At 25.5% G+C, this 57,671-nt stretch carries 60 protein-coding genes and 1 other RNA gene (2 of these 61 cut by a window edge); 37 read left to right on the forward strand and 24 right to left on the reverse strand.

Annotated elements, in window-relative coordinates:
• Nucleotides 1-511, reverse strand: the beginning of a protein-coding gene (locus B0174_RS03795; RefSeq protein ID WP_108558328.1) for a PLP-dependent transferase. 986 nt of this gene lie to the left of the window's left edge; only the first 511 of its 1,497 coding nucleotides appear in the window; it begins with the start codon at nt 509-511; its stop codon lies beyond the left edge, outside the window.
• 9 nt (nt 512-520) lie between these two features.
• Nucleotides 521-1,672, reverse strand: coding sequence for a trans-sulfuration enzyme family protein (locus tag B0174_RS03800; RefSeq protein WP_108558329.1), 1,152 nt, complete (start codon nt 1,670-1,672; stop codon nt 521-523).
• A 107-nt stretch (nt 1,673-1,779) separates the two neighbouring features.
• Between B0174_RS03800 and B0174_RS12170 the strand changes: the two genes are divergently transcribed.
• From B0174_RS12170 to B0174_RS03830, 8 genes are read left to right on the forward strand one after another with little or no spacing between them, the layout of a single operon-like run.
• Nucleotides 1,780-1,947, forward strand: coding sequence for a hypothetical protein (locus B0174_RS12170; RefSeq protein WP_165790388.1), 168 nt, complete (start codon nt 1,780-1,782; stop codon nt 1,945-1,947).
• Between the two features lie 26 nt (nt 1,948-1,973).
• Nucleotides 1,974-2,207, forward strand: coding sequence for an acyl carrier protein (locus B0174_RS03805; protein ID WP_108558330.1), 234 nt, complete (start codon nt 1,974-1,976; stop codon nt 2,205-2,207).
• The gene (locus B0174_RS03810; RefSeq protein WP_108558331.1) at nt 2,200-3,336 is read left to right on the forward strand and encodes a D-alanyl-lipoteichoic acid biosynthesis protein DltD; all 1,137 of its coding nucleotides are present in this window, start codon (nt 2,200-2,202) and stop codon (nt 3,334-3,336) included. Before B0174_RS03805 ends, B0174_RS03810 begins: the two co-directional genes overlap by 8 nt.
• Nucleotide 3,337: 1 nt before the next feature.
• The gene (locus B0174_RS12175; protein ID WP_165790389.1) at nt 3,338-3,478 is read left to right on the forward strand and encodes a hypothetical protein; all 141 of its coding nucleotides are present in this window, start codon (nt 3,338-3,340) and stop codon (nt 3,476-3,478) included.
• On the forward strand, nt 3,478-4,614 hold the full coding sequence (locus tag B0174_RS03815) for an MBOAT family O-acyltransferase (protein ID WP_108558332.1): 1,137 nt from the start codon (nt 3,478-3,480) through the stop codon (nt 4,612-4,614). Before B0174_RS12175 ends, B0174_RS03815 begins: the two co-directional genes overlap by 1 nt.
• The gene (locus B0174_RS03820; protein ID WP_108558333.1) at nt 4,611-6,047 is read left to right on the forward strand and encodes an AMP-binding protein; all 1,437 of its coding nucleotides are present in this window, start codon (nt 4,611-4,613) and stop codon (nt 6,045-6,047) included. Before B0174_RS03815 ends, B0174_RS03820 begins: the two co-directional genes overlap by 4 nt.
• Before the next feature lie 12 nt (nt 6,048-6,059).
• Complete coding sequence (locus B0174_RS03825) at nt 6,060-6,428, forward strand: hypothetical protein (RefSeq protein WP_108558334.1); 369 nt, start codon at nt 6,060-6,062, stop codon at nt 6,426-6,428.
• Nucleotides 6,429-6,456: 28 nt separating this feature from the next.
• Nucleotides 6,457-7,593, forward strand: coding sequence for an MFS transporter (locus B0174_RS03830; RefSeq protein ID WP_108558335.1), 1,137 nt, complete (start codon nt 6,457-6,459; stop codon nt 7,591-7,593).
• Here B0174_RS03830 and B0174_RS03835 read toward each other — a convergent pair.
• The 3 genes from B0174_RS03835 to ssrA all read right to left on the reverse strand — a co-directional run bounded on the left by B0174_RS03835 (nt 7,590) and on the right by ssrA (nt 9,375).
• A complete protein-coding gene (locus B0174_RS03835; protein ID WP_108558336.1) occupies nt 7,590-8,120 on the reverse strand; it encodes a YaeQ family protein in 531 nt (176 codons plus the stop codon). The two genes, B0174_RS03830 and B0174_RS03835, sit on opposite strands and share 4 nt — an antisense overlap.
• Nucleotides 8,121-8,128: 8 nt before the next feature.
• Entirely contained in the window at nt 8,129-8,824 is a 696-nt protein-coding gene (locus B0174_RS03840) for a DUF1003 domain-containing protein (RefSeq protein WP_205663489.1), read from the reverse strand.
• Between the two features lie 162 nt (nt 8,825-8,986).
• Nucleotides 8,987-9,375: a transfer-messenger RNA gene (ssrA, locus tag B0174_RS03845) on the reverse strand.
• Between the two features lie 148 nt (nt 9,376-9,523).
• Here ssrA and B0174_RS03850 point away from each other — a divergent pair.
• From B0174_RS03850 to def, 8 genes are all read left to right on the forward strand, one after another.
• The gene (locus B0174_RS03850) at nt 9,524-10,717 is read left to right on the forward strand and encodes a saccharopine dehydrogenase family protein (protein WP_108558337.1); all 1,194 of its coding nucleotides are present in this window, start codon (nt 9,524-9,526) and stop codon (nt 10,715-10,717) included.
• A 140-nt stretch (nt 10,718-10,857) separates the two neighbouring features.
• Complete coding sequence (rd, locus tag B0174_RS03855) at nt 10,858-11,022, forward strand: rubredoxin (RefSeq protein WP_108558338.1); 165 nt, start codon at nt 10,858-10,860, stop codon at nt 11,020-11,022.
• Complete coding sequence (gene nspC, locus B0174_RS03860; RefSeq protein ID WP_108558339.1) at nt 11,012-12,160, forward strand: carboxynorspermidine decarboxylase; 1,149 nt, start codon at nt 11,012-11,014, stop codon at nt 12,158-12,160. The genes rd and nspC overlap by 11 nt, the downstream gene beginning before the upstream one ends.
• A gap of 12 nt (nt 12,161-12,172) precedes the next feature.
• Nucleotides 12,173-13,114, forward strand: coding sequence for a polyphosphate kinase 2 (gene ppk2 / locus B0174_RS03865; protein ID WP_165790393.1), 942 nt, complete (start codon nt 12,173-12,175; stop codon nt 13,112-13,114).
• A 1-nt stretch (nt 13,115) separates the two neighbouring features.
• Nucleotides 13,116-14,246 carry a polyphosphate kinase 2 gene (gene ppk2 / locus B0174_RS03870; protein ID WP_108558341.1) on the forward strand — a complete coding sequence of 377 codons (1,131 nt, stop codon included), beginning with the start codon at nt 13,116-13,118 and terminating at the stop codon, nt 14,244-14,246.
• A gap of 142 nt (nt 14,247-14,388) precedes the next feature.
• Nucleotides 14,389-15,690, forward strand: coding sequence for a trigger factor (gene tig / locus B0174_RS03875; RefSeq protein ID WP_108558342.1), 1,302 nt, complete (start codon nt 14,389-14,391; stop codon nt 15,688-15,690).
• A 16-nt stretch (nt 15,691-15,706) separates the two neighbouring features.
• Nucleotides 15,707-16,291 carry an ATP-dependent Clp endopeptidase proteolytic subunit ClpP gene (gene clpP / locus B0174_RS03880; RefSeq protein WP_108558343.1) on the forward strand — a complete coding sequence of 195 codons (585 nt, stop codon included), beginning with the start codon at nt 15,707-15,709 and terminating at the stop codon, nt 16,289-16,291.
• Between the two features lie 10 nt (nt 16,292-16,301).
• Nucleotides 16,302-16,817, forward strand: coding sequence for a peptide deformylase (gene def / locus B0174_RS03885; protein ID WP_108558344.1), 516 nt, complete (start codon nt 16,302-16,304; stop codon nt 16,815-16,817).
• A gap of 17 nt (nt 16,818-16,834) precedes the next feature.
• On the opposite strand, the gene B0174_RS03890 is transcribed toward def, so the two are convergent.
• Complete coding sequence (locus B0174_RS03890) at nt 16,835-17,215, reverse strand: hypothetical protein (protein WP_108558345.1); 381 nt, start codon at nt 17,213-17,215, stop codon at nt 16,835-16,837.
• Nucleotides 17,216-17,336: 121 nt separating this feature from the next.
• On the opposite strand from B0174_RS03890, the gene B0174_RS03895 reads away from it, so the two are divergent.
• Both B0174_RS03895 and B0174_RS03900 read left to right on the forward strand, forming a co-directional pair.
• Nucleotides 17,337-18,518: a YifB family Mg chelatase-like AAA ATPase gene (locus B0174_RS03895; protein WP_228156408.1), complete on the forward strand. Its 1,182-nt coding sequence runs from the start codon at nt 17,337-17,339 to the stop codon at nt 18,516-18,518.
• A gap of 47 nt (nt 18,519-18,565) precedes the next feature.
• Complete coding sequence (locus tag B0174_RS03900; RefSeq protein WP_108558346.1) at nt 18,566-18,787, forward strand: excalibur calcium-binding domain-containing protein; 222 nt, start codon at nt 18,566-18,568, stop codon at nt 18,785-18,787.
• A 135-nt stretch (nt 18,788-18,922) separates the two neighbouring features.
• Here B0174_RS03900 and B0174_RS03905 read toward each other — a convergent pair whose 3' ends face one another.
• Nucleotides 18,923-19,588, reverse strand: a complete 666-nt coding sequence (locus B0174_RS03905) for an endonuclease (protein WP_108558347.1) — start codon at nt 19,586-19,588, stop codon at nt 18,923-18,925.
• A gap of 285 nt (nt 19,589-19,873) precedes the next feature.
• Between B0174_RS03905 and B0174_RS03910 the strand changes: the two genes are divergently transcribed.
• The 4 genes from B0174_RS03910 to B0174_RS03925 all read left to right on the forward strand — a co-directional run bounded on the left by B0174_RS03910 (nt 19,874) and on the right by B0174_RS03925 (nt 25,882).
• The gene (locus B0174_RS03910; protein WP_108558348.1) at nt 19,874-20,569 is read left to right on the forward strand and encodes a metallophosphoesterase; all 696 of its coding nucleotides are present in this window, start codon (nt 19,874-19,876) and stop codon (nt 20,567-20,569) included.
• A 171-nt stretch (nt 20,570-20,740) separates the two neighbouring features.
• Nucleotides 20,741-21,748 (forward strand): toprim domain-containing protein, encoded by a 1,008-nt coding sequence (locus B0174_RS03915; protein ID WP_108558349.1) that lies wholly within the window; start codon nt 20,741-20,743, stop codon nt 21,746-21,748.
• Nucleotides 21,741-25,016 (forward strand): RNA-directed DNA polymerase, encoded by a 3,276-nt coding sequence (locus B0174_RS03920; RefSeq protein ID WP_108558350.1) that lies wholly within the window; start codon nt 21,741-21,743, stop codon nt 25,014-25,016. Before B0174_RS03915 ends, B0174_RS03920 begins: the two co-directional genes overlap by 8 nt.
• The gene (locus B0174_RS03925) at nt 25,013-25,882 is read left to right on the forward strand and encodes a carbon-nitrogen hydrolase family protein (RefSeq protein WP_108558351.1); all 870 of its coding nucleotides are present in this window, start codon (nt 25,013-25,015) and stop codon (nt 25,880-25,882) included. Before B0174_RS03920 ends, B0174_RS03925 begins: the two co-directional genes overlap by 4 nt.
• A gap of 406 nt (nt 25,883-26,288) precedes the next feature.
• Here B0174_RS03925 and B0174_RS03930 read toward each other — a convergent pair whose 3' ends face one another.
• Entirely contained in the window at nt 26,289-26,918 is a 630-nt protein-coding gene (locus tag B0174_RS03930) for a hypothetical protein (RefSeq protein WP_133174788.1), read from the reverse strand.
• Nucleotides 26,919-27,219: 301 nt separating this feature from the next.
• On the opposite strand from B0174_RS03930, the gene B0174_RS03935 reads away from it, so the two are divergent.
• The 3 genes from B0174_RS03935 to B0174_RS03945 all read left to right on the forward strand — a co-directional run bounded on the left by B0174_RS03935 (nt 27,220) and on the right by B0174_RS03945 (nt 32,321).
• Nucleotides 27,220-29,979, forward strand: coding sequence for a UvrD-helicase domain-containing protein (locus B0174_RS03935; RefSeq protein WP_108558353.1), 2,760 nt, complete (start codon nt 27,220-27,222; stop codon nt 29,977-29,979).
• Between the two features lie 110 nt (nt 29,980-30,089).
• The gene (locus B0174_RS03940; RefSeq protein WP_108558354.1) at nt 30,090-32,021 is read left to right on the forward strand and encodes a hypothetical protein; all 1,932 of its coding nucleotides are present in this window, start codon (nt 30,090-30,092) and stop codon (nt 32,019-32,021) included.
• 9 nt (nt 32,022-32,030) lie between these two features.
• Entirely contained in the window at nt 32,031-32,321 is a 291-nt protein-coding gene (locus B0174_RS03945) for an SEC-C metal-binding domain-containing protein (protein ID WP_108558355.1), read from the forward strand.
• A 62-nt stretch (nt 32,322-32,383) separates the two neighbouring features.
• Here the strand turns inward: B0174_RS03945 and B0174_RS03950 are convergent, their stop codons facing one another.
• The 4 genes from B0174_RS03950 to B0174_RS03965 form a co-directional block, all read right to left on the reverse strand.
• Nucleotides 32,384-32,614 (reverse strand): hypothetical protein, encoded by a 231-nt coding sequence (locus B0174_RS03950; protein ID WP_108558356.1) that lies wholly within the window; start codon nt 32,612-32,614, stop codon nt 32,384-32,386.
• Entirely contained in the window at nt 32,601-33,458 is an 858-nt protein-coding gene (locus tag B0174_RS03955) for a hypothetical protein (RefSeq protein WP_108558357.1), read from the reverse strand. Before B0174_RS03955 ends, B0174_RS03950 begins: the two co-directional genes overlap by 14 nt.
• Nucleotides 33,445-34,365, reverse strand: coding sequence for a DNA-methyltransferase (locus tag B0174_RS03960; RefSeq protein ID WP_108558358.1), 921 nt, complete (start codon nt 34,363-34,365; stop codon nt 33,445-33,447). Before B0174_RS03960 ends, B0174_RS03955 begins: the two co-directional genes overlap by 14 nt.
• 75 nt (nt 34,366-34,440) lie before the next feature.
• A complete protein-coding gene (locus B0174_RS03965) occupies nt 34,441-34,665 on the reverse strand; it encodes a DUF6471 domain-containing protein (protein WP_108558359.1) in 225 nt (74 codons plus the stop codon).
• Nucleotides 34,666-34,831: 166 nt separating this feature from the next.
• Between B0174_RS03965 and B0174_RS03970 the strand changes: the two genes are divergently transcribed.
• Nucleotides 34,832-35,848, forward strand: a complete 1,017-nt coding sequence (locus B0174_RS03970; RefSeq protein ID WP_108558360.1) for an IS1595 family transposase — start codon at nt 34,832-34,834, stop codon at nt 35,846-35,848.
• On the opposite strand, the gene B0174_RS03975 is transcribed toward B0174_RS03970, so the two are convergent.
• Nucleotides 35,845-36,285 (reverse strand): hypothetical protein, encoded by a 441-nt coding sequence (locus B0174_RS03975; RefSeq protein WP_108558361.1) that lies wholly within the window; start codon nt 36,283-36,285, stop codon nt 35,845-35,847. The genes B0174_RS03970 and B0174_RS03975 overlap by 4 nt on opposite strands.
• A 61-nt stretch (nt 36,286-36,346) precedes the next feature.
• Between B0174_RS03975 and B0174_RS03980 the strand changes: the two genes are divergently transcribed.
• Entirely contained in the window at nt 36,347-37,225 is an 879-nt protein-coding gene (locus B0174_RS03980) for a hypothetical protein (RefSeq protein WP_133174790.1), read from the forward strand.
• 3 nt (nt 37,226-37,228) lie between these two features.
• On the opposite strand, the gene B0174_RS03985 is transcribed toward B0174_RS03980, so the two are convergent.
• From B0174_RS03985 to B0174_RS04015, 7 genes are all read right to left on the reverse strand, one after another.
• On the reverse strand, nt 37,229-38,389 hold the full coding sequence (locus B0174_RS03985) for a hypothetical protein (protein ID WP_108558363.1): 1,161 nt from the start codon (nt 38,387-38,389) through the stop codon (nt 37,229-37,231).
• Entirely contained in the window at nt 38,386-39,465 is a 1,080-nt protein-coding gene (locus B0174_RS03990; protein ID WP_108558364.1) for a TniQ family protein, read from the reverse strand. The genes B0174_RS03985 and B0174_RS03990 overlap by 4 nt, the downstream gene beginning before the upstream one ends.
• Nucleotides 39,452-40,357 (reverse strand): TniB family NTP-binding protein, encoded by a 906-nt coding sequence (locus tag B0174_RS03995; protein WP_108558365.1) that lies wholly within the window; start codon nt 40,355-40,357, stop codon nt 39,452-39,454. Before B0174_RS03995 ends, B0174_RS03990 begins: the two co-directional genes overlap by 14 nt.
• Before the next feature lie 10 nt (nt 40,358-40,367).
• Nucleotides 40,368-42,266, reverse strand: coding sequence for a Mu transposase C-terminal domain-containing protein (locus B0174_RS04000; protein WP_108558366.1), 1,899 nt, complete (start codon nt 42,264-42,266; stop codon nt 40,368-40,370).
• The gene (locus B0174_RS04005; protein ID WP_108558367.1) at nt 42,263-42,961 is read right to left on the reverse strand and encodes a TnsA endonuclease N-terminal domain-containing protein; all 699 of its coding nucleotides are present in this window, start codon (nt 42,959-42,961) and stop codon (nt 42,263-42,265) included. The genes B0174_RS04000 and B0174_RS04005 overlap by 4 nt, the downstream gene beginning before the upstream one ends.
• Before the next feature lie 106 nt (nt 42,962-43,067).
• Nucleotides 43,068-43,523 (reverse strand): helix-turn-helix domain-containing protein, encoded by a 456-nt coding sequence (locus B0174_RS04010; protein WP_108558368.1) that lies wholly within the window; start codon nt 43,521-43,523, stop codon nt 43,068-43,070.
• The gene (locus B0174_RS04015) at nt 43,523-44,218 is read right to left on the reverse strand and encodes a TnsA endonuclease N-terminal domain-containing protein (RefSeq protein ID WP_108558369.1); all 696 of its coding nucleotides are present in this window, start codon (nt 44,216-44,218) and stop codon (nt 43,523-43,525) included. Before B0174_RS04015 ends, B0174_RS04010 begins: the two co-directional genes overlap by 1 nt.
• A gap of 126 nt (nt 44,219-44,344) precedes the next feature.
• On the opposite strand from B0174_RS04015, the gene B0174_RS04020 reads away from it, so the two are divergent.
• The 8 genes from B0174_RS04020 to folE all read left to right on the forward strand — a co-directional run bounded on the left by B0174_RS04020 (nt 44,345) and on the right by folE (nt 51,557).
• Nucleotides 44,345-44,776: a magnesium chelatase subunit ChlI family protein gene (locus B0174_RS04020; protein WP_228156411.1), complete on the forward strand. Its 432-nt coding sequence runs from the start codon at nt 44,345-44,347 to the stop codon at nt 44,774-44,776.
• A gap of 79 nt (nt 44,777-44,855) precedes the next feature.
• Nucleotides 44,856-45,740 carry a GTPase Era gene (gene era, locus B0174_RS04025; protein WP_108558370.1) on the forward strand — a complete coding sequence of 295 codons (885 nt, stop codon included), beginning with the start codon at nt 44,856-44,858 and terminating at the stop codon, nt 45,738-45,740.
• Nucleotides 45,741-45,876: 136 nt separating this feature from the next.
• Nucleotides 45,877-46,764: a hypothetical protein gene (locus B0174_RS04030; RefSeq protein WP_108558371.1), complete on the forward strand. Its 888-nt coding sequence runs from the start codon at nt 45,877-45,879 to the stop codon at nt 46,762-46,764.
• Nucleotides 46,745-47,443 (forward strand): hypothetical protein, encoded by a 699-nt coding sequence (locus B0174_RS04035; protein ID WP_108558372.1) that lies wholly within the window; start codon nt 46,745-46,747, stop codon nt 47,441-47,443. The genes B0174_RS04030 and B0174_RS04035 overlap by 20 nt, the downstream gene beginning before the upstream one ends.
• Nucleotides 47,415-48,776, forward strand: a complete 1,362-nt coding sequence (locus B0174_RS04040) for a GspE/PulE family protein (RefSeq protein ID WP_108558373.1) — start codon at nt 47,415-47,417, stop codon at nt 48,774-48,776. The genes B0174_RS04035 and B0174_RS04040 overlap by 29 nt, the downstream gene beginning before the upstream one ends.
• Nucleotides 48,776-49,966: a type II secretion system F family protein gene (locus B0174_RS04045; RefSeq protein ID WP_108558374.1), complete on the forward strand. Its 1,191-nt coding sequence runs from the start codon at nt 48,776-48,778 to the stop codon at nt 49,964-49,966. Before B0174_RS04040 ends, B0174_RS04045 begins: the two co-directional genes overlap by 1 nt.
• Before the next feature lie 13 nt (nt 49,967-49,979).
• Nucleotides 49,980-50,942 carry a magnesium/cobalt transporter CorA gene (corA, locus tag B0174_RS04050; protein ID WP_108558375.1) on the forward strand — a complete coding sequence of 321 codons (963 nt, stop codon included), beginning with the start codon at nt 49,980-49,982 and terminating at the stop codon, nt 50,940-50,942.
• Between the two features lie 42 nt (nt 50,943-50,984).
• A complete protein-coding gene (folE, locus tag B0174_RS04055; RefSeq protein ID WP_108558376.1) occupies nt 50,985-51,557 on the forward strand; it encodes a GTP cyclohydrolase I FolE in 573 nt (190 codons plus the stop codon).
• 30 nt (nt 51,558-51,587) lie between these two features.
• Here folE and B0174_RS04060 read toward each other — a convergent pair whose 3' ends face one another.
• Entirely contained in the window at nt 51,588-52,775 is a 1,188-nt protein-coding gene (locus B0174_RS04060) for a peptidoglycan DD-metalloendopeptidase family protein (protein ID WP_108558377.1), read from the reverse strand.
• 79 nt (nt 52,776-52,854) lie between these two features.
• Between B0174_RS04060 and B0174_RS04065 the strand changes: the two genes are divergently transcribed.
• Both B0174_RS04065 and purL read left to right on the forward strand, forming a co-directional pair.
• Nucleotides 52,855-53,814 (forward strand): L,D-transpeptidase family protein, encoded by a 960-nt coding sequence (locus tag B0174_RS04065; protein ID WP_108558475.1) that lies wholly within the window; start codon nt 52,855-52,857, stop codon nt 53,812-53,814.
• Between the two features lie 64 nt (nt 53,815-53,878).
• A complete protein-coding gene (gene purL, locus B0174_RS04070; RefSeq protein ID WP_108558378.1) occupies nt 53,879-56,092 on the forward strand; it encodes a phosphoribosylformylglycinamidine synthase subunit PurL in 2,214 nt (737 codons plus the stop codon).
• A gap of 23 nt (nt 56,093-56,115) precedes the next feature.
• On the opposite strand, the gene B0174_RS04075 is transcribed toward purL, so the two are convergent.
• The 3 genes in view from B0174_RS04075 to B0174_RS04085 are tightly spaced (at most 1 nt apart) and all read right to left on the reverse strand, a layout consistent with a single transcriptional unit that may run on beyond the window.
• Nucleotides 56,116-56,565, reverse strand: coding sequence for a hypothetical protein (locus tag B0174_RS04075; RefSeq protein WP_108558379.1), 450 nt, complete (start codon nt 56,563-56,565; stop codon nt 56,116-56,118).
• A gap of 1 nt (nt 56,566) precedes the next feature.
• Nucleotides 56,567-57,214 (reverse strand): ABC transporter ATP-binding protein, encoded by a 648-nt coding sequence (locus tag B0174_RS04080; protein WP_108558380.1) that lies wholly within the window; start codon nt 57,212-57,214, stop codon nt 56,567-56,569.
• Nucleotides 57,214-57,671 carry the 3' portion of a NapH/MauN family ferredoxin-type protein gene (locus B0174_RS04085; RefSeq protein WP_108558381.1) on the reverse strand. Its footprint extends 448 nt past the window's final position, so 458 of the gene's 906 nt are visible here — the last part of the coding sequence; its start codon lies beyond the right edge, outside the window; it ends in the stop codon at nt 57,214-57,216. The genes B0174_RS04080 and B0174_RS04085 overlap by 1 nt, the downstream gene beginning before the upstream one ends.

Here is a 57,671-nt window from a genome sequence, read left to right on the forward strand (position 1 = left end):
CTAAATTTGAAATCAAAATTTCTTTTGCAATAGTTTTATTTTCAAGTTCTTCTTGATGTTTAATATTTAATAATCCAACATCAAATAGATAATCTTGCGCTAATCTTGAAGATAAGTTATATCCCACATGTTGAATAAATTTTAAAACTTTGTTTAGTTGAGTTGTTCCATTTTGAACTAAAATAACGCCAAAAGGTTCATTTATTTCTATTTTATTGTGTATAAAATATTTACAACTTACAACTTCAACTGCTTTTTGAGAACTTAAAAGTACAACTTCGTAAGCATTTGAAATTTTATATTTCTCTTTTATATGACTTGCTAAAAGTTTTAAATAAGGGTGCATAACAAATCGTGGATATGCACTTTTTATTTTTTCTAAAATTTTAGGGGTTTGTTCCTCGTAATCAATAACATCTTGAAGTTCTGGCATCGAAACAGAAACCGCATGAATGTTATTTATAGGTAGTGTTTGTCCACAAGGAATAGGAGTAAAAATTGTTTTATACATTTTATTTTTCTATTTTACAGCTTGTTCTATATCTGCTATTAAATCTTCGATATTCTCAAGACCAATAGAAAATCTAACAGTAGAATCACTTATTCCAATGGCTGCTAATTCTTCTTTAGAAAAAGATGCATGAGAAATTTTTGCAGGAATTTCAACTCTACTATCTGGACTTCCAAAAGAGCATTTTTCACCAAATAATTTTGTATTTTCAATGAATTTTTCAGCTAATTCAACACTTGTAAAATCTACACAAAAAAGACCTGGAATATATTTCATTTGTTTTTTTGCTAACTCATATTGAGGATGAGATTCAAGAGAAGGATGAGTTACGCTTTTTATATATGATTGTTTTTCTAAATATTTTGCTATAAAAATAGAGTTTTTTTCATGTTCAATCATTCTGATTTTTAAAGTTGGAATTCCTAAACTAATTAGGTAAACATCCATGGGATTTTGGCTTCTTCCATGAGCATTTGCGTAATAATGAATTTGTTGTGATAACTCTTTTGTTTTAGCAACAATCGCACCAGCAACCACAGCTCCATGACCTGAGATATATTTTGTAGTAGAAAATAAAGAGAAATCAGCTCCTAAATCTAAAGGTCTTTGAGAAATAAAAGTTGCAAGTGAATTATCAACAGCAAATAAAGCATTATATTTATGTGAAAGACTTGCTACTTTTTCTAAATCAATGATTTTAAGACCTGGATTTGTAGGGCTTTCACATAAAACTAATTCAATATTGTTTATTGTTAAAATATGTTCTAACATTTCAAAGTCTAAAAAATCTGCAAAATGTACTGTAATATTATATTTTTCTTTAAAGATTTTTAAAAGTCTAAAAGTCCCACCATAACAATCAGCTTCCACTAAAATATGAGAATTTGCTTTTAAAACAGTTTCGAATAATAAAGATACACAAGCAATTCCTGTATGAGTACAAACGCAGCCAGCTCCATTTTCAACATGAGTGAAAAGATTTTCTAAAACTTCTCTAGTTGGATTGTCACTTCTTGTATAATCATAAATCTTATCGCCAGTTTGTTTTTTTAAATCAAATGTTCCAGTGTTATAAATTGGAAAATGTGAAGCCCCTGTAATGTCATTAAAGGGTGCAAATTTTGAAATATGGCATAAAGATGTTTCTATTTGTTCACTCATAATTGTCCTAAACTTTTTTTGTGATTGTATCTAAACTCTTATTAATAAAATCTCCAAAATTATGATATAACTTCATATGAAATTTATTTTTTTAGGAGGATTAAGTAATGGTTAAATTTGCTTTATTAATTATTCTTATAATTTCATTTCAAGGATGTGCAACTTGGATGGGAATTAAAAAAGATAGCAACGATGCATGGAAAGTTACTAAAGACAGTTCTGAAAAGGCTTATGATTCAACCAAAAAAGTCATTCATGAAGCAACAGAAGAATAAAATTTAGAAAATAATAAGGGGAAACAATGGAAATAACAAAAAGAATAAAACCGCTAGTAGAAGAAATTATATTTAAAGAAGTTGGAAATGATGACCCTTTATACACTTCAAATTTAATTGATAGTATGGGAACAGTTGATTTAGCAATGATGTTAGAAGAAGAATTTAGTATAAAAATTGATGTTAGAGATATTATTGAAAGTAATTTTGATAGTATAAACAAGTTAACTACTTACATTAAAAGTAGGATAAGTGAATAAATTTTTTGTAAATATTTATGCTTTTTTGATTGCATTAGTAGTGGTTATATCACTACTTTATATTAGTAAAAATCAAATTTTAAATTATTATGCAATTCCTTTACAAGATTCACTGCAAAGAACTACTAGTTTACAAGATGATTTATCAAGCGGTAAAATTGTAGTTTTTGGATCTTCTGAATTAGTAATGTATCCAGATTTAAAATTTTTACCTCAAAATTATTTTAATAATGAATTAAAATTACCAATAAGAGTTCAAGGAAATGAAGGACAACAAGATTTTGTAATAATGTCTCAATTAGCAGCCTGTGATAATGAAAAAGTAAGGGAAAATGCAAGAGTTGTAGTTCTTTTATCTCCTAGTTGGTTTAGTGGTTCAAGTGATAATGGTTTAACTATGCCAAAATTTTTGGAATATATGTATCCTGGAATGATGAATAAACTTTATTTCCAAAGTGAAGCAGATGATAAATATAAAATCTCTGTTAGTGACTATATTAAAAATAATATCACTTATATAAAAAATCCAAATTTTCTATACGAATATTCTTATGCTGTAGTAAAAAAGAATTATTTTAATGATGCAATTAGAAAAATAATAATCCAAAGTTTTGACAATAAAGATCCCGATCCAGAACTTATTAACTATAAAAAACCAATACTTAATTATGATAATTTAAAAGTAGAAGCAGTTAATAATACAGCCCCTGTTACGAATAACAGTTATGGAATTAATGATGAATATTTCACAAAATATATTCAACCAGAAATTGATAAAAATAATTTTCCTTTTGGTATTTCTATCCCTGAATTAAGTGAAAATGAAGAGTATCATGATTTATTAGTTTTACTTGATTTTTTGAAAGATTATAAAATTCAACCTTTATTTGTAATGCAAGATTTACACCCTTATGCTTTTGCAAATAATAGAGAAGAAATGAATAAACTTATGTTATTAATAAAATCAAAAGTTGAAGAACATGGCTATAAATATTTTGATAAATGGACATATAAAAAAGAAGATTATAAAATAGGAACTTTAACTGATATTGTACATCCAGGTGAGTTAGGTTGGGTTGATATTAATCAAAAAATTATTGAGCAATTTATGACAAAAGAGGAAAAATAAAATGAACTATTTTTTCAGAACTTTTGTAATATATTTATTGTTGATTGTAGGCTTTTCATTTATTGTTTTAGATCAAAATATCGATGATTTAAGTGGACAAGATGTTGAATCAACTGTAGAATTTGTGTACGAGGCTTTTTGATGTATCATATATTACCATTTTCAGGACTTAACTTTTTTATTATAATTTTTGGTTTTATTATATTTTTGCATTTATTTAAAAATATTTTAAATAAAATTATTTCTTTTAAAATGTTATTATTTATAGCAATTATAATATATATTTATTTCTGTATTCCACATTCAGAAAAAGTTTTATTTTTTCTGATTTATGTTTATGGTGTATATTGGATATATGTAAAAAACAAATATCAAAGTACGCTACTTCCCATGCTAATTATTGCTTTACCTATGATACTTCATAAAATTGATGTAAGCCCTATATTTAAGGTTATTGGTATTTCATATATTACATTTAGAACTATTCAAGCAATGGTAGATAGCCATAATTATGGGAAATTATCTTTTATTGAATTTACTTCATTTTTATTATTTCCAACAACACTTTTGGCAGGTCCAATTGATAGATCTTATAGATTTCAAGAAGATTTACAAAAAGGTTATGAAAATTTAACTTTAAATAATATCGGAAAAGGTTGGGATATTTTAATAGTTGGAGTTTTGTTTAAATTTATTTTTGCAGAATGTGTAAATAAATTTTGGCTTATACCTATTGATGAAAATAGTGTTCATCTTTTGGATATGATGAATAGTGCATATTCTTATACAACTTATCTTTTCTTTGATTTTGCAGGATACAGTGCTATGGCTGTTGGTTTGAGTATGATGATGGGAATAAAAGTTCCTATGAATTTCAATCATCCATATTTAGCCCCAAATCCACAAGATTTTTGGAGAAGATTTCATATTACTTTAGGTTCTTGGTTAACAGATTATTTCTTTAAACCTTTGTATAAATATTTACATAGTTTTAATATTTTAAAAGGCAAAAGATTGTTAATTCAAAACTTAGCAATCATAGCTACATTTTTACTTATGGGAATGTGGAATGGTTTTACCTGGTATTTTATATTTAGTGGATTTTTATTTGGTATTTATTCAGCAATTCATAACATTTATGTGGTTTATGTAAAAAAAGGTGGATATGATTATTTTACGATTTTTCCAGATATTATATCTTTAAATTTAAAACGATTTTTGATGATAAACGGTGCTGTTTTAGCACTATACTTTTTTAGTGGGAGAGTTCCTATATGAGATTTGATTTAGAATTATTAGAGTTTGTTGAGTGCAACAAAGATTCGCAAAAAGTGGCTATTAGTGCTAGTGACAAAGATTTAACATGGAATGAATTTAAAGATGAAGTTGAGAAACTTAAACTTGAAATTTCAAAATATAATCTTCCAAAAGGTCATCCAGTAGTTATTTATGGGCATAAAGAAGCCAGTTTTATTGTAAGTATGACAGCTTGTATGAGTTTGGGATTACCATATATTCCCGTTGATACTATTTATCCAAAAGAAAGACTTAATAAAATAGTAAATATATTGAACTCTGCTCTTATAATTTATACTATTGAAAATAAGATGGAAGTTAATACAAATAATATAAATACAAGTTATCATTTAGATGATTCAATAATTTATATTATATTTACTTCAGGAAGTACAGGTGAACCAAAAGGTGTTCAAATTACTAAAAATTCAATATTAGATTTTAAAGAGTGGTTAGAAACAGATTTTAAATTTAATAATAATTCAATTTTTATGAATCAAGCGCCTTTTAGTTTTGATTTATCAGTATATGAAGTAGTTGGATTTTTATTATTTGGTGGAACAATTATTTTAAATAGTAGAGAATTATTAGAAAATCACCTTGAATATTTCGAGCGATTAAAAAAATATAATTGTAATACTTGGGTTTCAACGCCTTCGTTTATTAGTAAATATTTACTTTCTGCTGAATTTGTTAGCAGTAATATAAAAACATTAAATAGCTTTTTATTTTGTGGAGAAGTCTTACCATCAGCTACGGTAAAAAGAATAAAAAATAATTTTCCTGATTCTAAAGTTCTTAATACTTATGGTCCAACAGAAGCTACTGTTGCAACAACTTTGATAGAAATTACTTCTGAAATAATCGATAAATATTCAAAAAGTTTACCAGTTGGTTATGTAAAGAAAAATACAATAATAAATTTATTAGATAAAGATAGTGAAAATGTTGGAGAAATAGAAATAGTTGGTGATAATGTTTCTATTGGATATTTTAAAAATGAAGAGTTAAATGCTCAAAAATTTGAACCAAAATACGAAAAAAGAAGCTTTAGAACAGGTGATTTTGGATATTTTGAAGATAATATGTTGTTTTTTGCAAATAGAAAAGATGAGCTTATAAAACTTCATGGATTTAGAATTGAACTTGGAGAAATAGATAAAGAGTTTACTAATAATAAAGAAGTAAATGATGCTATTACAATTCCTTTAAAAAGAGGAACAGAAGTTGTAAAATTAATTACTTTTATTATTTCAAATAAAGATATTAATATTAATACTTTAAAAGATGAAATATCAACGGTACTTCCATATTATATGGTGCCTTCTGATATAGTAAAATTAGAAAAATTTCCATATAATTCAAATCATAAAATTGATAAAAATGAATTAATTAATATATATAAAAGTTTATAAAAAGGATTGATAGTGAGAAAAGTTGTATTAAAACCTAAAGAGATAAGAAAATTTAGTTTATATTGTCCTTTTACAAATGAAAAATTAGATAATGAAGATAACTCTTTTGAAATATATGAAGGTGCTGGAAAGTATTTATTTTCATTATGCGAAGATTGTTTATTTTATGATGTTGGAAATAATGATGAACTTGAAAAAAACTGGGAAAATTCTGCTTATGAAACAGTTGAAAAGTTTGTTGAAAGTTATCCAGATAAAAATATTTTAATAATTGAAGTATTAATTGCTAATGAAAGTTATTTTTATGGTTTTTTAAATGAAGATAATATTGAATTAAGTGATGAAGAAATTGAAAAAAGATTTATTAGAGAAAATAAATAATTTTTTGATTATTTGAATAAGTGATTTTATGAAAAAAAGAGATTTATTTATAGTTATTTATTGCATTATAATTATTTTATCAGTTATGTATGCAACGCAACCAATACAACCATTATTAGCAAAACAATTTAATATATCAATCATAAAAGCTTCTCAATTTACAGCAGTAATTATGCTTTTTTTAGCAATTTCTCCAATAATATATGGATATATTTTAGAAAAAGTAAATGTAAAAAAAATGCTTATAAATTCTTCTATTATTTTATTTATTACAAATATATTTTTAGGCTTATCTACAAGTTATGAGTTATTTTTATTTTTTAGAACTATTGAAGCTTTAGTAGTTCCAGCCATTCTTACTTCTTTGATGAGTATTTTGGCAAATATAGATAAAGAAAATATAAAATTTAATATGTCTATTTATGTGGCATCTACTGTTTTTGGTGGTTTAGTTGGAAGAGTTTTTTCAGGATTTATAGCTACAAATTTATCTTACGAATTTGTATTTTATTCTTTATCTTTAGCTATTTTAGTTTCAATATATTTTATCTCGAAATTATCTTATGAAGGTGAAGCAACTATTGCAAAACCTAAAATTGCTGATGTAATAGAAATATTAAAAGATAAAAGATTTTTGGTAATATATTTTTTAATGTTTTGTGTATTTTTTGTATTTAGTGGTGTTCTAAATATTTTACCTTTTAGAGTAAAAGAGATTTCATCAAATGCCTCAGAATTTCAAATTTCATTGCTTTATTTAGGTTATGGAATGGGAATTTTAATCTCTTTAAATTCAAGTAAAATTATTAAATATTTTAAAAATGAACTAAATACAATTTTATTTGGTTTAATATTTTTTCTCTTTATAACAATATTTCTAGTTCAAGAAAATATAATCTTTATATTTTTACTAATTTTTTTATTTTGTGTAGGAATGTTTACTGTTCACACTGTTAGTACCGGACTTGCAAATTCTATGAAAGAGTCTCAGAAATCTTTAACTTCTGGAATGTATCTTAGTTTTTATTATTTAGGTGGAGCATTAGGTTCTTTTTTACCATCTATTATATATGAAAAGTTTGGTTGGAATGTAGTGATTTATATGTTTTGTATGATTTTACTTATAACTTTTATTTTAGTTATAAGTAAAAGAAAGTTATTTTAAAATAGGATATTTTGAGTAATAATCATATCTTTATCAGAGCTAATTAAAGATAATTCACTATCACTAATATTACATTGTAAGTTCATACTTCTTTGCATTAACTCTTCAATATCTTCATCCATATTTAAATTAATAATAGATAAATTTTTAAATCTACTAAGATTATTCTCAATTTTTTTAAACCAAGGTAATGCCATATTTTCTTGATATGTATAAATTATAACTTTTTCAGATCTACCACAAGCTTTTTTGATTCGTTTTTCGTCTGGTTGACCTAACTCTATCCATAATTTTATATCACCACCAAAATCTTTTTCCCATAAATCAGGTTCATCATCTTCTGCAATACCCTTGCAAAATGTTAATTCTTCATTTGCATTTAAAATAAATGCAACAATTCGCGCCATTAATCTCAATTCAGTTTCGCTTGGATGTAAAGCAAGAGTGAGATTGTGTTCGTTGTAGTAGTTTGTATCCATATTTGCAATATTTAAAAATGCTTTGTGGATTGTGGATTTAGTTGCCATTTGATTCCTTATTTTGCTTTTCGTCGTAATTCTTCTAAAAGATCAATTTGAATTTCTTGGATTTGAGCCAATCTTTCCCATTGATGTGAAAGAAGATGATCCATTTTTTCATGAAGTTGTCTTATTTCTAGTTCTGCTTTTAAATTAACTTGATAATCATATTGAGATCTTAATCTATCTTTTGCTTCTTGTCTATTTTGACTCATCATAATTATTGGTGCTTGAATAGCAGCAAGGCAAGAAAGTAATAAATTTAATAAAATAAAAGGATATGGATCTACTGGTTTCCAAAATATAACAGTGGCATTTACGCCTATCCAAATAATTAAAAATAATGCAAAAAATCCCATAAACATCCAACTTCCGCCAAAAGTTGCAATTTTATCAGCAATTCGTTCACCTGTTGACCATTCGTGATCTAATGTTGTATCTGATGTTATTGAGATAAGTTCATGTTCTTTCATAGTTTCTAATACTTGTTGTTCAAGTGTAGTTAATTCACCCTTTTCTGATTCAAGGATGGAATGAATATATTTATTTTGATAAAGATGTAAATCATTTCTACAGATTTCTGATGATTCATCCCAAGTTAAAATGTCTTTTTGTATAAGTTTATAAATTCCCTCGCGAATAATTCCAGCATTTATCATCTCAGTACTTTTAAAATTTTTTTGACAAACAGAACATTTATGTAATTTTTCCAAAGTTACCCTTTTCTCGCATTCGTTTTAGAATTCGTATAGTAACTAAGATTTATAAAAAAAATAGATTGATTTAAAAATAAATTGTTTTATTGATTTTTTTGTAGTTACAAAGCTGTTGTAATGGTATTATTACCTCCCAATTTATGGGGATTGTGGGTGTATTGGTGGAGAAGACGGGAGTCGAACCCGTGTCTTAAAATGCTTGACCTTAGTATCTATACATGCTTTTTTAATTGTTCGATTTAATTTTAGAAAAGTACAATTAAACTTTAATAAAACTGTCTTTTATGCGTTAGTCTTAACTTAAAAGATAATGATTAAGATATATCTGTTTGTTTGTTATACTTCGAATCCTACTCTAACAGAATAATCTGTAGGTGAAGCAACACCCGCCTCTATTCAGAGAGCTGGGGTAGAGCAATTAAGCTGCTACCCTTTGAGGTGCGTAATTTGTATTGTTTGCATTTAAACATTTTTGAGCCTTTTAACGATATGCTCATACCGACATGCAACTAAAACCGAAACACTCCAATCGAAGCCAGGACTTCCCCATAACTCGAAAAGGAAGTTTACATAAGCAATTATTAAAACTATGTTAATTGTAATCAAATTGTTACTAAATGGTAATTTATAGTTATTTTATCCGTTCTTATATTTAAAAATAGTACAATAATATATAAAAATATATCGGAGTGAATAATGAGCAAAAAAGGTATTTTAATTATCGGAGCAGGTGGAGTTAGTCGAGTTGCAACTGTTAAAAGTGCAATGAATATGGACACTTTTGAAAAGATTACATTGGCATCAAGAACAGTTTCAAAATGTGAATCTATCGCTGCTGATATTTTAAAAAATCAAGGTGTAAAAATAGATGTAGCATCTGTTGATGCTGATAATGTTGATGAATTAGTAAAATTAATTCAAAAAGTAAATCCAAAAATGGTTTTAAATGTAGCGTTACCTTATCAAGATTTAACAATTATGGACGCTTGTACTAAATGTGGAGTTGATTATGTAGATACTGCAAACTACGAACATCCAGATGAAGCGAAATTTGAATACAAAGAACAATGGGCTAGAGATAATAAGTTCAAAGAAGCTGGAATCATGGGACTTTTAGGTTCAGGTTTTGATCCAGGTGTTACGGGAGTATTTTGTGCTTATGCTCAACAAAACTTATTTGATGAAATTCACACTATAGATATTATGGATTGTAATGCAGGTGATCATGGTTACAAATTTGCAACTAACTTTAATCCAGAAATTAACTTAAGAGAAGTATCTGCAAATGGTAGATATTGGGAAAATGGTGCTTGGATTGAAACTACACCACTCGAAATCAGAGTTGATCATGATTATCCAGAAATTGGTGTAAAAGCTTCGTATCTTTTATATCATGAAGAGTTAGAATCACTTGTTAAAAATATCAAAGGTTTAAAAAGAATTAGATTTTTTATGACATTTGGAGATTCTTATATTCAACATATGAATTGTTTACAAAATGTTGGAATGTTAGGAATAGAGCCAGTTATGCATAAAGGTGTGATGATTACACCAATTGAATTTTTAACTACACTTTTACCAGATCCAGGAAGTTTAGGACCAAGAACTGTTGGACAAACAAATATTGGATGTATTATTGAAGGTATCAAAGATGGAAAACCAAGAAAAGTTTACATCTACAATGTTTGTGATCATCAAGAGTGTTATAAAGAAACAGGAGCACAAGCTGTAAGTTACACAACAGGAGTTCCTGCGATGATTGGTTCTAAATTACTTTATAAAGGTATTTGGAAAAATAAAGGTGTGTTTAATATAGAAGAGTTTGATGCAAAACCATTTATGGATGAGTTAATGACTCAAGGTTTACCTTGGAAAATTCTAGAATTATAAATTAATTCTTTTTTCCATACTCAGCGTTGGAATAGAAGATTTTACAAACTCATTTACCAATGTAAACTCCTTTGTAAAATTTCTCTTTCGCTTTGATTATGAAAAAATCTCTTAATTTAAACAGTAATAAGGAGTTTATTATGAAAAAATATATTTGTACAATATGTGACTATATTTATGACCCAGAAATAGGTGATCCTGATTCTGGAATTGTTGCAGGAACTGCTTTTGAAGATTTACCGCAAGATTGGGAATGCCCTGATTGTGGTGTAAGCAAAGAGGATTTTGTAGCACTTGAAGACTAATAATTTAACAGTAGATAGTTTTGAAAAACTACCAAGTCCAAGTTATGTTTGTGAAGAAAAACTTTTAGAAAAGAATTTAATTCTTTTAAAAAGAATTCAAGATGAAGCTGATGTGAGTATTCTTTTAGCACTAAAAGGTTTTGCTCTTTGGTCAACTTTTGATTTATGCAAAAAATACTTAAAAGGTTGTTGTGCATCAGGACTTCATGAAGCAATTTTGGCAAAAGAGGAGTTTGGTGGAGAAGTTCACACATATTCTGCTGCTTTTAAAGATGATGAAATTGATGAGATTATTTCTTTATCAAATCATTTAGTTTTTAATTCTTTTAATCAAGTAAAAAGATTTAAAGATAAAGCTTATGGAAAAGTTTCTTTAGGAATTAGATTAAATCCTGAATACTCAAGTGTTGAAGTTGATTTATATAATCCTTGCGCACCATTTTCAAGAATGGGAACAACAAAAGCAAATTTTGATGAATCTCAGCTTGAATTTTTAGATGGTTTTCACTTCCATGCTTTATGTGAACAAAATGTTGATGCACTTGAGGGTGCGTTAGCAGCTTTTGAAAAGAATTTTTCACAATATTTTGACAAACTAAAATGGGTAAATTTTGGTGGTGGACATCATATTACTAGAGCTGATTATGATGTTGAGGGATTAATCAAACTTTTAAAAGATTTTAAAGCAAGATACCCACACCTAAAAGTTTATTTAGAACCTGGTGAAGCGATTGGTTGGCAAACTGGTTACTTAGTGGGAACTGTGCTTGATGTAATTAATAATGGTATGGATTTAGTTATTTTAGATACATCAGCAGAAGCTCATATGCCAGATACTTTAGCGATGCCATATCGAGCGATGATTAGAAATTCTGGAGTTGCAGGAGAAAAAAAACATACATATAGACTTGGTGGAAATACTTGTTTAGCTGGAGATATTATTGGTGATTACTCTTTTGATAAGCCTTTAGAAGTTGGAGATAAAGTTATTTTTGAAGATATGATTCATTATACGATGGTTAAAACAACTACTTTTAATGGAATAAAATTACCATCAATTGTTATTAAACATAATGAAGAGTATTATGAAATTGTAAAAAACTTTGGTTATAATGATTATAAAATGAGACTTTCATAGGAGATTTGAATGATGGGGCAAGAAAGAAATATTATAGATAATGAATTTTCAGATATGGAAGTTATTGATACAAAAGAGTCTGTAAAACATGATTATAAAGATAAAAGTAGAGAAAAAGAAGATCTAGAAAAAAAAGTAGAAAATGGGATTAAAAAAGTTCAGATTTGGGTTAGAGAAGAAACTTTAGAATATGAAAAAGAGTTAACTAAACTTCAAATTGAACTTTTAAAACTTCAAAATCATGTAAAAGAAAAAGGACTTAAAGTTTTAATGATTTTTGAAGGTCGTGATGCTGCTGGAAAAGGTGGAACTATTAAAAGAATTACAGAACACCTAAATCCAAGGGGTGCAAGAGTTGTAGCTTTGGAAAAACCAAGTGATATTGAAAAAACACAGTGGTATTTTCAAAGATATACTCAATATCTTCCAAGTGCTGGAGAAATAGTTTTATTTGATAGATCTTGGTATAACAGAGCAGGAGTTGAGCCTGTTATGGGATTTTGTTCAACGGAAGATCATCATGAATTTTTAAGAGAAGTTCCTGAATTTGAAAAAATGTTGGCAAAATCGAATATTGTTTTATTAAAATATTATTTCTCAGTTTCAAAAAAAGAACAAGCAAGACGATTTAAAAAAAGAGAAATAGACCCTTTAAAACAATATAAACTTTCACCTGTTGATAAAGAATCTCAGAATTTATGGGATAAATACACAATAGCTAAATTTTCTATGTTAATGGCTTCAAATACAGATCTTGCCCCATGGACTGTTATTAAAAGTGATAATAAGAAAAAAGCTAGATTAAATTGTATTAGACATATATTGTCTAATATTGAATATAAAAATAAAAATAAAGAAAAAGACTTTTTTAAAATAGATAAAAAGATATTAATAAGTGGTACAACAGAGATTGAGAATATGGAACAGGATATTAAATTAGCGAGGTTATCTTAAAATGAATTTAGGTGATTTTGAAAGAACAAATTATAGTGGATTATATATTTCAAAAGAGGCTCATCCTGAGTTTGGAAATAAATATATAGCAAGATTTCAGCATGATAGAAAAAGATATGTAAAAGTTTTAGGATTTACTAAAAAAGATAATTTAACAAAAAAAGATGCTTTTGAGTTATTAAAAACTTTTAAAGATTCTGTTTTATCTAAACCAGAAATAAAAGTTGATAAAAAAATAAAATTACAGGAAAATAAATTGATAGTTAAAGATAATGAAATTTTAAAACCATTAAAAGAAGAAAATGACTTTTTAAAATCAATTTTAGGCAATTATGAGAAATTAAATTCTCATGTTCTATCAGAAGGAATTCAAAAAATTTACGATTTAGAAGCCTTAAAAAAATATCAAATAGAGTTAATAAAACTTCAAAACTGGCTCGAAAAAGAGAATAAAAGAATGATTATTATCTTTGAAGGAAGAGATGCTTCTGGAAAAGGTGGAGCTATTAGAAGAATTACTAGATATATGAATAATAAACACTACAGAGTTGTAGCTTTAGGAAAACCAACAGAAACTCAAAAAAATCAATGGTTTTTACAAAGATATATAGAACATTTTCCAACAGGTGGAGAAATAGTATTATTTGATAGAAGCTGGTATAACAGAGCTATGGTTGAACCAATCTTTGGATTTTGTACACCTGAAGAACATGAAATTTTTATGGAAGATGTTGTTAATTTTGAGCAAGATTTAGTAAGACAAGGAATGATTTTAATAAAACTTTATTTTTCTGTTTCTAAAGAAGAACAAAAAAGAAGATTTGATAGAAGAATTGAAGATCCATTAAGACAATGGAAATTTTCAGAAGTTGATATGCAAGCTCAAGATTTATGGGATGAATTCTCAGAAAAAAAATATGAGATGTTAAGACGAACTACTTCAAGATCAGCTCCTTGGCATATTGTAAGAAGTGATGATAAACATAAAGCAAGACTTGAAGCTATGAAAATTATTTTAAATTCTGTTGATTATGATGGAAGAAATTATTCATTGGATTTTGATGCAAATGAAGAGATAAATATTTCAGTTCAAAAAGAACTTCTACAAATGAGAAAATCAAAAGATTATTAAATCTTTTGATTTTTGTACTAAAAAACCTACTTTTAAACATACAAATTTTCCTACAACTTTTTTTCAAATCAGCGTTTTATAAAAACCTTAGTAATTTTTAGATAAAATCAGCGTTAAAATTATAACAATCGGAGTGAATTTAATGGAATTTAGCGCAAATAAAGTTGATGGTGCAAATGCTGTAATAACTGCAACTATCGCAAAAGAAGTAGTAGAATCAAATTTAGATAAAGTAGCTAAACAAGCTGCTAAAACTATGAATGTTCAAGGTTTTAGAAAAGGGAAAGTTCCTGTAGCTGTAATAAAACAAAGATTTGCTGATAAATTAAGAGAAGATGCAGAATCAGAAGCTTTAAGAAAAGTTTTAGGTGAAGCTTTAAAAGAGTTAAATATTTCAAATGCAGAGTTAATTGGTGAACCAATAATTTCAAAATTTGATAAAAAAGAAGATGGTTCTATTGATTTAGAAATTTTAGTTGCTTGTAAACCAACTATTGATTTAGGTGATTATAAATCATTACTTCCATCAGTTGTTGAAAAAGAAGTAGATGCAAAAGAAATTGATGCAAGATTAGAAGAGATTGCTAAATCATCTGCTCCATTAGAAAAACTTGCTAAAAAAAGAGCTGTAAAAGATGGAGATCATGCTGTTATTGATTTTGAAGGTTTTGTTGCAGGTATTGCATTTGAAGGTGGAAAAGCTGAAAAATATCCATTACATGTAGGTTCAGGTTCATTTATTCCAGGATTTGAAGAACAAGTTATTGGTATGAAATATGAAGAGCAAAAAGATATTCTTGTAACTTTCCCAGAATCTTACCAAGCAAAAGATTTAGCTGGAAAAGAAGCTACATTTAAAGTAACTTTACATGAAATTCAAGAAAAAGTAGTATCTGAATTAAATGATGAATTTGCACAAAGAATGTTACCTGGTGAAGAAAATGTAACAATTGATACTTTAAGAGAAAAAATTAAAGAGCAATTCAAAGCAGAAGCGATGAATAAATACTATAGAGAAGAATTAAAACCTGCATATTTAGAAACATTAGTTGAAAAATTACAATTTGCTTTACCAAATTCTGTAGTTGATCAAGAAATTAACTATGCTTTAAATAATAAAGTAAGAACAATGAGCGAAGATGAAATTGCAACTTTAAAAGAAAATGAATCAAAAGTTGAAGAAATAAGAAATGAATTAAAAGAAGATGCAGTTAATTCTGTAAAAGCTACATTTATTATTGATGCACTTGCTAAAGCTGAAAATGTTCAAGTTTCAGATCAAGAAGTAATGCAAGTTTTATATTATGAAGCAATGCAAATGGGACAAAATCCACAAGAACTTGTGAAACAATATCAAGAAGCTGGATACCTACCTGCAATTAAAATGTCTATGATTGAAGAGAAAGTTATCTCTAAATTATTAGATGAGAAATTAGGAAAATAATAAGATAGGATTGATTATGAGTTATATACCATATGTAGTTGAGAAAAGTGGAAGAGGGGAAAGAAGTTACGATATTTATTCAAGACTTCTTAAAGATAGAATTATTATGTTAAGTGGAGAGGTAAATGATGCTGTAGCTTCAACTATTGTTGCTCAGTTACTTTTTCTTGAAGCTGAAGATCCAGATAAAGATATCTATTTATATATCAACTCTCCAGGTGGAGTAATTACAAGTGGTATGTCTATTTATGATACTATGAATTATATCAAGCCTGATATTTGTACTATTTGTATAGGTCAAGCTGCATCTATGGGAGCATTTTTATTATCAGCTGGAACAAAAGGTAAAAGATATTCTTTACCAAATTCTAGGATTATGATTCACCAACCATCAGGTGGAGCACAAGGGCAATCAACTGATATTCAGATTCAAGCTAAAGAAATTCAAAGAATGAAAGATAGTTTAAATGCACTTATTGCAGAACAAACAGGTCATGATGTTTCAAAAATTGAACAAGATACAGAAAGAGATAATTTCATGAGTGCTGATGAAGCTTGTACTTATGGATTAATTGATGAAGTTATAGCAAAGCATAAATAAGAAATTTTTTATGATTAGAGAAGTTATAACTTATCCAAATAAACTACTTCGAGTAAAATCAAAAGATGTGGAGCAATTCGATTCTGAATTGCACACTCTTTTAGAAGATATGTATGATACAATGATAGCTGAAGGTGGTGTTGGATTGGCTGCAATTCAAATAGCAATACCTTTAAATGTTTTGATTATAAATATTCCAAATGAAGAAGATATTCAAGAAAAAGATGAATTAATAGAAGCTATAAATCCCATAGTTACTCACAAAGATGGAACTCAAGTATTCACTGAGGGTTGTTTAAGTGTTCCTGGTTTTAATGAAGATATAACAAGAGCACAACATATTATCGTTGAATATTTTGATAGAAATGGAAATAAACAAACTATGGAATGTGAAGATTTTTTAGCTGTTGCATGGCAACATGAAATGGAACATCTTGCTGGTCATTTATTTATTGAAAACTTATCAATAATAAAAAGAAAAAAATTCGAAAAAGAGTGGAAAAAAAAGATAAAAGATAAGAATTAATCTTTATCTTTTTTATTTTATGCTTCAAAACCCTTTCTTAAAACACTAATAATCATTGAAAACAATAAACTGTTTGATAAAATCCAAATAAACCAAAAGAATATTTTCTCAAATTTACTAAAAAGAATATTTTTAAACAATAATGGGCAAGATTTGATTGCTAAATAGAAAAATATTGCTATTCCTATATACATTGTATATTTATTTTGAGAAGCAAATAGTATTGTAATAAAAGAGATAAATGGTACAAAAATAGTTAAAGCAAAAAATTTACCATAAATTTTTCTTTTTTTATCTCCATCAAAATATCCAACGGTATGCCCGCATTCGGGGCAAACAGTTCCTAATCTTGATAATATTTCATGGTTACAGTCGGGGCAATTTATAAGTGATGACATTGTTAAAATTCCTAGATTTTTTCGCTTATTATAGCGAGTGTTGTTAAAAGTAGAGTCTATTTAGTTTTTAATATAAATAAAGATAATATATTAATTTATTACATTATTAAATGGTGAATTTATGAAAATTATAAAATCAGCTTCTCTTGATACTTTAGATGCAATTAGTATAGATGTTGAATCAACTTTTACACGAGGCTTACCTACTTTTACAATTGTGGGGATGATTAGTACAAGTATTAGTGAATCAAAGGATAGGGTAAAATCAGCACTACTCACAAATGGATTTAAATTTCCTCCTTTAAAAATTACAGTGAATCTTTCACCTTCTGAAATTAATAAAAAAGGAACACATTTTGATTTAGCAATTGCCTTACAAATTGCACTTTTTGAAGAAAAAAATATTGATTTTGAAGATACTTATTTCTTTGGGGAGCTAGCCCTTGATGGAAATATAAAAGATACAAGTTCTATTTTTCCAATTGTTTTATCTTTGGTAAAACAAGGATTACTTAAAAAAGTTTTAGTTTGCAATGAAAGTGCAGAAAAACTATCAAATATTCATAATTTAGAAATTTATAGAGTAAAAAATTTAGAAGAGGCAATATTATTTGCAAAATCTAAAAATAAAGATAACTTTTTATATGAAAAAAAGATTTTTGACTATAAAACATTAGTTATAAATGATGAAACTTTTTATTATGAAACAAAGTATAAAAGTGATTTTATTGATGTAATTGGACAAGATATGGCTAAATACGCTGCGATGATTAGTGCTGCTGGAAATCATAATATTATTTTTGAGGGAAGCCCTGGTTGTGGAAAATCTATGATTTCAAAAAGATTGCAATATATAATGCCTCCTATGAGTTTGGAAGAGATTTTAGAAAAAGCAAAACTTCAAGCCTTGGATTACAAAGAAATAGATTTTTCTCCAATTAGAGCCTTTAGATCACCACATCACTCAAGTACAAAATCCTCAATATTTGGAGGAGGAAGTTCAAATGCAAAGATGGGTGAGATTGCTTTAAGTAATAATGGAATTTTATTTTTTGATGAATTGCCACATTTTTCAAAATCAATTTTAGAAGCATTACGAGAGCCACTTGAAGATAATAAAATATTAATATCAAGGGTAAATAGCAAAATTATGTATGAAACAAAATTTATTTTTATTGCTGCCATGAATCCTTGTCCTTGTGTCATTTCTAATAATAAATGCTACTTTCTAATTAATTATGCTACAAATGTTTACTTTGTTTTTTCAAAAATTAAAGAAAAGTCATTTTATAAATATAATTAGAAATAAACAATTCAAAATGCTATAATCAAATAAAAAAGGATTATTCTATGCATAAAATTCTAATAGTTATTGCACTTACGTTATCTCTTTTCTCAGCAGAAACAAAAAAGCCAAAAACTGAAGTAAAACCAGAATTTAAATGTGAAGGTAAAAAATATTGTAAAGAGATGAGTAGTTGCAAAGAAGCAATGTTTTATTTAAAACAATGTGGAGTATCTAGACTTGATAGAGATAAAGATGGTATTCCATGTGAGACTATTTGTAGATAAGAACTATCTCTTATCTACTAAATTTAGGAATTATTTACTTATTTCTTTCTTTTATTTTTGATTCATAAAAACCAAGCATTATTACAACAGCTACAACAATAGTAAAACCAATTATTTCACCTTGAAAATCTTGCATTAAAGTCCTTTAATTTTATTAATTCTTTTATTTTTCTCAATTTCCCATTCATCTATTGGGTCTTGTTTATCCCATACTTCCATTAGTTTTCTTTCTTGGTCTGAAAGGTTAATATTATATGTATTACTCATATAAAAATATGCTCTTGCAATATCACCTTTTATTTCATCTCTTACATAAGTTCTATTAGTATCAAAATCTACTTCAAATTTACATTCACCATACATTCCAACTTTTGGTTTATCTGCTCCATATCTAAGATTACTTCTATCAGCATTTAATTCACCAATAGCAGGAACAAGGTTATGCATATCAGCTTCCATTTTATTAAACACAGGGTCTTTACTACAAGCTTTTCTTCCACCATCTTTCCAACAAGGTAAATGTTTACCAAAGTTTTCAGCAGGCATTATATGTTCCCATTCAATCCTATTAGCTCTTTCATTCTCTTTACCTTTTTTTGTTAGTTCATTTCTTGGAACATAACCACAGCTATTTCTATCTATCATATTATCTTTATCTAAAGGATTATATTTACATCCACAGTAGAAAGTTGTTTGATGGTCTTTATATATTTCTTTTAATATTTTTTTTGATTGGTTGAATGATTCTGCTAATATTGTGGTTGTGAATAAAAATGCTGTTAGTAATATTATTCTTTTCATATGTTTCCTTGATTGTTAAAAGTTTTGAATTATAGTTGATTTTTATTTCAAATTGTTATATTTTTTAATTCTTTTTTAAAACTAATATATAATTGTAAAATTAGATATTTTAGAATAACTTTTAATATTCAGAAATATAAAATCTTTTTAGAAAAGGATGTTCTCTTGGATTTACTAAATCATCATCTCTAAACACACAATCCAAAGAATAGAATAATAAAAAAGATTTAAAAGTGTTTATATCAATGAAATCATTTTTGATAAAAATAAAGAAGGGAATTTATAATGGAACAAATGTATATAATAAGTGATGTTCATGGTTGTTATAAAACACTACTTGCATTAATAGACCAATTTCCAAATAAACAAAACTCTAAAATAGTTTTTGTTGGTGATTTAATAGATAAAGGTAAACACACTCATGATGTTATTGAATTTGTAAAGAACAATAACTATGATTGTGTATTAGGTAATCATGATGAAATGATGATACTTTATCATTCTCACCTTGAAAATGATAGACACCATGAAGATTTAAAATATTGGCTCTTTAAATGTGGTGGAGAATTTACTTTAAATTCATATTCTTCAAAAGAAAAGTTTTATGAACATATTGAATATTTAAAAAGTTTACCTCATTATATAGAATATGAAGATTATAAAACAGAAGATAATAGATACCTAGTTGTTTCCCATTCAACTGTTGGAAAAGTATGGAATTTAAGAAATAGTACAAATGAAGATGATGTTGAAGAGTTTAATCATTTTGTTAAATGGAGTAGATGGAAAAATCATGATAATGAAGAAATATTTAATGTCTATGGTCATACAATTTTTCAAGAAGCACTATTAAATCAGTATAGTTGTGGTATTGATTTAGGATGTTTTTATAAAAATAAAGAGAAATTACCAAATCCTAGACTTTGTGCTTTAGAATTTCCATCTATGAAGATTTATACTCAAGAAAGTTTGGAAGATTAAGAAAATAAAAATAAGTATATTAAGTGATATTTTTGATAATTACTTTACGACAAATACACAAATGATGTAATTAAATTATAATAAAGTTAATGTATTAAAATATTATTTATTGTTTTAATTAACTAAGATAATGATAATATATTAAATTACATAATGAAGAATATAAAATAAATGAAAAAAGATACTGAAAAATTAAACAATATTCCTATTGCTAAAGTTGCAAATTTATTAGATATTGATATTTCTAGTAAAAAAGTGGTTAAGTGCTTTAAAGGACATGGTGAAAAAACTCCAAGTTTATCTTTCCAACTAAATAAAAATTTTTTCAATTGCTTTAGTTGTCAAATTTCAGGTGGTCCAATTAATCTAGTAAAGGAATTTTATAATTGTAGTTTTATAGAAGCTTGTTCTTGGCTTGAAAATAGGTTTTTTAATTCAACAAATACAATAAGTAATAATTTTGAGTCACCTAAATATCAATCTAAAATACTAGAAGAAGATTTTTTTGAAGCAGATTCAGAAGTATATGAATGGTTAATACAAAATACAACATTAAGTCAAGAGACAATTGCATATTTTAAATCACGAGGTATTACTGAAAAAACTTTAAATGATTTTAAAATTAAAGATATTCAAAATCCATATTTTATTTTAAATGAGGCTAAAAATAGATGGGGATTAGATCGAGTTATCAAATGTGGACTATGGAAATATAAAAATTATAAATATATGCCTGTTTGGTGGCACCATGTTATTTTGTTTCCTTTTTTTGATATACAAGACCGTATTACATATATACAAGGAAGATTTTTAAATCATGAATATAGATGGATGAACCTTTCTGGCGTTAAATCTACAATATTTAATGCAAGAATTTTTAATAATTTAAAATTCTCTGACAATGTTGTTATTACTGAAGGACTCACAGATACTTTGAGCCTCTATCAAAGAGGTATCAATGCTATAGGCATAATGGGTGCATCAAACTTTAAAATTGAATATGTTGATATATTAAAAAATTATGAAATATTAGTCGCACCAGATAATGACCCTGCAGGAGAGATGTTTTATAAAAAAATAGAAAAATTATTTGAAGTTCACAAATCAATACGTAAAGTTGTCATACCAAGTCAATTTAATGATGTAAATGATGCACTAAAAGGAAAATCAAGTGAATAAGAAATCAATTATAAGTGAAATAGTGGAAGTAGAAAATTTACATTGGGCATGGACAAAAGCAAAAGCATTTTTTGCAAAAAATGAATATTGGTATGACCAGATAGCAATTTCAAATTTTAGTGCAAATTATGAAAATGAATTAAAACAAATTCAAACTGACATTATGCGTAATAAATATAAATTAGAACCAATTAGACCAATATTTTTTCCAAAAGGTTTAGATGAACAAGGAAAACCTCGTAATAGACAAATGTTTTTGATAAATGTACGAGACCAAGTGGTTTGGTTAGCTGTAATGAATATTATAGGAAAGTACTATGATAAACTAATGCCATTTTGGAGTTATGGAAATAGACTATATATTAGTATGTTCCCTGATGGTCGAACACAAACAGGAAAAATTAAATGGGGATATGGGAATTATCGAAATACAACTACAAATACATATCGAAACTTTCAGCAAAGCTGGCCAAGATTTAGAAAAGATATCCATCTCATTTCTAAATTAATGCCAAAGAAGAAGATTACGTTAGATTTAGTTGAAAGTGAAGATGTTGAAAATAACAGTAATTTAAAAGAACTGCATAAAATAAAATATAAAGAAAAATCGTACTGGAGTAAAAATGAGAGTGACAGTTTATATTGGGCAAGTATAGATTTAACAAAATTTTTTCCAAAATCTAACACAGATGCAATCAAAAAAAACTTTACTGACTTTGCTGATGAAATAAAAGAAAAATATACAGACTTTTCTCGTTTGCAAGAACTTATAGACAATCTACTGGCATTTGAAGTTGATTATGATGGGCTTACAGCTACAGATGATGACTACAAAGCAATAGGACTTAATACTAAATCTAAATTTACAGGTATACCAACAGCTCTATTTTCTGCTGGCTTTTTATCTAATATTGCTATGTTAAAGGTAGATAAAATTAGTCAAGAAATTCTTGAAAAAAGAAAAGAAATTGCACACTTTAGATTTGTAGATGATCATACTTTTTTATCTACGAATGCAGATGCATTACTAGGTTGGATTGAAGAGTATGAAAAAATACTTCAAGAGCATTTTACAGATGCTAGTGGTTCTTCATGTATGGAAATTAATCATAGTAAAACACTACCAAAAGAGTGTGCAATTTATATTGCAAAAAAGAATGGTAACTTAAAAAAACTAGCAAAAGACCTAGCCCTAGACTGTCAAAAGTATGAACTAAAAAGTCTTAAAGAGATAAAAGAAAATACACTATCAGAGATGTTTATAGACCCACTTTATCCATCTACACTAATGAATCATACATTAGAAAAAATGTCTATGATTAATAATACTCCATTTGATTTACTTGATTCAGATGAAGGTTCACGAGTTATACATGATCTTGAACACTTATTGGTTTCTGAATTTTCAGATGAAGAAATAAGGGGAGATACACGTATGGCATACGCTTCTTCTCGATTAGCACAATATACAGCACGAAAAGACCATGACTTTACAAGTATATATTTAGCCAAATCTAAACTACTAAAACATTCGCAAAAAAGAACATGTGAAGAGAAATGTGAAGAAGAAAAAGAAATTAAAGATCTTTCAGAAGATAAAAAAAACAGTAGGATTACAAATTATAAAAAAGAAAAAGAAAAACTTGAAGATAGTTTAATAAAAGCGAAAGAAAAGCTTGAAACTATGATACAACAAGAAAGAAGAAGAATTTTTAATCTTTTGATATACACAATTCGTTCACATCCAGACAAACTTTCATTATGGAAAAATACTATTTTATTTTGCGAGAAAAATGGTTTTTCAGAGATGACAAGCAATGAAATATATTATAAAAATGAACTACATGAATTATGGGATTTAATACAAGAACTAAAGAACAAAAATCATTTTAATCAATTTTCTTATATATATATTATGACTTTTTTTTATGATCAGCTTGCAAATTCTATAAATCGTTCATTTGTTATGTTATCTTCTAATCCATCTTACAGAGAAATGTATAGAAAATGTACTTATTTAAATGCTATTTTTAAATATGATTTTTTTGAAAGACTACTAAGTATAAAAGATGAAACTTATTACTTTAAACAATCACAAAATCTATTAAAAACAACAATTTCATCAATTATTCATTTAACTAGTGATTTAAAAACAGAAATAAAAGAAAAAATAAAAATTAACACTACGTTATTTGAAAATTTGAACATCTTTGATTGGAATAAAAATACAATTGAAAATGTACAATTTCAAGAATTAGATTATGATATGGTTATATGGAATATAAGTGAAAAGTTTATGAAAACATCTGTTGATATTTCAGCAATTATTAAAACATACTATAAATCATCTACTTTTAACAACTATCTCTCGTATAGTATTATGTCACTATTTCCTAAACTTCTTAATAAAGAAACTGTAATAAAATTATTAACAAAAGAAGAAATAATTTACTTTCCTTTTTCTTGGTGGTATGAAGTATTGAAAGAAAATTTTATAACTTATGAAAAATTAAAGAATATTACTAATAAAAGTGCACTAGAATGTTTTGAATATATTAGTATAACAAAAGACAAAGATTTACTATTAAATTTACTAAGTTTTAGTCATAATAAAAATAATAGAGAACTCTTTGGATTAAAAATTATTTTACTTTTAATTAACAACTGGTCTAAAGAAGTAGACCTATTTACTTTTGATCAAATTAATAAAAGAGGAGATTCATTTCCATATAATTTTATTTTTACTGTAGATAAAGATAAAAAATATAAAATAGATGAAATAAACTTACCAAACAGGATTATTGATGAAAGGTATTTTCCAAATTTTATTAACTTTGATGGTCGAGACAACCCTGAAAAAATGTTTATTTTTGGTTTAGGTATTTTGTTATATCAACTAATTACACAGACAAAAGAATTACCTAATTATATGTATTTACCTAGTCAGCAATTGTTGAATATAAGCAAGTTTTTATCAGATATTGAAAAGCATCCAATATCTTCTCTAACTACTGAGATAATCAATAGTTGTCTTTCTAAAAGAAATAGAGAAAATCAAAAATTTATTGAGAGAGGAGAGGATAAACCTGAAGATACTAAATATGAGTTTGAAGTTAAAAATATTAGTCAATTAAAACTAATTGTCATACAAGCAATTAAAAGTATAGAGTCAGGAAAATATCAATTTGATGATAATATTCGTTATCTTATTCCATTTAGTCTTCAAAAACTTAAAGCTGATATTTTGATAAATAAGGAGGATAGATGAGTACATATAAAGAGTACTTAAAAATTGGATTTATTCAAACAAATCTTGATAGCGATTTAGCTTGGGGTCCTGATTATGATATAAGTTTACAGATGAAAGAAGAATCTGAAAATCATGTTTGGCAAGAGATAAAAAAAGGTTTTCATAAACTATTTAACCATCATTCTAAACCAGATATTATCGTAATGCCTGAGTTAACTATTCCTAATGTTTATCAAAAAGAATTAAGACGGCTTGCACAAGAAATGAATGCTGTTGTTTTTGCTGGTTTAGACTGGCAAGTTATCGATACTGTAGTAATGAATTATTCACTTTTAGTAGTTCCAAATAAATGGAACGAAGAAGGACTAAAGTCTTCACTTACAACAGTAAGATACTTAGGTAAAAAATTTCCTGCAAATGCAGAGTCACTAACTATAAAAAAATGTGCTGAAAATCATAAAAAAGATTATAAGTTTATTTCTGATGAAAATATCTACTTAATAGATGCAAATCCATTTGGAAAAATAGGATTTGCAATTTGTGCAGATTTTTATGATTTAGAACGATATGTTGCATATAAGGGTAAAGTCCAACACATGATTATACTGGCTTATAATACAGATACTAATTCATTTTATGCACTAGCTGAAGCTATTTCAAGAATAGTCATGTGCAGTGTTATAATATGTAATACAGGAAAATATGGTGATTCATTAGTTTTCTCACCATATAAACTGCCTCATAAGCGTATGATATTTAGAAATCAGGGTGCTGATTTATTTGCAACACAGGTAGTCAACCTTCCAGTTAAATCTTTATGTGATGATCAAAATGCAGGACAAAATGCAAAAATGTTTAAAGTACCACCAACACCATTTGAATAAAAAATGTAAATTTAATTATTGAATAGAAATGTATTTTTTAATAGAACAATAAGGCATTAGATTTCTAATCCAGTCAAATTCCTTATCGGCGAGGTAGAGTCAAGGGATTTGATAAATAGAACATAGTACTGATTCTGATTTCTTTGCTTACCTAAAAAATGTCTTTATTTATGATTTTGATAAGTTTTTTGGCTAAAGAAAAGAGTAAATGAAATTAATCATCTACTCTCAAAATCTATGCTGTTAAACTTTCAAGTGCTTGGTGTACAAAAACTTGTTACAAAGATGAGTTATAAAATAAGTTCAACTTTAGCTTTTTGAACTTTCTCTAAGTTCCAAACTAAATGGTTTAATTATGATATAACTTTAATGACTATCCGTTACTGACATAAAACTCTGAATGGTCTTATAATAAATGAGCATAAGGCACTAAGAGATAAGAATAATCAAATATTTTTTCTTTTAAATGTTTTCTTTCTTTCTCTTTTATAGTTTTTTTAGCACCATTATATGTGTCAGGCATTACGGTTTTAATAGTAAAACCAAATGCAATTTTACCACTCGGGTTTTTTCCTATTTCCATAACAATAGGCATAAAAAGATTATTAGTGATAATATAAGACTCTCTTTTTTCAAATATCTTATTTTTTTCAATAGTGTCATCACTTTTATAGATACTAAGTTCTTCATACATATCTTCATACATTGATAAGCATCTTAAAAGTATTGGCTTTATCATTGAAGATAAAAATTTTTTCACTTTATCAGGTGTAGATAACTCTTGAATATTACATCTTTCAATAACTCTTATTAAAGCATGGAAAGAAAAATTAATAAAAATTCTTTTATATATTATTCCCTCAATTAAATTAAAATGAATATCAAAGCCAATATATTTATAATCTTCTTCATCATTTTTTTTTATTAAGGTAACATCTGCATAGGCTATTTGCCATTCTTGAGTTTCTATTTTACTCTGCTCTAATAAAAGTAGATGAGGAGTTTTTTTAACATGCTCAGCATATCTTCTAATCATTATTTTTCTTTTATTATTTTTTATGGAAATAATATTAGCTTTACTGCCTTCTTTGAAACAATTGATTATGTCTTGTGCAATCTTATTTGTTGATTTGTTTTTAAATGAATCCATGTATATTCCAATATATAATATTTTTGCAGTTTATAGAATTATATATAAAATAATTATAATCTTAGTATAATGATTTAGATGTAAGAAATGATTATTTTCTTAAATTAATTTCATAGGTACAGTTTAAAAAGTAAATTTAAATAAATAGAATAAGAATTTGATACTTTAAGGATAAGTAAGATTTTAAATGATTTCTTGTAACACACAATTAAATAAAAATATTGAACAAAAATTAAATGACGAACTTAATAGTATTAAAAATAAGCTTCCAAATTGGATTGTGAATAAAATAGTAAAAGTTTGTTCATTTGGAAAAATTGATTTATATAAAATTAAACAAGAACAAATAAATAAATTAATTAATGAAATTGAAAAACTTAAAGAAGTTTATGAAAAAATTGACAAAGTAGAATTGAAATTAACTGATTTAGAAAATACAACCAAAGATATTTATATTAATGATTATAAAAGAAGACAATATAAAGCTAAATTAGAATTAATATTAAGAGAATTTTCTTTTTATGATTTATCCATAGAAAATGAAAAATATAAATTTCTGTCAAATTTTTTTATTGATTCAATAAATGCAGTAAATGAAAAGAATAATTTATTTGTTAAAGATGAAAAAATAAAAGAAGCAGATTTTTTCAAATCAGTTGAAGAAAATCCGTTAACAGAATCTCAACAAAATGCAGTAGTGATTAATGAAGACAACAATCTTGTAATTGCAGGAGCAGGTTCTGGTAAAACAAGTGTTCTTGTAGCTAAAATTGGTTATTTAATAAAAAGAGGATTTACTAAGCCAGAAGATATTCTTGTTTTAGCTTTTAATAAAAAAGCTGTTGAAGAAATAGAAGAAAGAATTACAAAAAAATTAAATATAACGACTAATGTAAGCACTTTTCATGCTTTTGGTTTAAATATTATTGGAAAAGCTAATAAAAAACCATTAATATGTAATTGGGCAACAGATGATAAAATATTAACCAATATGATTAGAAATATAGTAAAAGATAAATTAAATGATGTAAATTTTTATGAATTATTTAAACAATATTTTCTTGAACATTTTGTTCCTTATAAAAACCAATTTGATTTCAAAAATAAGGGAGAATATTACGATTATATTAAAAATTATGATTTAAGAACTCTTAATGGAGACCTTGTAAAAAGTTATGAAGAGCTTGAAATCTCTAATTTTTTACGATTAAAAAATATTAATTATATATATGAATCTCCTTACGAACATGAAACTTCAACATCACGATATAGACAATATCAACCAGACTTTTATCTTCCTGATTATAGAATTTATATTGAACATTATGGAATTTCAAAAGATGGAAAAACAGCAGACTACATTAATAATGAAGATTATTTAAATGGTATTGTATGGAAAAGAAGTGTTCATCGGCATTTTAATACTCAATGTATTGAAACATATAGTTATGAGAAGTCTGAAGGTCATTTATTATCTTCCTTAGAATCTAAATTAAAAGCTCATAGCGTGATTATGAAAGATATTCCTTTTGAAGAAGTATTAAAAATATTCAATGAAAAGAATGGAACAGTAGATAGATTTACTAAACTTACAATTCAATTTTTAAATCATTTTAAAAGTAATCAATTTACCTATGAAGATGTAAGAGAAAGAATAGGTATTTTAGATTTTAGAGAAAAAGCTTTTTTAAATATATTTGAAATTATTTATTTTGAATATGAAAAGAAAAAGAATGAATTTAAATGCATAGACTTTTATGACATGATAAATGATGCAATTAAAATTGTAAAAAGTGGTAAATATATACCACCATATAAATATATTCTAATTGATGAGTTTCAAGATATATCATCGAGTAGAAGCAATTTAATTAAATCACTTTGTGAAAAGATAGATGATTCAATTTTGACGGTTGTTGGAGATGATTGGCAATCTATTAATAGATTTGCAGGAAGTGATGTTTCTATTATTAAGAATTTTAAAAATCATTTTGGTGTTAGTGAAACAATCTTTTTAGACAATACATTTAGATTTGATAATAATATTTCAAATGTTGCATCAAAATTCATTACAAAAAATCCTACACAAATCAATAAATCAATAAAAACATTTAAGTTTTCTGAAAATCCAAGTATTTATATCTATCGGAATGTAAAAAATGAAGAAGCTTATATTGAAAGAATTCTAAATTTCTTAAATAAAAAAACAGAGAATAATAAAAAGAAAGATGTAATTATTTTGGGAAGATTTAATCATTTAAAGCCAGATAATTTTAAAGAAATTCAAAATTACTATACTAATTTTAATATTCAATTCTTATCCGTACATGGCTCAAAAGGATTAGGTGCAGACTATGTAATTTTATTAGGATTAGATAAAGGTAAATTTGGTTTCCCTTGTGAAATAGAAGATGACCCTATTTTAGATATTGTAATGTCACAACAAGAAAATTATGAATTTGCAGAAGAAAGACGATTATTTTATGTGGCATTAACAAGAACTAAAGAAAAGCTTTTTATTGTAAGTGACATTCATAATAGTTCAACTTTTATAAATGAAATTGTTGATGATAATACTGAAAAAGAAATTCAGTATTTAAATAATAGAGATTATGTTGCTAAATATTGCCCAGAATGTCAATTAGGTAGTTTAGTAGAAAAAAATGTTGAAGATAGATATTTTTATGGTTGCAGTAATTACCCCTTATGTGATTATACGGATGAAATTAGGAAATGTTCAGAATGTGGTAGTAATATAGTAAAACTTGTAGATAAAAATATTGCAAAATGTGAAAATATCAAATGTGATAAAATAGAAATCTTATGCAAATTGTGTAATTCATTTATGGTAGTTAGAAAAAAAGATGATAGGGAATTTTTAGCTTGTTCAAGTTATTCTAAAACGGGTTGTAGATATACTCAGAATTTCGCTGATAGGGAATCTTAGAATTTAAAATATTGACTTTTTGTATGTAGATAAAAAGAAATTTCAGATTTGCATTCTTTAAAATCAATATGATTACAATATTATTTTAATTAAAAATGCTACAATTCATTATGCAAGAAAAAAATAAAATACCATATCAAAAAATGCCGGGAAATGATTGTAATTATTTAGTTTTAAACTATGGAGCGGCAGTAAAGATTATAAATGAATCTTCAATCCCAAATATCCAAGTAATCCTAAGAAGAATAGATATTAATAATCAATATTTTATAAAAAATTATCGTGATATAATTGTGTACATCCCTATACCTGAACTTGATGAAGTAAGAATCGGTTCTGTTTGGAGAAAGCGCGAAAAAGTATTAGAAAAATGGAAATTTTTTGATGATTCTGAATATATGGAAGATGTAGATTTTAATTTTGATTTCAATATTAATCCTCCTCAGATAGTAAAGTTTAATGAAAAAATAGATTCATTAAATGATTCACTTTCTAATATTTATAAAATAAATTTTCAAAATACAGATCAATATAAAATACCTTATTTCAATAAAACGAATTACACAAAATTAATTAGTGATGACAATATAACTGTTTTAATACCTTGTATTGAGTTATTTGTTTCAGCATATACACCAGAACAAAAACAAATAAAGCAAAGATTATTACAATTTAATATAGATGATGCAATCAATGAATTTATAAATTTAGAGAATTCAAAAATTGAAAACCAAGAATATTATATAGGTCTAAATAAAAAAATGGAAGATTCTAATATAAAATTTTTAGCTTATGCAAAATTTAATAAGACATCGAGAAATAGAATAAGTAAACTATCTTCAAGTTTAGAATTAGATGAAGGATATTTTATTGATAAATGTCAGGCAAGATATCCAATGGTTTTACCATATCATCCAACACATTTATTTATAACAAGTGATGGTTTATGGTTTAATGAAAAGACGTTTCTAGTTCAAAGGATTTATATAATTAGTATACCTAGTGACATTACTGTTAGTGGTGTTATTGAAAAGGAAATTTTTAAGGTAGAAAAGAAAATTTATAAACCAAAAGAAAAAGAACCTAAGCCTAAAATTGTAGAAAATGAAGAAGAAAATCAGAATAATGAGAATGGTCAGAATAGTTCAGATGAAATTAATATAATAGGAATTAATAGTAATAAACAACCAAAAAAAAGAATTTCTCTTTTTAGAATAAAAACGCAAGTTAATATTATTGATGAGAATAAACCAAAAATAGAGATTTTAGAAAAAGAAGAAGAAAAAATAGAATTTATTGAAGATGAGAAAACAGAAAATAATAAACAAATAGATATTCAAAATGATGAAGAAATTTCAAAAAAAAATATAGAAAATATTGAAAATGTTGATGGTTCAGATGCAAAAAAGCTTACATCTGGAGATGATTCAAGACAAATAAAATATTTATTATCTCATTGTGATGTAGAAACAAATGCTTTATTTAATCAAATAACAGAAATTCTGAATACTTTTAAAATAGAAAAATTTATAGTCGATTATAAATTTTTAGATAAGAATTTTGCAGAAGTAACTGAATTAAAAGAAACTACATTTTATGAAACACTGTTTATTAATAAATTTGAAAAAAAAGAATTAAAAGATAATTGGTATTTATTAAGACAGAGAGAAAATGGAGAGCTAAAAGAGTTAGGTTATAGAGGATATCTCTTAATAGAAATAAAATTAGCTGATGATAAATATTGTTATTTATTAGAAATAGGTAAAAAAGAATCAGAAAGTATTTATTTAGGTGTAATTTTTAAGAATATAAATTTTAATAAATTAGCAAATAAAAATTTAGCTCAAATTTTAAGAAAGATTGTTATTAATCATGGAAATTATAGTAAAAAAGATAAAAAAGAAAAAAAATTTAATGCAGTAGATTTAGGAGTTAGATATAAAACATATTCTCATAAATTTGATGAAAAATTAAATAAATTTATAAATCTGGATAATACAATAAAGAAAAAAATGAAGTTATTAAATATTTTGAAAATATAAGGGGAAAATGTGGGGAAAGGAAATAAACGTAATGAGATTTGTTTTTGTGGGAGTGGGAAAAAGTATAAAAATTGTCATGCTATAAAAGAATTTGAGAAAAAAGTTGAATTACATGAAATGAATAAAGATTTTATGAATAGTCAAGCAAAAAAGAAATGTATGGCACCACAAATTTTAAAAGATGAATGTACTAAAAAGATAATAAAAGCACATACTATTTCTAAAAGTTGTAATCTAAAACAAATATCTAAAGATGGTCATGTTATGCATTTTAAAACAAATATTATCGATATTATGTAGCACTTGCACAAAAATAAATTTTAATCAAAATTTATAATTTTTTTAAATTCTTAAACTAAATTTTAAAGAGTAATTTTCGATTTTTTCTTTTTGTTAGAAGCTTTTGTAATAAGTAACTCATCCCCATCATCTAAATTATAATCATCATACAATTTATCTAATACAAGCGTAGTTACTTTATCTGTAATATCTAATTCACTTTCTAAAAAGCCATCATCAGAGTAAGTACAAAGGTTTATAGTACCTTTGTCTTTGTTATATTCTAGGGTTTGTGTTTTATTATGAATAACCATGTTGTTTTTTCCAACAATCAATACATAATACAGCATTTTGGGTTCTAGGTGTAAATGACTTATTACATGATTGGCAAATTGGTAAGAGGTTACTTATTGATTCACATTTATAATCATCATTTCCACCTATTGATTTTTTGATTAATGATTCAAATGTCAATAAATTTTCTCCCTCATAAGCTTTTATGTCAACTTTTTGTAATTTACTTAATTCTTTCAATAAATCAATAGAATTTAACTTACTAAATACTGATATATCGAAATAAAATATATACATATCCAATTCTCTACTTTTTTCTCTAGCAATCATAGGGTATTTTGTTGTTGTATCTAAAATTAAAGAATTTCTAAGCCAATTCCCATATGGTTCTCCCTCAAATTTTTGCCATCTTTTCTTAAATTCTTCTTTCAAATCTTCATTAGCATTTTTTACTGTACATCTTTCTAATGTAGAATCTTGAAATACCATTAAAACGGGTTGATTACAATAATAATCTATTTGATAAAAACCAAGAATTTGATGAATATCAGCTCCTGTATCATGTTTATAAAATCTTTGACATTTGTCTTTTACTTCAATCCAAAAGAAATTCCCATCATGAAGTTCACATAATAAATCTGGTGCAATTACTAGCTTTCCATTAGGCAATTTTACAGCTGGTGCACCATTTATTCTTAAAGTATTATCTGGTTCATATAGAGTGATTCTTTTTATATCTGGATGAGCTTTAAATAATTGTTCTACTTTAGTAACTAAACTTTTTGAATTAGTAATTGAATTTTCTTTTTTTTCTTGTAATCCATTTTCATGTTTATATGTATCGTTTCTCTCATTGATTGGCATTTAAATTTATCCTTTCTTCAATTCTTGTATTTATAATTTCAATATATCTTTTATTAGTTTCAAAACCTATAAATTTCCGATTTAAATTCAAACTTGCAATAGCTGTTGTACCACTTCCCATACAATTATCTAAAATCATATCATTTTCATTAGTATATGTTTTTATTAAATACTCAAATAATTCTATAGGTTTTTGTGTTGGATGAAGAGAATTGGAATTTGGATTAGAAAATTCTAAAATTGTATTAGGGTTTTTTAATCCATTATTATCAAATTCATATCCATGCTTTTCACCAGTAGAACCAAATACACTTTCACTTCTATCAACTTTATTTATTTTGTCAGTTCTTTTTTTTCCATTAACCATTTGTCTGTTAAATGTTGGTAACTTTTTATAAAAAATTAGCACATTCTCATGCCAACTCATAAACATTTTTTTTGCATTCATAAAATTTGATGGTCTAGTTTTAAGCCATATTAATTCTTGTTTGAAATCTTTTATATTACTATCAATAAGTTCACTTGTGAATGGTTGCTTTGCAGTTAATACTATTGCCCCATCATCCTTAATAATTCTTTTATAATGAGTCCATAAACCTTTCTTTGATTGTTCTTTCCATTTAATTTTAAATATTTCAATAGGTATGTTATTCTCAAAACAATATAATTTATACTCATTTTCATTCATAGAAACAATTTTATTTTTGATTTCAATTTCAATATAATCATTTAATGGAATAATAATATCCCATTTACAAGCTGTAGTACCATAGGGTAAATCACAAAGTATCATATCAATTGATTTATCTTTGATTTTTTCCATTCCTATCATACAATCTTCATTATAAACTTTATTGATTTCCAAACCATATTTTAGTTCATTTTGAACATGAAGTGGTGCTACCATAATATCTCCTTTAAAAACATTTGAATAGTATCAAGTTTTTTATAATCATTTTTTTAAATATTGCATTTTGCAATATTAAATTTCCAAATTTAGATTTTTTACCCCAAGTGCCATCATACATTTACAGAAAAATACAGCACTAAAACCTTTTCTTGTCATTTTATTGTTATAAGATTTATCAGTTAAATTTTCCCCATAAGGTTTTAATAATTCAACTAAATCTTTAACTTTTAATCCTCTTCTATCTAATTCAGCTTTAATTAGATTTTTAGGCATATTTTCATCAAAACTTTTTTCCATAAATAACCCTAAAATATTTTATATTTCATATTTTATCATATTTCTAAAATATAGTCAATATTAATTATATATATAATCATTAATAAATATAAAAATAATCTTAATGTATTGACAAATATAATCATATTCGATATAATTTTAAATAAATTAAATCAAGGACTAAAAAATGTCACAACATTTCCTATTATCTTCAAAAGCAAGAAGTTTAAGTATTATGAACATAGTAAAAATGTCAGATATAGAAGCCTTTGAAATGTTTAAAGCTATTAGATGGAATGAAACAAATGGAGATGTTGTTTGTCCTTGTTGTGGTAGTTTAGAGAAACCATACTTTTTAAAAACTAGAATGCAATTTAGATGTAAAGAGTGTTTTTATACTTTTTCTGTAACAAGTGGAACTATTTTTGCTAATCATAAATTACCATTACAAACTTATCTTTTAGCAATAGCACTTTTTACAAATTCTGTAAAATCTATTTCAGCTTTACAATTAAGTCGTGACTTAAATGTTCAATATAAAACAGCTTGGGTTTTGTCTCATAAAATCAGAGAATCTCTAATGGATTATAATAGTGATGAAAAATTTGAGGGAACTTGTGAAATGGATGGTGTTTATGTAAATCATTATGTAAGACCAAAAAACAATATTGATGATAGAGTTGATAGAAGAAAAGTACACAAACCAAATAAAAGAGTTATTATTAGTCTAAGACAAAGAGCCGATGAAGCAGATGAAGTTGTAGGAGCTGTAAAAACTAAAACTTTTGTACTAAAAAGTGAAAACTCAATTGATATTAAAACTATTGCTCATAAATATATTAAAGTTGGAACTTCAATCCATACAGATGAATCAAATGCTTATGATGATTTAACAGCTCATTATGATATGAATAGAGTAAACCATCAAATTGAATACTCAGGGATTTATGGAGAAAACAATAATCAAAGCGAATCTTATAATGCAAGATTTAGAAGAATGCAATATGGTAACTTACATAAAATCGGAAATTTATATCTTTCAAATTATGCAAATGAGATAGCATATAGAGAAGATACAAGAAGATGGAATAATGGAAAAATCTTTAGTGATATTTTTTCTAAATGTTTACATACTCCAACAAGTAATGAGTTTTGTGGATATTGGCAAGGTAACAAAAGATTATCTGAAAGATTAGGTGCTTAATTTAGCTCTTTTATCTTCCAAACAATAGACAAACCATCTTTTGATACTTTTTCAACTAAATTATTTGATAAACAAGTATTTAAGGCTAATAAAATTGATTTTTGGAAGTTTGATTTATCTGTTTTATTTTCAAAAGCTAGATTTCTATTTACAGCAATAATATCAGATATTTTATCAGTAGATATTGGCAAACTGCTATTTTTTAAAACCTCTAAAACTAAAACTTTTGCTTCTCCATTATTAAAAAATCTGTTTCTACTTTTTATAACTGGTTTAATACTAGAAATATCATAATCAACATCAAAAATTTTAATAGTTGCATCAATAGTTTGTAAATCTTTATCAAGAGTTGCAATTAGTTGTTTGTAATGGATTATATCTCCACGAAGTTCAGCTCTTTTTTTAACCAATGCAGAAATAACATGAGTATCAGCCATAATAAGTGTCCTTTAAACGAAAAATGTTAAAGGAATTTTAGTAAATTTTAGGGATTTTTTCTTGTGCAAGTGCTACATAATATCGAATATTATGGCTTTAGATAGAAATAATGGTAAATTTCCTATAGAAAAAATAGGGATTAATAATGCATCAGTAATAAATGCGTTTTGTAGTAAGCATGATAAAGAATTATTTAGTGTAATAGAGGATAAAGAGTTTATTTTTACTGATGAACAAATTTTTATGTTAGCATATAGAGCAATATCTAGAGAATTATATTTAAAATATTGTTCAACAGAATCTAATAAAAATATGAAAGAATATGACAAAGGTCAATCTAAAGAGATTCAGTTATTAATTCACATGATTAGTAATCATATGACAAAAGGCACAGATTTAGCAATTAGAGACTTAGAAAAATTAAAATCTTTATATGATGAAAAATTACTAGAAAATAGTTTCAATTCAATCAAATATTATTGTATTTTAATTGATAATGTACCAGAAATAATGAGTAGTGCAGGATGGTTACCAGAATTAGATTTTAATAATAAAATATTACTTGATTTAAATGATAAAAATATAATGTTTAATTCATTAACTGTATCAACAATTGGATTAAAAGATCGAAAAGGAGCTATTGTTTTTGCTTGGTTAGATGTAATAGATTCTAAAGCTTGTATAGAGTTTATAAAAAGTCTCAACGAAATACCAGATGATTATAAAGGTAGTGCAATATTAAAATGGTTATTTGAATGCAATGAAAATATTTACTGGTCAGAAGATTGGTGGAATACAATTGAAGTAGATAAACAGAAGGAATTAATAGATTCAATGATGAATATTATGAGTAGAGGACCATCTCTTAAAGATTATAAAAGTTTTTCTAGTTGTTTGTCTTGGAAAATAAATGAAATAAAAACAAATATTAATTTATGAAGTCTATTTTAATTTTAAATAAACTTTTTTTGGTAAATAAAATTTATTTTTACAACAACAAATGTAATAACTATTATTTATTCTAAAAATATTTTTAATACATAAATATACATTTGTTGGGATTTTAATCCTATGGAAATATTCTAAAGAAATATTGATTAATCCTTTTTGTTGAGGAATGGTTAGTCTTTCTTTTTTTAATAAATAAATTAATCGTAATTGTAATTGTTTTTTTCTTGAAGTACTAGATTTTAATGTATAAGTTAAATTTCTCATAGAAGATAAGTTATAGTTAAATTTTTTATTTAAGTAATTAATAAAGCCTGTTAAAGAACTTTTTTGACCAGGATAAACCCATAGATAACCATCAATTACATTATCATTTAATCTTGAGATATTAAAGTATTTTTTGTATTCAAGTAGTTTTATTGCTGGGGTTAAGGCTAATCTTATTGATCGTTGAGTTGTTTTATTTGATAAATATTTCTTTTCTAAATATGTATAGTAACTATTTATAATTAGATAATCAGAAGAATTTTTATTGAAATGATTTAGATATGAATCTATTATATTTAAATTAGAATGTAGTTCTTTTATTTTTTCATTAATTTCTATTATTCTATATTCATTAAAAAAAATCATAACTAAAAGGTATTTTCTTGTGAATGAAACTTTAAAATGTTTTAACAAATCAAGATATGTAGGAAATTTATCTAATGTATTTGCTAGTAAATCAATTTTATAAAAAAAGATAAAATATTTTTGAATAAAATTAGAACTATATTCTATACCTTTTCTTTTTGTTAACCACCAAGTGAATTGTTCAAAAAAGAGATTTGTAAATTTAGATAAAAATAAATTTAGCATAGAAATTTTTTTGGATAAAGTATTAAAACAAGAACATTTATAACAAATTTTTCCTCTCCCCGCAGGAAATTTATTTTTACAAATTCTACAAATTCTAAATGGTTCTATGAAACATTTTTTGCAAATAGGTTTATTCTCTTTTGAATATGTAAAAGTTATTGTATGTCTTCTACATAAACTACATATATCTAAACATTTTCTATAACATTTGTCACAAAGCAATAAAATTTCATTATTTAGAGTTCTATTAAAAACATTGTTTTTAGAGCAATTACATTGTGGACAAATTTTTTTCATTCTAAAAATTCTTCAAGTTCATACATTAATATGTCAACTTCTTCTTCAGATTTGGGTTGAATTTTTTTATGATGAGTTCTTTTATTTTGAGAAGTTTCTCTTATTTTTAAGTTTTTTGATAAATATTTTATAGTAGAAGATTCAGGTATAGCTGTATTTGAAGCTAAAAATTGCCTATATGTAATTTTTGATATTCGTAAAAAATTCTCAAATAATTTTATATCCATTTTTAAAAATCTAGAAATAATATGCATTAGTTTCATTCTTTCTTCAGACCTTAAAATATCAAAATATAATGTTGCTTTATTCTTGAAAAACAGTTTATTATTTAATTGAAATTCTTCTTTTAATAAATTAATGATCCTTTTATTCTTTTGAATAGCAAGTGTAAAATTTAAAAGAGTTCTAGTAGTATAAAATAATTCAAATAAAGTTTTATCTAACAGATTATAATTGGATTTTATTATTTGTTTTTCTTTAATACAATTATTTAAATAGATTTGCAATTCTAGAGATTCACAAGAAATATTTTCATCTGAAATGTCTAAGCTTAAGTCATAATTACAATAACTACAGATATGAAAAGTATCATTAAAGTTTTTTAGATTTGGTGAAAATTGATGATTACATCTTGAACATTTGTTCTGTAAAAGTTGCTTATGAATAGGGCAGATTATATTCCAAGATAATCGATTAAAGATATAAAAAATTGTATTTTTTTCTTCAAGGCACTTTGAACAAAACAGTAAACCATTTGTTTTAATCGTATATTTTGTTCCACTTGGAATTATCCATTTCCATTTTTTTAAAGAATCAAGTGGCTCTTTTGAAAAGCTTGATAAGAAGTTTTTTAGTGTTAATCTTTCTATAATTTTTGAATCAATATCTGTATATTCTGCTAATTGATGAATATCTTTACTTTCTAATGATTTATCTATATCATTGAGTGTTAATTTAGAGTTATTAAATAGAAAATCTGATAATACATTTATATTTGTACCATTGTTATTTGTTAATCTTAACAGCCATGAACTTATTAATTCATATTCTTTAGGAAGAACTTTAACGGCTAGCATAGCTTTTAGGATTACTTACTTTTGCTTCTTTAAGATAAATAAATTTTTCTATAATATCTAATGTAATCTCTTCAATATCATTAAGAATTGCATATTCCGCACACGCAATTAATATTTTGTGTAAATGCCCTAAATTACCTTTACACATGTCATATAATAATGTTGCTTTTTCTTTTGAAGCTAAATTTGAAGGTTTTTTTAATGGAATTCTTTTTTCAAAACTTTTTAATAAACCTCTAAAATCATTATCTAATTCCCATCTATCTATTTTTATAATATCAAATCTACTTACATGTTGGGGATCACTGTATAAAATGGTTGCCGCTGCTTTTGTGCCAACACCAATTATTGGTATACTAAGTTCATTACTTAAATTTTTAATCGCATCCATTATAATTTTTTGTTTCAAAGGACTACCTGTTAAGATATTATGTATTTCATCAAATATAATAGTTTTTACTTGAGAAACTTTTAATAAATGAATAGCTTGTTGTTTTAGCTTCAACTTAGAATGTGTAATTTTATAAGGTGCCCAAAATTGATCTAAAATTTTTACATAGAATTCTTTTTCATCTGAACTTTGGATATCTGCATAAATTATTGGTTTTATAGTTTTTATTTCATCATTTAATTCAATTTGAATATCTGGATTCATTTCATGAAATTTTTTTGCTATGGTTGTTTTGCCCATGTTTGGTTCAGCAATAACAAGTAAATTTTGCATTCGATGTTTTTTAGGTTTGTTCATATAATTTGACATAATTTGTAATAGTTCTTTTGCTTTTGGGTAACTAATAACAAAAGCTTCATTTGTAGCATAGCATCTATCTTTTTTATTTAATTTAATTAGATGTAAAAAGTCTGGATGAATATGTTCATATGTATTGTTCATTTGTTACCTTTTAATCAAAATCAGGGATATCATTATCCCAAATATCAGATTCATTATTTTTATAGATACTATTATCAGTATTTTTAATTAGTATACTTGTAATTGAACTTTTCTTATTGTTTTTTGCTTTCTGAATCATCTTTTTTTGTTGTTTAGTTTTTTTAATTGATTCATCTACATGGCTATAAAGTTCTTTATAACCTTCTAAAATATTATATTCATTAAGAACTTTACTATTAGTTTTCTCAATATTATTTTTTATAATATTAAGTTCTTGTATGCTCATAGGTGGAAATTCCATATTTGCTAATCCGATTTTGTAGTATTCTTGTTGAATGTCATCATAAAACCAGATAAACGATATATCTCTAGGATCTCTTTTAAAAATATATTTTGGATTGGAGTTACTACTATCATAGCCAATATCATAACCTCTAATTTTAGTTCTTAATATTTGATCAAAATAAGTTAATCCATCTATCGTAACACCATTTTTTTGAACAGTTCTTTCAATTGATGGTAGAAAATCAATAGTTAAACTTTCAATATCTCCAGGTATTTGAGGATATCCAATTCCTAGTGTGTTTTTTGTTCCAAATATGCCTTCTTTCCATTTGATGTAGGGGCTAGTTTTTATACCTGAATGAATATTATGTTGATATATTTTAGTAATATAAATTAATAACCATTTTTCAAATTCATCAAATGTCATACATGCATTACCCTCAGAATCATAATCCATTTTTTCTCTTATATTAGAATAAGTTGTTCCAGGAACATCATGAACTTCTGTCATTGTTGTTCCTATAAGTCTTTCAATATGACCACCATACTCTTTTTTACCTATTGGTCTAAAATTGATATGAATACCATTAGCAAGACAAGCCTGTTCAACAGAGAATGACCTAAAATCGGCACCATTGTCAGTAAATATATTGTCAAATTTTCCCCAGACATTCCATTCCGTATCAAGTTCAAACTGATTTAACAATTTGTTTTTTTGCATTATCGCATTTACAATACACATTCCTACAGAGACACCACTAGGAGCATCTAATGATAAGTAATAACCAACAATCATTCTAGAGTAAATATCAATAGCTAAAGTAAGCCAAGGTCTACCAATAGAAGTACGATGCTCGTCATCAACTATATGTAAATCAACTCTAGTGTGGTCAATTTGAACTTTTTGTAAAGGATAATCTGCAGAGTATTTTTTAGTTGCAGGTGCAAATTTATCTTTCACTAAATTTTTACTATTTCTTTTTTCAAAGAATTCATATTGCGTTATTTTATTTATTCTATTTCTGATTGTATTATTACTTGGTAAAGCTAGATTTTTTTCTAAACATTTAATTTTAATTTTATTAATAACAGATTTAATACTAGGTCTTTCTTTTATTAAATAATCATTTTTTATTGTATCTTGTATGATTTTTTCAATATCTTCAGCAATAAAAAGTGTACCATTTTTTCTTCCTCTTTTTTGCGAAAGTAGACCTGTAACAGTCCCTGTTGATTTATATCCACTAAGCCATCTATATAGTGTGGTAAAATGAATACCAATATCTTTAGCATGCTCTTCAATTTCTTTTCTCGTTGCACTATTTAATAATGGTCTTATAGCATTTAATCTTATTTCGATTGTTTTCCATCCATCATCAGCGATATCGTCAATATCTTTGGATATATATCCATTATCTTTTATAGAATTATTTGGAGTAGGTTTTATATATTCAATCAATAATCTTTTTGCTTCATTATTTTTAATATTCACGCCAATAACTTCATTAAAATCAATAAGTTGTGTAATCTTATATATCTGATTTTCATATTTAACAAAATTTCCTATGATTAATTGAATCTTTTGTCTATCTAATTTTAATTTTTCATTTTTTATTGATCTCATATTTCTACTCCCAAATTATCTTCTTCAATATTTAGCCAGATAACAGTTTTATTATTTAATGGAATTTTTAAATCTGTAGTTAGAATTTTTGAATACATTAAATACCATATGTGAGAAAGAGCATTGCCTCTTTGATAATCTGTAACATATAAATGAGTTAATAAATATTCAATAGTAGTATGCCCAATTGACAATAAATGATTTTTAATTATTTCAACTTCATTTTCATTTGGAATGTAGTCTTTGTATCTATTTAAAAAAATTATGTTGTCAACTTCAGTACTTTTTATTCTATTTTCGTTAAAGATTTTAAATCTAAATTCTTGTTCATTACAAAATTTTATTGCTGATTTAAATTTTATTTTAAGTTCAATTCTATTCTCAATTAATTTTCTAGAAGGTTTAACTTCAACTACCATTGGTTTTATTGGATTAATTGTTTTAAATTCTGGTTCTTTAAAATAAATTAAAAAATCTGGAGTATATGAACCTTTATTACCTTTTATTGTTATAGTATCAATAGTAAAAGGCTGTTCTATAACATCTAATACCATATCATTAAATTCTAAAACTTGTAAAAAACTTTTTTCTAATAATGATTCAAAAAGTATAATTTTCTTATTTCTAAACATAAATTTTCCAGATGTACTTCCATAGGTATATCCAATTTTACGATTTTTATGACTTATCTTCATCTCTTACCTTAAATCTTGTATCATTTTTAGTTAAATATTGTTTGTATTGTAGATCTTTTCTCTCAATTTTGTAGTATTTTTAATTGAACTACTTTTCTTTAATAATCTATTTATAGTATCTGATTGTAGCACTTTTAAATGAAACTGTCAGTAAACCTGCTAATGTACCAGTTGTTCTATATTGTTTTAACCATCTATAGATTGTAGTAAAATGCACTCCTATTTTTTTTGAATATTCTTCTATTTCTACACGGGTTATAGAATTAGTTAGTAATGGTTGTATTGACAAATATTTCTTTTGTAAATCCATAAATTCTTCATCTGTAATTTCATCAATATCTTTGAAAATTGAATCATTATTAAATTCATTTTCAACTGGAGTTAAATCTTTTATAAAAAGTCTTTTAGGTCTTTTTGTTTTTATATCAATTCCAATAACTTCTGTAAAATTTATAATGCTAGATATTTTGTATATATCTTTCATATATTTTACATAAGAATTTTCTTTTAGTGTAAAAATGCTTCTATCTAATTTTATTGATGGTATATCTTTATTAGTCATTACAAGTTTTCCTCTTCATCTATCTCGTTTAGCCAAATTTGTGTTTTCATATTAATAGGTTTGTTAAAATTGCACAGAACTTTTTTATGATATAAGAGATGATAAATTTGACTTAGCATTAATCCTTTTTGTTCTCTAGTTACACAAAAATATTCTAATATATATTCAATTGAATTATTACCTGCGGTATATAAATAAGATAATATTTGACTAGTTTCTTCATTATCGAAATTTAATTTTTGATATCTTTTTAAAAACATAATATTTTTAAAATATCGTGTTCTGATTTTTCTTTCATCATATATTTTAAAAATTAAATCATTTTCTTGAGCATATTTAATAGCTAGTTTAAATCGAAATTTGTATTCAGAAAATTTATTATCAAGGTCTTCTTTTGTTTTAACTTCGATTAATAGTGGTTTTCTTTTTAATCTCATTAGTGCAGTATCTGGTTCATTAAAATAAACCAAAAAATCTGGTGTGTAAGGAACTGTCCTTCCATTTTCATTTTTATACTGAAATGTAAGAGGTTGACCAATAACTTCACTAACTGAATCATTAAATTCTAACATAATTAAAAAGTCTCTTTCTAAAGGTGATTCATATGCGACACTTGCATCTTTTCTAAAAGGATAATGTCCCGATATAGTTCCATATGTATATCCAATTTTTCTATTATTCATTAGTATTTTCATATATTAAATCCTTGGAAAGGTTGTATCATAGTTAATTGAAATAATGTAAAACTATTAAAATCTTCAAGAATAGTTTTATCATTAATTATTATAAAAATCATTCATATACTCCATAATTATTTATAAATTGTAGCAAAGTTCAATGGAAATGTCAGCAGATGTAATGAACTTGAAATTCAAAGATATAAAAACCGTTTAAGTGAGCCATTTTTAGATAGGATTGATTTATATGTGGTTATGAATGATAGTTTTAGTGATAATAAAAATATTGTAAGTTCAAAAGAACTTCATGAAAATATATTAAAAGCATTTGTTAAACAAAAAACTAGAGGACAAAAAGAATTAAATGGAAAATTATCTGAAGAAGATATAAAGAAGTACTGTATTTTAGATAATGAAGCAAAGGAGATATTAGAAAAAGCTAGATTAAATTATCAGTTAACATTTAGAAGTATAAATAAAGTGTTAAAGGTTGCCCGAACTATTGCTGATTTAAATGATAATGAAATTATTTCAAAAAATGACTTATTAAAAAGCTTGAATTTTAGAAGAAGATAAAATCATCTCAATTTATTGTATAATGCAAAAAAACTAGATTTTACGAAGAAATTTTCGTATTGATTACAAAGGAATTAAAATGACAAAATGCGGATATGTTTCTGTTGTTGGGCGACCAAATGCAGGGAAAAGTTCACTTTTAAATTGGCTTGTTGGTGAAAAAATCGCTATGGTTTCTCACAAAGCTAATGCTACAAGAAAAAGATCAAATATAATTGTAATGCACAATGATGATCAAATTGTATTTATTGATACTCCAGGTATCCATGAAACGGAAAAATTATTAAATCAATTTATGTTAGATGAAGCATTAAAAGCGATGGGTGATTGTGATTTAATTTTATTTTTAGCACCAATTACTGATAAAGTTTCACACTATGAAGACTTTTTAGTAAAAAATAAAAAAGGTGTAAAACATATTTTATTACTTACAAAAATAGATTTTGTATCAAATGCAGAAGTTTTAGAAAAAATAAAAGAGTATGAAAAATATAATGATAAATATGAAGCTATTATTCCTATTTCTATTAAAAAACAAACTACACAAGCTGATATTTTAAATGATGTAGTAAAACATTTACCAGTTCATCCATATTTATTTGACCCTGAAATTATGACAACTGAACATTTAAGAGATCTTTTTAAAGAGTTTATACGAGAGTCAATTTTTGATAATATTAGTGATGAAATACCTTATGAAACTGATGTTATGATAAATAAAGTTGATGAAAAACCAGGTGTTGATGTTATTAAAGCTACAATAATTGTACAAAAAGGTACGCAAAAAGGTATGATTATTGGTAAAGACGCAACTGCAATTAAAAGAATTGGAAAAGATGCAAGACTTAAAATAGAAAAACTAACTGGCAAAAAATGCTATCTTGAACTTTTTGTTTCAATCAAAAAAGGTTGGACAAAAAATAGACAAGGCCTAAAAGAACTAGGTTACGATGTAACTTTCTAAAAGAGGATTTTCCCTCTTTTAATACTCTTATTAAAATTTTCATAAAATATATAATTTAAAATTTTATTAATTAAATTAAGCAATAATTTATTATACTTGTTCAAATAATAAAATAAATTATAATATGGACTATTTTATGTCAATTTATGCTTCGAATAATGAAATAAAATCACTACTAATTGATGTTTCTGAAGAAATAGAAAATAAGAATTTAAAGAAATTTATTTTTACTTCTTTAAAACTCAATAATTTTGAAATTAGTAAAAATGATTTTGTTCATATAAATTTCATTTCTGAATTAAAACAATATCAAGTTCTAATTTTCCCAAATCACTATAAAAACACTATTTTTCAAATATTTGAGTTATATTATTTGGATGAAAAAGATTTTAATAAATTTGATTTATATTTTAATGATGATTTTTTTTGTTTGTATAAAAATGGAAAATTCTATTATTTTCAGAATCTTCAATCTGAAATTTTTATTGAAGAATTAATCGAATTTATAAATAAAAAATTTTCTATTACTCTTGATAGTTTTAAAGTTATTCAAAAAAAATCTTGTGAAGATTTAAAAAATGAATATTCAAAAAAGGCTCTTAAAAATAAACTTGAAAATTTTAATATAAAAAATGATTATAGTTTTAAAATCTATGTATTTTATATATTAATTATTATCTCTTGTTTTACTTTTTATTTATATGAGAATCAAATAAAAAATGAAGAAAATGAGACTAAAATTGTAGAAGAAAATCAATTTGATAAATTAAAAAAAGAGCATTTTTTTACTTCTATTTCTTTAGATTTTAATAACATAGTTGAATTATTGAAAAAATATGATTTAAATTTAAAATTATTTGAATATAAAGATAATAAACAAAAGATTGTATTTTCATCTTTTATAAAATCTGATATTTACTCTTTTTTTGGTGAACTAAAAGATAATCTAATTACACAAGAGGTTAATTATTTTGAGAATGAGAAAAATTATGAAGCGGTAATTTATGTTAAATTATCTAAATAATAAATTTATAAATAGTGCATTTAAAACTAAAATTGAATTATATTTACTTCCTTTATTGCTTTTATATCTTTGTTATTTTCTTTTAGACTTTAATTTAAATCAAAATTTAGAAATAAAAGAAATAAAAGCAAAAGTTGATTTAAACTATTCGAATAAAGAATTTAAGGATTCTTTTTTAGACTTATTTTCAAATCTTGAAGATTATGCTTTACAAAATCAAATAATAATTTTCACTCTTACAAATAATAAAAAAGTTTTTACAATAAAAGCAAAAGCAAATTTGATAAAAATAGAAAATTTTATTAAAAAGATTGAAAATCTAAATAATTTTTCAAAAATAAAAACTTTGACTTTAAATAAGTTGGATTTGGATAATTATATATTTGAAATGGAAGTTGATTTAAATAAATTTTATATCAAAAAATTACATAAAGATGGAGATATTCAAGAAATTAAACAAAAAGTAATAATTACAAATAATGAAAAAACAAAAGAGTATAAAATAAATGCAATTATTTCAGATTATGCTTTTATAAATGAACTTTGGCTTAAAAAAGATGAAAAAATTGATGATTTAATACTTACTAAAATAGAAAAGAATTTTGTAATTTTAGAAAATGAAGAAAAAAAAATAATATTAGAGTTAAACAATGAAAACAATATTAAAAACCTTAATTGATTATTCATTATTTGAAAAATATGATAAAGAGTATTTTGTAAAAAATAGAATTTTACCACTTTTTGAGAATGAAATAAGCATAAAAATCGCTATTTGTAAAAGTTCAAAATTAGAAACTATAAAAAATGATTTTAATAAAATGATTAGTTTTCTTGAGATTGAAGAGTTAGAACTTCTTTTTATGTTAAGTCATATTGAGGAAAAATGTTTATTATATTCTTGGGCTTTAAAAGCAATTTCTCAAAATTCTCTTGAAAAATATATAGATAAATTTTTGCAAGAATTATTATCTTTTTCTATAAACTCAAGAGCAAGTGATATTCATATAGAACAATATAAAGATGTAGTTTTATTTAAATTTAGAATTGATGGACGATTAAAAACTTTTTTTACTTTTAATAGTGAGTTTTTTAAACTAATTTCATCATATATAAAATTGATTTCTACTTTAGATATGACGCAGATTCGTTTGCCACAAGATGGAAGATTTGCTTTAAATATAGAAGATAAAAAGTATGATTTTAGAGTTTCAACAATGCCAACACTTGAAGCTGAATCAATAGTTTTAAGAATTTTGGATAATAAAAATATTAATAAAAATCTTCAAACTTTAGGAATATCTTCAAATTTATTTGAGATTTTAATCCAAGCATTAAAATTAACCCAGGGGTTGATTTTAATTTCAGGACCTACAGGAAGTGGAAAAACTACAACTTTATATTCAATTTTACAAGAGTTAAATTGTGAAGAAAAAAAGATAATTACCGTTGAAGACCCAATAGAGTATAAAATTGATTCAATTTGTCAAATTCCCATAAATAATAAAATAGGTCTTAGTTTTGAATTGGTGCTAAAAAATATTTTAAGACAAGATCCTGACATTATTTTTATAGGAGAAATTAGGGATAAATTTTCTTTAGATATTGCATTACAAGCTTCATTAACAGGACATTTAGTGATTGCCAGTATTCATGCAAATAACGCAATAGAAACGATTTTAAGGCTTATAGATTTACAAGCTGATCCATTTTTAATTTCAAGTACTTTAAAGCTTGTGATGGCTCAACGATTGGTTTTAAATTATTGTAATTTTTGTGCTTCACAAGGATGTCCAAAGTGTAATTATACAAAATATTATGATAGAACAATAATTGCTGAGATTTTAAAAGTAGATGAAAAAATATCCTCAATGATATTTAAAAAATCAGATATAAATGAAATAAAAGATTATCTAGAAAAAATAAATTTCAAGACAATAATTGACGATGGAAAACAAAAAGTAAAACAAAACCAAACCTCTTTAGAAGAAGTTTACAAAGTTGCTAGTTTTTGATGAAAAAATATAAAATAAAATATCAAGATAAAAATGAAATAAAAGAGTTGATTTTTGAAACAAAAAATTTATCAAATAAAAAATTACCTTCAAATATTATTGAAATAAAAGAGTATAAAAACTATTTTGATTTTACATTATTAAAAAAAAGAAGAATAAATGATAAAAAACTAAATCTACTTTTTTATGAATTAAATTTGATGTTACAAGCAAATATAAATCTTAGTGATGCTCTTGATATTTTGATTAAAAATAAAAAAGATAAAAATATTATTGCTTTTTTAGAAGTTATTAAATATAGTTTTTCAAATGCAAAACCAATAGAAAGAAATCTAGATGAATTTTATATAAATAATTTAGTTATATCATTTTTAAAAATATCGCAAAATAATGGAAATATCGCTTTAAATATCAAAGCTTTAAGTAATTTATTACTTGAAAATTATGAGATAAAAAAAGCATTTATAAAAGCTATTTCGTATCCAATACTTTTGATTATAAGTTTTATTTTATCTTTAATATCAATTTTCCTTTTTGTTATTCCAAAGTTTAAAATGATTTTTAGTCAAACTTCTACAGAACTTCCCTTAGCTACAAAAATATTATTAAAAACACAGTATATTTTAGAAAATTATTTCCTAGGAATAGTTTTGTTTTTTTGCTCTTTAATGATTCTTTTTTTCTATTTATATAAATATCATGAAAAGTTTAGTTATTTTATAGACAAGTTTTTAATAGTGAAATTATTTTTAATAAAAGAAATTTATTTAAATATGCAACTTTATAAACTCTTTCTAGTAATTGATATTATGTTGAAATCAAATTATGAATTTTACAAAGCTTTCATTTCTTCAAGAATTTTATTAAAAAACAAATATCTATTAGATAAAATGTATCTAATTGATAATTTATTACAAAATGGAAAAAGTATCAATGACTCTTTTTTTAAAACACAAATATTTGATGATATTGTTTTGAATCTGATAAATACAGGAGAAGTTTCAAACTCTTTGTGTATTACGATAGAGGAAATAAAAAAGATTTATAAAAATAGATTTAATGATAAAATGAATTTGCTAACATCATTAATACAACCCATATTTTTAATTGTTATTATGGGATTAATACTTTGGATTGTATTAGCGATTTTTATGCCGATATGGGATATGGGAAATATGATAAAAGTTTGAAAAGGAGGTTACTTTGATTAGCTGTTATATCAAAAAAGGAAATAAACTTAATGTTCTTGAGGGAGTAGAATCTCTTGAAAGTTTTGAAAGCAACGATGATAAAAATAGTGTAATTTGGATTGATATGCTACTTCCAAATATTGAAGAGATTAGAGCAGTTGAAAATATGTTTGATATGAAATTTCCAACAAAACAAGAGAGTGAAGAAATTGAGCTGAGTTCTAGATATTGGGAAGAGAATAATAGAATAGAAATAAATAGTTATTTTTTGATAAATGACAATAATTCAGCTTTTAATGAAACGGTATCTTTTATTTTACAAGGAAATCTTTTAATATCAGTAAGATATAAAAAGTTACAAAGTTTTAATACATTTACAAAAAAACTTTTAATTTCGCCAAGAGAGTTTAAAACAGGATATTCAATTTTTTGCCAAATTATTGATATTAGAATTGATGCAGATGCTGATACTATTGAGAATTTATCAAAAGAGATAACAAAAATCAGAAAACATGTATTTACAGATTATTCAAATGATGATGAGGAAATACTTGAAAAAATCTCTACATTTGAAGATTTAAATATGAAAATTAGAGAGAACTTAACTGATAAACAAAGAATATTAAATTCACTTTTAAAGTCACAAAAATTTGTGGACGATAAACATGAGTTACCAATTATGTTAAAAGATATTAAGTCATTAATTGATCATACTAATTTTAATTTTGAAAGATTAGATTATTTACAAAATATTTTTATTGGTATTTTGAGTATTGAACAAAATAAAGTTATAAAAATATTTACAATTGTAAATGTAATTTTTCTTCCACCAACGCTAATTGCTAGTATTTATGGCATGAACTTTGATTTTATACCTGAATTACATTGGGAATATGGATATATAATATCTATTGTGCTTATGGTAATTTCATCAATTACGCCAATTTTGATTTTTAAGAAAAAGGGTTGGATTTAATATTAAAAGTTATATAAAAAAATTTTAAAGGAAAAATATTTTATGAGTAATGAAATAGAATTTGAAAATGCTATAAAAAAGATTTTAGAGCATATTGGAGAGGATGTAACAAGAGAAGGTTTAATTGATACTCCCAAAAGAGTAAGAAAAGCTTATGAGTTTATGTGTAGTGGTTATAATCAAGACCCAAAAGAGATTCTTGAAAAAGCTCTTTTTACTTCAACAAATGATGAAATGGTAGTTGTAAAAGATATAGAATTTTATTCTCAATGTGAACATCATATGTTACCAATAATAGGAAAAGTTCATGTGGCTTATATTCCTAATGGAAAAGTAGTTGGGCTTTCAAAAATCCCAAGAGTTGTGGATGTTTTTGCTCGAAGATTACAAATTCAAGAGCAGTTAACTGAACAAATTTGTGATGCTTTAAATGAACATTTAAAACCAAAAGGTGTAGCTGTTATGATTGATGCTAGACATATGTGTATGGAAATGAGAGGGGTTGAAAAGATTTGTTCTACAACAGTTACTTCTGCACTTAGAGGGTTATTTAAGTCAAACAAAAAAACTAAAGATGAGTTTTTATCAATAGTTGCTCCATCACTTCATAAATAAATCAATAGAATTTTTCTATTGATTTATTATTTAAAAAATATTAATTTCACTTTTATCAGTAGTTCTTTCTAATCTTGTAGGAATCTTTTTATTTTCTTTTTTAAGTTCATTATCAATTTTTTGTTGATAGTTTTTACTAATTGCTAAAAAGGCAACTCTTTCTTTATTATCTAATCCATCATTACTTGGTTTATTAATAACCGTAAGAGGATCAATTGCTGTTCCATTTTTATATAAACCTAAGTGTAAATGTGGACCTGAACTTAATCCTGTATTTCCAACATATCCTATTAATTCACCTTTTTTAATATTTATACCTTGTTTAACACTTTTTGCAAAATCACTTTGATGGGCGTATAGCGTTTTATAGCCATTATTATGATTTATAATTGTGGTTTTTCCATAACCACCTTTTATTCCAAGAAATTCTATTTTTCCATCTGCTGCTGCGTATATTGTTCTTCCAACAGGTGCTGAGAAATCTGTTCCTAAATGGGCTCTATATCTTTGTAAAATAGGATGCCATCGTTTATTTGTAAATTCACTTGATATTCTAGTGTAACTTATAGGAACTTGAAAAAAATAAGATTTTGTAAATCCTGTACCTTTTTCATCATAATATTTGTCATCTTTTGGGTTTTTAAATCTGAAATAAGAAGTTCCATCTATTTGTACCATTGCAGCTTTTAAATCAGGCATTCCAAGTGGTCGTCCAAGATAAGCTTTTTGAGAATACTCTAAGGCAATAAAATCACCCTTTTGCATTTTCCTAAAATTTACACCTTCTGTAAAAATTGATTTTAAAAGAGCTGCTAAAGTTACATCACCTGTTGCTTTTGAAATATCATAAGATACGGATTCTGTAATCTCAATAGCCACTGTTTCTGTATATTCTGTGTAATTTATAGGTAACGTTTGAAATTGATATTTATTGTTACTATCTTTATAAATATGTAGTTGTATATCATCTGAAACTGGTATTAAAACTTGATTCAATTTGCCATCATCATCCGTATATAAATAGAATCTTCTATCGGCTGTTATCTCAGAACACAACTCTTGATCCTCTTTTTCTAAATCAAAATATAATTTTTGAGGAATAGAATATTTTTCTAAAAAAGTTAAAAAAGTCTCACCTCTTGACCAATTTAGCTCTTCTACTTGTGCTGAATATAAGAAATTAAAAAAAATAATAATTGATAAAAAAATTCTTCTCATTGTTTATCCACTTTTTTATTTAATAATTAGGGCAAACATTATACAATGCAAGAACTTAAAGATTAACATGGAGGAATATTTGTTTAGATTTATAATTTTTTTATTACTTGCCTTTAATATGTATGCTGCTGACCTAGTAACATTATATAGATATGAGGGAATTAATTCTGTCGAAAAAGAGATAGAAAATAAGTTAAAAGATGCTACATATTGGCAGGAATACTTAAAAGACAAAAATGTAGATTTTGGTTATTATGAATTTAAAAAATATGTACTTGTTACACAAAAAAATCAATCTGAGATAGCTGTTTACCAAAAAGTAGATAATGATTATAGGTTATTATCAAAAAATAGTGTAATAGTTGGTGAAAATAAAGGTGATAAGTATACAGAAGGTGATAAAAAAACACCAGAGGGTGCTTATGAATTAGTTCAAAAAAGGGTTGGACTAGATAGTTTTTATGGACCTTTTGCCCTTGTAACTTCTTATCCAAATATTTTTGATCAAAGTTTAGATAAAAAAGGTTCTGGAATTTGGATTCATGGAATGCCTCTTTATTCAGGTAGAGAAAATTTTACGAAAGGCTGTATCGCTCTTAATAATAGTGAACTTGAAAATTTAGAAAAAAGTATAGATTTAAATAAATCAATTTTATTAACTTATGGAGATGATTTTAAAAAAGCAACAAAAGAAGAAATGGCATTGGTTTTAAGTAGTATTTATAAATGGAAAGATGCTTGGAAAACTTCTGATATAGATGGATATTTGTCTTTTTATTCTAATAATTTTAAAAGATCAAATAAAACAGATTTTAATCTTTTTAAAGAACAAAAAAAATCAGTGTTTGCTAAAAAAGAACAAAAAACAATTAAATTTATAAATATAGACCTTTCTCCTTATCCAAATTCATTGGGGAAAAATATGTTTAAGGTTTTAATGGATGAAGAATATACAAGTCCAAGTGTAAAATTTAATGGAAAAAAAGAGTTATTTTTAGAAATAGCAAATAATCAAGTAAAAATTCTATCAGAGGATTAAAATAAAATTTAACTCTTTTTAGATATAATCGCCTTAATTTAACAACCATATTTTAAGGCGAAAGATGCAAAAACAAGAGATGAAACTTCAAGAGATAGCACTTGCTCATTCTTTAACACTTGAAGAATTTGAAAATATCAAAAAAATTTTAGGAAGAGAACCAAACTATGTAGAAATTGGTATCTTCTCTGCAATGTGGTCTGAGCATTGCTCATATAAATCAAGTAAAAAGTATTTAAGTGGTTTTCCTACAAAAGCTCCTTGGGTTATTCAAGGTCCTGGTGAAAATGCTGGTGTTATCGACATTGGTGATGGATATGCTGCTGTATTTAAAATGGAATCACACAATCATCCAAGTTTTATTGAACCTTATCAAGGTGCTGCAACTGGAGTTGGGGGAATTTTAAGAGATGTATTTACAATGGGTGCTAGACCTATTGCAAATATGAATTCTATTAGATTTGCTTCAATCGAGGGAGATAGTGAAACTGCAAAAAAACACAGATTTCTTTTAAGAGGTGTTGTGGCTGGTATTGGTGGATATGGTAATTGTATGGGAGTTCCAACAATTGGTGGAGAAACTACTTTTGAAGAGTGTTATGCTGGAAATAATCTTGTAAATGCATTTACAATTGGACTTGCAAAATCTGATGAAATTTTCTTAGGAAAAGCAGAGGGTTTAGGAAATCCTGTAATGTATGTAGGTTCTAAAACTGGTCGTGATGGATTAGGTGGTGCTGTTATGTCAAGTGCTGCATTTACAGAAGATTCTGAATCAAAAAGACCAACTGTTCAAGTTGGAGATCCATTTACTGAAAAATTACTTTTAGAAGCTTGTTTAGAACTATTTAAAGCTGATTTAATTATTGGTATTCAAGATATGGGTGCTGCTGGACTTACTTCATCTTCATTTGAAATGGCAGGAAGATCTGGTTCTGGAATGATTATGCATTTAGATAAAGTTCCAGCACGAGAAGAAGGAATGACTCCTTATGATTTCATGCTTTCAGAATCTCAAGAAAGAATGCTTATTTGTGCTAAAAAAGGTTGTGAACAAGGTGTTATTGACATCTTTGAGAAATGGGAACTTGATGTTGCTGTTATTGGTGAAGTTACAAATACTGGAAATATGGAATTATTTTGGCATGGTGAAAAATGTGCTGAAGTTCCTGTTCAACCAGTTTCTGAACAAGCTCCAATTTTAGATAGACCAACTTCAAAACCTGCGTATTTAGATGGAATTGAAAATATCTCTTTAGATAAAGAACTTTCGAATCAAGCTGTTTTTGATGATTTATTTTCAGATATGGAAGTTGTTGATAAATCTTGGGTTTATTCTCAATATGATTCAATGGTTCAAACAAATACAATCAAAGGTCCAGGTTCTCTTGATGGTTCAAGTATCAGAATCAAAGAAACAGGGAAAGCTCTTTCTATGAGTGCTGATTGTAATACAAGACTTTGTTATATAAATCCAGAATTAGGAGCAGCAGCAGCTGTTATGGAATCTGGAAGAAATGTTGCAATGACAGGAGCAGTTCCAAAAGCAATTACAGATTGTTTAAATTTTGGAAATCCTACAAACCCAGAAGTTATGTGGCAATTTGCTGCATCTTGTGAAGGTATTAAAAGTGCTTGTAGAGCATTAAATACACCTGTAATTGGTGGAAATGTTTCTTTATATAATGAAACAAATGGAGTTGGAGTTTTCCCAACACCATCAATTGCAATGGTTGGAATAAATGAAGATGCTAATAAAGTATTACCATCAGCTCTTCAAGAAAATGGAAATATTTTATATCTTTTAGGTGAAACAAAATCTGAATTTGGTGCTTCTTTATATATGAAAAAGATGTATGGAAAAGTTGCTGGTGTTCACCCTGAAGTAAACTTTGAAAAAGAATTAGCTTTATGGAACACTGTAATTGAAGCAAATAAATTAGGTTTATTAAAATCTGCAAAAGATGTAAACATTGGTGGAATTGCAATAAGTGCATCAAAAATGGCAGTTGTGGGTAATAAAGGAATTGAGATATCAGTATCATTAAATGATTCAAAAGATATTTTCTCTGAGTCTTTAAGTAGAGCAATTGTTGAATTAAGACCTGAAAATTGTCAAGCATTTGAAAAAGTTGCTAAATCATTTAACATTGAATATACTAAAATCGGTCAAGTTGGTGGTGATAAAATTTCTATAAATGATATTTATAAAGATTTAGATAAAGCTAGTTTTGTTTATTTTAATAAATTTAGACAAGTGATTGAACAAGATTTATAATAAAAAGGATTTTTTCCTTTTTATTATTTTTTAGTTTTTAATATTCTTTTTTTCATTTCTTCATAATTAATAACTTCTAATCCTGATTGTATGTCTTCTTTTTGTTCATGTGCTCCAAAACCATAAGCCATTGGTGTAACATTCATAGTGTCGTAAAATGCATTTTTTGCATTTATCCATTTTGCAGTTTTTATATCATTTATCCATATTATTGCTTTATCTTGCCAGTCTATATTATGATCTTTAAACCATAAAATAGCGCAACCAATATCATCAAAAACTTGAGTTTTGCCGTCCATAGGATTTGTTACTTGTACGGTTTGATTTCTATCACTTACAACCATAACACATCTAGCACACATATCTCTATCCCAATGAATTTCTTTAACTTGGGTTGAAACTTTTTTTTCACAAGAACTTAGACTTATTATAATAAAAATAAAGCTTACTAATTTTATAATATTTGAATACATCTTAATCCTTTTTTACTATTTCATCACTAATGATTTTTCCTAAATCCATATAAACTTGACGATTAACAATATCTTTAATTTCATCAAGTCTATGAGTAACAAATAATAAAACCTTGTCATCTTCATTTTGCTCTAAAAGTCTATAAAAATCATCTCTAGCTTTTGGGTCTAAATTAGCTGTTGGTTCATCATAAATTATTATATTGCTCTTTTTTGCTAATGAAATGGCAATTAGCATTTTTTGTTTCATTCCCCCACTTAGTTTAAAAAATGATTTATTTAAATTTGCTGTAATATCCAATTTCATTTCATTTGCATAATGCATAATAAGTTCTTTATCTACATTTGAACTAGCTTGTATATATTGCATTAGTTCATTAAGGCTTAATTTTATTGGAGGTGGAAGTTGAGGAACAAAAGATATATGTTCTAATACTTTAACTCGGTCTTTAATAGGATTTAATCCATTTATTAAAACTTCACCACTATTTGGATGATAATATCCTAATATTGAGCGGATAAGTGTAGTTTTTCCCGCACCATTTGGTCCCATAAGTGCAATATATTCATTTTTTTTAAACTCTATATTTACATTATCAAGTGAAATATGTGAAGAGAATTTTTTTGTTAAATTTTTAACTTCAATCATTATACTAAGCCTTTTATTCTAAAGTCAAATTTCAATGCATCTGAATGACAAACATCAATACATCTCCCACAAAGTGTACAATCAGCCCCCGTTACATATTGAGTTTTTATACCTTTTTCTTTTCTTTCTTCATCATATTTTGCTTTTGTTAAATCCAATACTTGATTTTCAAAACATACATCATGACAAACCATACAATGATCACAATTATCATTCCATTGAACTCTTAAGGCACTAACTTTCCCAATATAACCGTATGTTGTACCAATTGGACAAAGATATGTACACCAAGCACGGCGTGAAAAAAATACTTCTATTAAAAATACTGCAAGAACCCAAACAAGTGCTAAACTCCAGCCATAAGTAATAAATCTACTCATTATTCCAACTACATTAAATGTTTCAAAAACTAAATATCCACTACTAAATGCAAGTATCATAAAAATAAACCAAAATA

Source organism: Arcobacter caeni (genome assembly GCF_003063245.1).
GTDB classification, from domain to species: Bacteria; Campylobacterota; Campylobacteria; order Campylobacterales; family Arcobacteraceae; genus Aliarcobacter; species Aliarcobacter caeni.

What these genes read in the sequence shown, in the direction of transcription:
- B0174_RS03800 (WP_108558329.1), bottom strand. Translation starts at nt 1,672, where the DNA reads ATGAGTGAACAAATAGAAACATCTTTATGCCATATTTCAAAATTTGCA.
- B0174_RS12170 (WP_165790388.1), top strand. Translation starts at nt 1,780, where the DNA reads ATGGTTAAATTTGCTTTATTAATTATTCTTATAATTTCATTTCAAGGA.
- B0174_RS03805 (WP_108558330.1), top strand. Translation starts at nt 1,974, where the DNA reads ATGGAAATAACAAAAAGAATAAAACCGCTAGTAGAAGAAATTATATTT.
- B0174_RS12175 (WP_165790389.1), top strand. Translation starts at nt 3,338, where the DNA reads ATGAACTATTTTTTCAGAACTTTTGTAATATATTTATTGTTGATTGTA.
- B0174_RS03815 (WP_108558332.1), top strand. Translation starts at nt 3,478, where the DNA reads ATGTATCATATATTACCATTTTCAGGACTTAACTTTTTTATTATAATT.
- B0174_RS03820 (WP_108558333.1), top strand. Translation starts at nt 4,611, where the DNA reads ATGAGATTTGATTTAGAATTATTAGAGTTTGTTGAGTGCAACAAAGAT.
- B0174_RS03830 (WP_108558335.1), top strand. Translation starts at nt 6,457, where the DNA reads ATGAAAAAAAGAGATTTATTTATAGTTATTTATTGCATTATAATTATT.
- B0174_RS03835 (WP_108558336.1), bottom strand. Translation starts at nt 8,120, where the DNA reads ATGGCAACTAAATCCACAATCCACAAAGCATTTTTAAATATTGCAAAT.
- B0174_RS03850 (WP_108558337.1), top strand. Translation starts at nt 9,524, where the DNA reads ATGAGCAAAAAAGGTATTTTAATTATCGGAGCAGGTGGAGTTAGTCGA.
- rd (WP_108558338.1), top strand. Translation starts at nt 10,858, where the DNA reads ATGAAAAAATATATTTGTACAATATGTGACTATATTTATGACCCAGAA.
- ppk2 (WP_165790393.1), top strand. Translation starts at nt 12,173, where the DNA reads ATGGGGCAAGAAAGAAATATTATAGATAATGAATTTTCAGATATGGAA.
- ppk2 (WP_108558341.1), top strand. Translation starts at nt 13,116, where the DNA reads ATGAATTTAGGTGATTTTGAAAGAACAAATTATAGTGGATTATATATT.
- tig (WP_108558342.1), top strand. Translation starts at nt 14,389, where the DNA reads ATGGAATTTAGCGCAAATAAAGTTGATGGTGCAAATGCTGTAATAACT.
- clpP (WP_108558343.1), top strand. Translation starts at nt 15,707, where the DNA reads ATGAGTTATATACCATATGTAGTTGAGAAAAGTGGAAGAGGGGAAAGA.
- def (WP_108558344.1), top strand. Translation starts at nt 16,302, where the DNA reads ATGATTAGAGAAGTTATAACTTATCCAAATAAACTACTTCGAGTAAAA.
- B0174_RS03890 (WP_108558345.1), bottom strand. Translation starts at nt 17,215, where the DNA reads ATGTCATCACTTATAAATTGCCCCGACTGTAACCATGAAATATTATCA.
- B0174_RS03895 (WP_228156408.1), top strand. Translation starts at nt 17,337, where the DNA reads ATGAAAATTATAAAATCAGCTTCTCTTGATACTTTAGATGCAATTAGT.
- B0174_RS03900 (WP_108558346.1), top strand. Translation starts at nt 18,566, where the DNA reads ATGCATAAAATTCTAATAGTTATTGCACTTACGTTATCTCTTTTCTCA.
- B0174_RS03905 (WP_108558347.1), bottom strand. Translation starts at nt 19,588, where the DNA reads ATGAAAAGAATAATATTACTAACAGCATTTTTATTCACAACCACAATA.
- B0174_RS03910 (WP_108558348.1), top strand. Translation starts at nt 19,874, where the DNA reads ATGGAACAAATGTATATAATAAGTGATGTTCATGGTTGTTATAAAACA.
- B0174_RS03915 (WP_108558349.1), top strand. Translation starts at nt 20,741, where the DNA reads ATGAAAAAAGATACTGAAAAATTAAACAATATTCCTATTGCTAAAGTT.
- B0174_RS03925 (WP_108558351.1), top strand. Translation starts at nt 25,013, where the DNA reads ATGAGTACATATAAAGAGTACTTAAAAATTGGATTTATTCAAACAAAT.
- B0174_RS03930 (WP_133174788.1), bottom strand. Translation starts at nt 26,918, where the DNA reads ATGATTAGAAGATATGCTGAGCATGTTAAAAAAACTCCTCATCTACTT.
- B0174_RS03935 (WP_108558353.1), top strand. Translation starts at nt 27,220, where the DNA reads ATGATTTCTTGTAACACACAATTAAATAAAAATATTGAACAAAAATTA.
- B0174_RS03940 (WP_108558354.1), top strand. Translation starts at nt 30,090, where the DNA reads ATGCAAGAAAAAAATAAAATACCATATCAAAAAATGCCGGGAAATGAT.
- B0174_RS03950 (WP_108558356.1), bottom strand. Translation starts at nt 32,614, where the DNA reads ATGGTTATTCATAATAAAACACAAACCCTAGAATATAACAAAGACAAA.
- B0174_RS03955 (WP_108558357.1), bottom strand. Translation starts at nt 33,458, where the DNA reads ATGCCAATCAATGAGAGAAACGATACATATAAACATGAAAATGGATTA.
- B0174_RS03960 (WP_108558358.1), bottom strand. Translation starts at nt 34,365, where the DNA reads ATGGTAGCACCACTTCATGTTCAAAATGAACTAAAATATGGTTTGGAA.
- B0174_RS03965 (WP_108558359.1), bottom strand. Translation starts at nt 34,665, where the DNA reads ATGGAAAAAAGTTTTGATGAAAATATGCCTAAAAATCTAATTAAAGCT.
- B0174_RS03970 (WP_108558360.1), top strand. Translation starts at nt 34,832, where the DNA reads ATGTCACAACATTTCCTATTATCTTCAAAAGCAAGAAGTTTAAGTATT.
- B0174_RS03975 (WP_108558361.1), bottom strand. Translation starts at nt 36,285, where the DNA reads ATGGCTGATACTCATGTTATTTCTGCATTGGTTAAAAAAAGAGCTGAA.
- B0174_RS03985 (WP_108558363.1), bottom strand. Translation starts at nt 38,389, where the DNA reads ATGAAAAAAATTTGTCCACAATGTAATTGCTCTAAAAACAATGTTTTT.
- B0174_RS03990 (WP_108558364.1), bottom strand. Translation starts at nt 39,465, where the DNA reads ATGCTAGCCGTTAAAGTTCTTCCTAAAGAATATGAATTAATAAGTTCA.
- B0174_RS03995 (WP_108558365.1), bottom strand. Translation starts at nt 40,357, where the DNA reads ATGAACAATACATATGAACATATTCATCCAGACTTTTTACATCTAATT.
- B0174_RS04000 (WP_108558366.1), bottom strand. Translation starts at nt 42,266, where the DNA reads ATGAGATCAATAAAAAATGAAAAATTAAAATTAGATAGACAAAAGATT.
- B0174_RS04005 (WP_108558367.1), bottom strand. Translation starts at nt 42,961, where the DNA reads ATGAAGATAAGTCATAAAAATCGTAAAATTGGATATACCTATGGAAGT.
- B0174_RS04010 (WP_108558368.1), bottom strand. Translation starts at nt 43,523, where the DNA reads ATGACTAATAAAGATATACCATCAATAAAATTAGATAGAAGCATTTTT.
- B0174_RS04015 (WP_108558369.1), bottom strand. Translation starts at nt 44,218, where the DNA reads ATGAAAATACTAATGAATAATAGAAAAATTGGATATACATATGGAACT.
- era (WP_108558370.1), top strand. Translation starts at nt 44,856, where the DNA reads ATGACAAAATGCGGATATGTTTCTGTTGTTGGGCGACCAAATGCAGGG.
- B0174_RS04030 (WP_108558371.1), top strand. Translation starts at nt 45,877, where the DNA reads ATGTCAATTTATGCTTCGAATAATGAAATAAAATCACTACTAATTGAT.
- B0174_RS04035 (WP_108558372.1), top strand. Translation starts at nt 46,745, where the DNA reads ATGTTAAATTATCTAAATAATAAATTTATAAATAGTGCATTTAAAACT.
- B0174_RS04040 (WP_108558373.1), top strand. Translation starts at nt 47,415, where the DNA reads ATGAAAACAATATTAAAAACCTTAATTGATTATTCATTATTTGAAAAA.
- B0174_RS04045 (WP_108558374.1), top strand. Translation starts at nt 48,776, where the DNA reads ATGAAAAAATATAAAATAAAATATCAAGATAAAAATGAAATAAAAGAG.
- folE (WP_108558376.1), top strand. Translation starts at nt 50,985, where the DNA reads ATGAGTAATGAAATAGAATTTGAAAATGCTATAAAAAAGATTTTAGAG.
- B0174_RS04060 (WP_108558377.1), bottom strand. Translation starts at nt 52,775, where the DNA reads ATGAGAAGAATTTTTTTATCAATTATTATTTTTTTTAATTTCTTATAT.
- purL (WP_108558378.1), top strand. Translation starts at nt 53,879, where the DNA reads ATGCAAAAACAAGAGATGAAACTTCAAGAGATAGCACTTGCTCATTCT.
- B0174_RS04075 (WP_108558379.1), bottom strand. Translation starts at nt 56,565, where the DNA reads ATGTATTCAAATATTATAAAATTAGTAAGCTTTATTTTTATTATAATA.
- B0174_RS04080 (WP_108558380.1), bottom strand. Translation starts at nt 57,214, where the DNA reads ATGATTGAAGTTAAAAATTTAACAAAAAAATTCTCTTCACATATTTCA.